The following is a 54,575-nucleotide window of genomic DNA, read 5'->3' on the forward strand; positions in this document are numbered from 1 at the left end:
AAAGTCGCCGAAGTCTGCATCGACCGAGGTACGGTTGATGCCCAGTCCACCCCCGACGTACAGGTCAATCGTGGGTGCGTTGAGCGGGTAGAGCACGTTCAGGCCTAGCTGCCAGAAGGTGAGGGGATCGTCTGTGAAGTAGAAGTCGAAGACCGGGTTGAGCAGGACGGGCAAAGTGACCACGCTGATCCGGGCATCGGCGCCGATGAACAGTTCTTCAATGTCGCCGCCGACATCAATGCCGAGGCGCGGGCCGAGCTCGATGCGGGCCTGGGCCAGGCTGTTCGAGACAGACAGCAGGGTCAAAACAATGAAGGCGAGTGCTGTGATGCGTTTCATTAGATTTGGTGTTGAATTGAACGAAAGGTGAGTTAAGTGAAGAGCCGTGCCTTCTGTATTACGACCCGTGAGCGTTCGGCAAGGACGTGTGCGTTCCCTCCGGCGCCCGGCTGAGCCATTCGACAAACTTCTCGGTCAGCAGACCCATCGTGACGAAGAGGAGAACCTGCCCCAGGATACGCGTGAGGACCCGTCGCAGAAAATACTTGACGGCCCGGGGAAGGAGCAGGAACGCGGCGACGGCACCGAAGAAGCCGAGGAGCCACCGCGTCAGGCTGTCACCGAGGCTGGGCCGGGGAGCTTGGGGCGGTTGCATGGCGCAACACGAGGAGGGTTCGAACACGTTGCCGGAATATAGGCGGTGCACGGGAAAGACGCTACGGGAGGCAGGGCGAGCGTGTGCTAAATTTCAGCATGTGCTCCATGAACGATTCCGGTGAGCAATCTTCGGCGTTTGCGGGCCGGCTTGGTCAGCGGTTCCACGACGCCGCGTCACGCCGGCCTCTCCAACGGCAATCACACGGAAAGGCCGGGCGAAGGGTCAGGCAAACGGTGAAGAACGTGTGATGATGTGCTCCCCGCCACGTCTGCGAGGGGGACCCGGGCATGGTGCGACCGCCGTGCGCCGGCCGGCCCGCGTCCTCACGTTTCCCGGACGGCCAGTTGCCCGCAGGCGGCGTCGATGTCCCGGCCCCGGCTCCGCCGCACGGTGACGGTCACGCCGTGGGCCACCAGAAGGCGGATGAACCGGTTGAGTTGTTCCTCGCTCGTCGGGGCAAAGTCGAGTCCCGCGACGGGGTTGTACTGGATCAGGTTCACTTTGCCCGGCGCCCGGGCCACGATGCGGGCCAGCGCGTGGGCGTCCTCGTCGGTGTCGTTGACCCCGGCGAACAGGCAGTATTCGTAGGTGATGCGTCGTCTCGTCTTCCGGATGTAATACCGGATGGCCTCTTCGAGGGCGTCGAGGTCGGTGGCGGCCCGCCGGTTGACGGGCATGATGGCGCTGCGCTTCTCGTCGGTGGGGGCGTGCAGCGAGACGGCCAGGTTGAAGCGGGTGCCGTCGTCGGCCAGTTGCCGGATGCGCCGGGCCAGGCCGACGGTCGAGACCGTGATGCGCCGGGGCGAGAGGCCGGGCCCGTCAGGGTCGGTGAGCAGGTCCACGCTGCGGAGCACGTTGTCATAGTTGAGCAGGGGCTCGCCCATCCCCATGTAGACGATGTTGGTGATGGACCGGCCGTAGCGTCGCCGGGCCTCCTCGTTCATGAACCGGACCTGCTCGAAGATTTCGCCGGCGGAGAGGTTTTGCCGGAAGCCCATCAGGCCGGTGGCGCAGAAGGTGCAGCCCATGGCACAGCCGACCTGGCTGGAGACGCACACGGTCAGCCGCTTTGCCGTGCCGTCGTCGTCGAAGTCGGGGATGAGGACCGTCTCGATGCGGTGGCCGGAAGCCAGTGAGAAGAGGCCTTTGACGGTGCCGTCCCGGGACGTGTGCAGGGCTTCGAGACGGAGCGGGGCGAGGTCGGCGCTTTCTGCGAGCTGCATGCGCAGGGTCTTCGGCAGGTCGGTCATTTCCTCGAAGGTGGTGGCACCCTTGCCGAAGAGCCACTTGAAGAGCTGTCGTCCCCGGAAGCGCGGCTGGCCGAGCCGCTCGGCGAGGGCTTCGAGCTCGTCCCGGCGCATCGACTTGAGGTCGAGCCGGTCGGTGAGGAGATCGCGTACGGGTTCCATAGCGCGGCTTGAACGAGGAAAGCGGGGCCGGCGTTTCCCGGCGGCATCAACGCGCGAAGAGGGGGCGGCGCACGGTCCGCGCGGCCAGCAGGAGCATGGCGAGGGCGAAGACGAGGCAGAGCCCGAAAGCCACCGGGGGGGAGACGAGGACGTCCGGCGCGGGGGCGGGCCGGTAGAGGGCATGCCGCAGTGCCGCCACGCCATAGGTCACCGGGTTGAACACCATGATCCAGCGGAGAACCCCCGGCACCCCGGTGACGGGAAAGACGGCGCCCGAGAGCAGCCACATCGGCAGGAGCACCAGGTTCATCACGGCATGGAAACCGCGCGTTGTGTCCGTGCGCCACGCGATGAGCACGCCGAGCGCGGTGAAGGCGAGCCCGATGAGCACGCACGCCACGGCCAGCAGCAGCAGCCCCCCCGGCGACGGGCGTAGCCCGGCCACCGGGAGCAGTGTCAGGAACAGCAGGACCTGCACGAGCGCGAGCGTGGTGCCGCCCAGCGTGGTGCCGAAGACGAGCGCCAGGCGCGGCACCGGGGCGACGAGCGCCGCCTGAAGAAACCCCTGCCTCCGCTCGTCCACGATGGAGATCGTGGAGAAGAGGGCGGTGAAGAGGATCACCAGGGCGATGACGCCGGGGAAGAGGAAGGTCAGGTAGCCCGCCGGCGGCCCGGTGCCGGGCATCTGGAAAACGCCCTGAAAGCCGAAACCCAGCAGCAGCCAGAAAAGCAGCGGCTGCCCCAGCGCTCCGACGATCCGGCTCCGGTCCCGGACGAACTTGAGCATCTCGCGCTTCCACAGGGCGGTTACGGCATGCATGGCGGTTCGGTAGCGTTTCATCCGGCCTCGCCGGGTTCGTCCAGCCGGTGGCCGGTGTGGACCATGAACACGTCTTCGAGGGTGGGAGGGCGCACGGTGGCGCTGCGGATGGTGCTTCCGAAGGCATCGTAGAGCGTGGCGAGGAGGGTATGGGCCTCCGGATGCGAGAGCTGCACCTGCCCGCCGACGGGGCGGGCCGCGAGGCCGAAGCGCTCGCGGATCCGTGCGCAAAGGGCGACGGGGTCGTCCGCGGCCAGCCAGAGCGTCTCGGCGCCGAGGGCCGCCTTGAGGTCGGCGGGGGTGCCGAGGGCGACGAGCCGGCCCCGGTCCAGGAGGGCCAGGCGGTCGCAGGTCTCGGCTTCTTCGAGCAGGTGGGTTGCCAGAAGGATCGTGGTGTGCTCGTCGTGTCTGAGCCGGTCGATGGCGTTCCAGAAGGCGTGCCGGGCAGCGGGATCGAGGCCGGTGGAGGGCTCGTCCAGCAGGAGCAGACGCGGGGCGTGCAGCAACCCCCGCACCAGGTCGACGCGGCGCCGGAGGCCGCCCGAGAGGGTCCCGGCCCGGTCACCGGCCCGGTCGGCCAGCCCGAAGCGGTTCAGCAGGGTGTCGATCCGCCGGGTGCGGGTGTTGCCCCGGAGGCCGTAGAGGGCGGCGTGGAAGCGCAGGTTCTCGGTCACCGTCAGTTCGTCGTCGAGGGCGGGCTGCTGGAAGACCACGCCGAGCCGTCGCCGCACCGCATCCGGCCGGTGCACGCAGTCGAAGCCCAGGACGGATGCGGTGCCCTCGGTGGGAGGCAGGAGGGTCGAGAGGATGCGGAAAAGCGTGGTCTTGCCGCTGCCGTTCGGGCCGAGCAGCCCGAACCGCTCACCTTCTTTCACCGAGAACGTCACATCGTTCAGGGCCGGGTGCTCTCCGTATCGGTGAGCGATGTGCTTGCATTCGACGGCCCACGCCGGCATCGGCAGAACGCGTTGTGTTGCGCGACGGAAAACGGCAGGTTACAGGAGCCAGGCCAGCAACCGGTCCAGGACGATACACCCGACGAGGAGGGGGATGTAGCGTATCGAGGCCAGGAGCACGCTCCGGGCGTGGGCGCTGGTGGGAGCGGCATAGAAGCGGAAGACGGGCCGCAGGAAGCCGAGGCCGAGCAGGAAGGCACCTGCAAAGTAGGGCCATCCGGCGGCGCCCATCAGGGGAGGGGCCAGGCTGGCAAGCAGCATGAGGAGGGAAAAGAACAGGGTCTGCCGCACCGTCGAGCGCCCGCCCGGCTCGACGACGGGGAGCATCGCGTAGCCCGCGCGGGCGTAGTCCTTGCGATACATCCAGGCCAGGGCGAAGAAGTGGGGCATCTGCCAGCAGACCAGCACGGCGAAGAGGGCCCAGCCGGCCGCGCCCGGATGGCCGGTCGCCGCCGTGTAGCCTCCCAGGGCGGGCAGGGCGCCGGGCAAGGTGCCGACCAGGGTGTTGTACTTCGTGACCCGCTTGAGCGGGGTGTAGACGTACAGATAGAGGACAACCGTCAGGGCGGCCAGGACGCCCGTGAGCGGGTTCGTCAGCGGGCAGAGGATGGCCAGCCCGGCCGCCACGAGCACGGTGCCGAACGTACGGGCCCTCTCCGGGGCGATGCGTCCCGTAACCAGCGGGCGCCGGGCCGTGCGCCGCATCCGGGCATCGAGGTCCCGTTCCAGGTAGTGGTTGAGCACCCCGCTGCCCCCGGCGGTGAGGGATACCCCTGCCAGGGTGGCCAGCAGCCGCCAGCCGTCGAGCGTCTCCGGAGAGCCCAGGAAGAAGCCCGCGAGGGCGGAGACGGCCACCAGAAAGGTGATCTCCGGCTTCGTCAGCGCCAGGTAGTCCCGCCAGAGGGGGACGGCGGCATCGAGGGAGGTGCCGTCGGTCAGGGCGGAAACCGCCGGAACAGCCCCTTCAGAGGGGAGGTCGGGCTCGTAGCGTCGCGATAACGTGGGCATGCGGGAGGGTTCGGGTAAGGTGGAGCCCAAGGTAAGCATCCGGGAAACAAGAGGAAAGCCCGGCTCATCCGGCGCTCCGGGGCTGGAGGGCCGGAGGAACCGGTTCGACGGCCGGGGTGGCCAGGGTCGCGGCCCCCAGCAACACCAGGGCGATCCAGAGCAGATCCGCCACGAACAGGTGGACGAGCTGCATCCAGACGGGCGCGAGCAGATAGACGTTAATCAACCCACCGAGAAACTGGATCGAAAAAAGCAACAGCACGGCGCGCACCAGGCGCTGGACGGCGGGGCCGGGATGCACCAGCACCAGGTGCCGGGCCAGAAACAGGAGGTAGGCACCGAAAAGGACGGCCAGCAGCGGATGCCAGAGGCGGAGCCGTTCCAGGAAGTGGGCCGTATCCGAAGTGTGGCGCTGGAGGCCCTCGGCGAGCGACTCGGGGCGGAACAGGGTGTCGCCCAGCGCCGTGACGGCACCCGTGGTGCCGAGCACCAGCATACCGGCCACGGCCGCACCCAGGAGCCATGCCGTCTCCCCCTGCCCGCGCAGCCGGAGCGGCGGGCCGCCGGAGGCCCACCAGGCCGTCAGCACGAGCACGGCCACCAGGATGAGCGTGTTGTTCAGATGGAGCGCCATCGAGATCACCCGGCCCAGCGAGGCGTCGTGCGCCACCCACTCGAAAAGTACGAGCGCGGCCCCGATGGCGCCTTCGAGCAGCATGAAGACCAGCGAGAGCACCGCCCCGTGCCGCACCCGGTGCCCCCTCGGATACCGGCGGAAGGCCCATACCAGCAGCCCGATCACGAGTAACCCCGAAAACGCGCTCGTCAGGCGGTGTGAGAGTTCGATGAGCGTCTCCACCTCCGGGGCCCGGGGCACCACCTCCCCGTTGCACAGCGGCCAGTGGCTCCCGCAGCCCGCCCCCGACCCCGTGGCCCGTACGAAGGCCCCCCACAGGATCACCAGCAGGACATAACCCACCACGGCCCAGGCATACCTGGCAAACCCGTTGCCCTTCCTCATGACCCCCGGCGCGGCTGAAGATGAACGCAGACAAGACGCGGAAAAACCGGCACGGTAGACCGCCCTTCGCATCAGCGCGGAAGGTACGGAGGGACCGCCGGGCTGTTCCGTTAAAAGGTGTTGAACCGGAGGGATGGATGGTGGATCACGATGCGCTGCAGCACGGGGTCCATCTCGCGCCGTTAAAAGGTGTTGAACCGGAGGGATGGATGGTGGGGGGTGAGGCGGGAAGGCGGCGCGTATTTCGCGGCGTCAGGCCACGCTCCCCCTGCTCGCCCGGTGCATGGCGTGCAGCAGCAGGGCGTTGGTCGAACAGGGAACCGGTTCGCCGGGCATATGGTGCCGGAAGGACGGGGCCGTCCGGCGATCTTCGAGCGGGACCTGCGGCGGGGGTACCCGGATCGAAGCCGCGAGGTCGGCCAGGGCACCCGGCAGCAGGGCGGCAAGGTGGAAGCAGCCTGTCTTCATGGGCGTGGCGGGAAAGAATGAAAAAGAACCTCGCCGCAAGGTAGGCGGGGGGCGTGACAGCCATACGTCACAGGTGGTCACCGGACCTTGCGAATTTTGAACTTCGTTTTCCATGCAGGACCCGCGTTCCCTGAAGCAGAAAGGGACGGGCTGCCGGAGCCCGTCCCTTTCGTGCGATGCGTTGCGGGTATGTGAGATCAGGACTGCGATGCGGCCAGCGCCTGTTCCAGGTCGGCCAGGAGGTCGTCGATGTGCTCGATGCCGATGCACAGGCGAATCATGTCCGGCGTGACCCCGGCGGCCCGCTGCTCCTCCTCGTTCAGCTGGCGGTGCGTCGTCGAGGCCGGGTGAGCGGCCAGCGAGCGTACGTCCCCGATGTTCACCAGGCGCTTGAAGAGCTTGAGCGCGTCATAGCACTTGACGCCTGCTTCGTAGCCTCCTTTCACCCCGAAGGAGAGCAGGGCCGAGGGGCGGCCGTTCGTGTACTTTTTCGCCAGTTCGTAGTAGGGCGAGTCCGGCAGGCCGGCGTACTGCACCCAGGCTACGGCCGGGTGGTCGTTGAGATAGCGGGCCACGGCCAGCGCGTTGTCGACGTGGCGCTCCATGCGCAGCGGCAGCGTCTCGATGCCCTGCAGGATCAGGAAGGCGTTAAAGGGGCTGATGGCCGAGCCGGTGTTGCGCAGCGGCACGGTCCGGGCCCGGGCGATGTAGGCCGCCGGGCCGAACGCTTCCGTGTAGACGACCCCGTGGTAGGCCGGCTCGGGCCGGGTGAGCATCGGGTAGCGGTCGGCGTGGTCGGCCCACGGGAACGTGCCGCCGTCGACGATGACGCCGCCGAGCGACGTGCCGTGCCCGCCCATGTACTTGGTCAGCGAGTGCACGACGATGTCGGCGCCGTAGTCGATGGGCTTGATGAGCACGGGCGTGGCGACGGTGTTGTCCACGATGAGCGGCACGCCGTTGCGGTGCGCCATCGCGGCCAGCGCTTCGAGGTCCACGATGTTGCCGGCCGGGTTGCCGATGCTCTCGCAGTAGACCGCCGCCGTCTTCTCGTCGATGAGCCGCTCGAGGCTTTCGGGGCGGTCGTCATCGGCGAAGCGCACCTCGATGCCCTGCTTGGGCAGCATGCCGGCGAAGAGGGTGTAGGTGCCGCCGTAGAGCAGCGGCACGGTCACGATGTTGCTGCCCGCCTCGGCGATGGTGAGGATGGCATAGTTGACGGCGGCGCTGCCGGCGCTGGTAGCCAGGGCCGCCACACCGTGTTCGAGCTGCGCCACCCGCTCCTCCAGCACCGCCTGCGTCGGGTTCATGATGCGGGTGTAGATGTTGCCGGGCACCTCCAGGTTGAAGAGCGCGGCCCCGTGAGCGGCATCGTCGAAGGCGTAGGCGACGGTCTGGTAGATGGGAACGGCGATGGCGTTGGTAGCCTGGTCGTGCTCCCATCCGCCGTGGATGGAGATCGTCTCGTCGTGCATGCGGTTTTCGGTTTGAGGGGGTTATCGGGATGTTCCTCCGGGTTTGCGTCGTTGCCGGAGGCCGAGCGGGTCCTCCGGGTCGATCCCCGGCTTGAAGGGCGTGTGTCGGTCGAGGTCGGTCACGCGGTAGACCAGGCCCAGCCAGTTGTTGAAAAGGGCCTTGGCCGTGTCGCCCCAGGTGTTATCGAGGTGGGGCAGGAACGCGTCCTCGGGGAAGGGCGGCGGTTCGATACCCAGCCGCCGGGCGCGTTCCGCCTCCTCGCGGTACCGGTCGGCGAGGGCGGCGGCTTCGGGGGGGAAGTAGTGTTCGGGATAGGGCGGGTAGTCGTCCCGCTCCCGGCGGACGTAGCGGAAGACCTCGCGCTTGTATTCCTTGAGCAGGCTGTTGGTGTCGTACTCCGGGTGTCCCTGCAGGTAGACGAAGCGCAGGTGGTCCGGGCTGACGGCCATGTGGACGCCCGCCTCGGCGCTTTCAACCAGCACCACCAGCCCCGCCGCCTCGAGCTGTGCCCGCGTGACCTCGTTCCAGCGGGAGTGGGGCACGTCGAACCGCGTGTTGACGTCGGCCAGAAGGGGATGCCGGCCCGTGATGCGGTGCGCGTACACGCCCCATTGCTTGCGGGGCAGCCGCTGCCGGTCGATGCCGTGGAAAACCTTCAGCAGGGCGTGGGTGGCCAGGCAGGAACACAGCACGGAGGTGACGTGCTCGCGGGCCCAGGCGATGACCTCCACGAGCGGCTCCCAGAACGGCTCCTGGTCCAGCAGGGGCCGCGCCACGTTGGCGCCGGTGATGATGAGCGCGTCCAGCCCTTCTTCCTTCAGGGTCTCAAAGTCTTCGTAGTAGGCGTCGAGGTAGGCGCGGGCCTCGGGGGAGCGGGGCAGCCCCGGCACCGTGAAGGGGTGCACGAAGAACTGCACGATCTTGTTACATCCCCCGATGAGCCGCATGAATTGCCGCTCGCTTACCTGCAGGGCCGCGTCGGGCATCATGTTCAGCAGCCCGATGTGCAACTCGCGGATGTCCTGGTGCAGGGCGTACTCCAGCGGCAGGACGTCCTGTCCGGCGTGACGCAGCTGGTCGAAGGTGGGCAGGGGGGAGTGGGCCACGAGCGGCATAGCGGTGTCCTCCGGGAAGCCAGGAGAATACGGCACGGTTGTACCGGCGGAACCCTGCTCGTAGTCGCCGCAGGTAGGCGTGGAACGAATCAGGACCGGCCGGGCTCCACCGGTCTTGCGATGCTTCGGCCCGAAGATACGTATCGCGCTCCGGTCCGGAAGGCGCCGGTCGTTGAAGAGCGCGTAAACTAACCGGTTCGGTACCGCTTCCAGGGTTTCGGGGGCTTTTCAGGCTTCACCCGGGATCGGTTTCGCTCGTCACGCCGCCAGCGACGATGCCCCCGGCCCTATCGATGCTCCTTCGCCCGTGCGTAGATCGTGTAGGGGCCGTAGGCCAGGGGCGGTGGGGGCGCGCCCTCGGGACAGGCGTAACCGGCGGCGTGCGGGCAGAAGGTGCCCAGCGAGGTAAGCCCGATGGCGCGGAGGCTGCTATCCGCCGTTTTGCCGAGCCGGTCGTGCTCGAACACGGCGAAGTCGATCCGGTCGAACAGTTCGGTGAGGTGCCGGCGGGCGGCGGGATTGTTGCCCACGATTTCCCAGTTTGGGGCATAGAGGTGCCAGCCGAGGGGGCGCCCGGGGAAGTAGAGCGGGAAGGTGCGGTCCAGGTAGACGCGGTGTGGGCCTTCCCCGATGACCTCCCGGCTCATCCGGTAGAGGCCGGCCGGGTCGCGGGCGTCGGCCTGCCGGAACGTGAGGAGGGGACGGGCGACGAGGGAGACGGCGACGGCCCATCCTGTGAGCCCGAGGGCCGCGAGCCGGAGGCCCCGGCGGGTCGTCGTGGCGGCCGGGCTCTCGAAGGCGGGGGCGATCAGCAGCGCGGCCGCCGGGGCCAGGTAGGGCAGCAGGTAGAGGACGCGGCCGCTGTAGATGAGCGTCAGGGAGACGAGCACGTAGCCGCCCAGCAGGGCCAGGGCCATCCCACCCGCCCGGCGGACGAGCAAGCCGGCCAGGCCGGCCAGCACCAGCGGGGCCGATGGCAGGAGCACGCCGGCGACGTCGTCCACACGCAGCAGGCGCCGGAGCAGGCCCTGGAGCGGGGCGCCCGTGCCGGCGCTGGAGGCCAGGAACAGGCGGGCGTCCTCGATCAGCATCGCGGCGGTGGGGAGCAGGGGCAGCAGGGCCACGAGGGCGGCCAGCAGACTGCCGCCGGCGAAGGCGCCCAGCCGCCGGGTGACCCCGGCCGGTCCTTCCCGGCGGAGCGCGCCGTGCAGCAGGGGGATGAGTTCGAGCAAGATCAGCGGGTAGAGAATGACGGCCGACTGCCACAGGAGCGGCGCCAGCGCGGTCAGGGCACCGGCCAGGGCCAGGCGAGCCTGCGATCGGTACGGCGGAGCTTCATCCGCACGGCGGAGCAGCAGGCAGGCCGCCAGGGCAGCGGCCATGGCCCAGCCGTCCACCCGTCCCCCCTTGTAGCTCTTGACCATCAGCGGGTCGAGCAGGAAGGCCAGGGCAGTCATGAGCGCGGCCGCCGCGGGGAGGCGCCGGGCCAGGAGCCAGGCGAGCAGGGCCGAGGCCGCCAGGAACGCCCCCAGCAGGGCCGCCAGCCGTGAGCCCGCCGGAGAGCCCCCGGCCAGCCGGTAGCCGGCCTCGTGCACGAGCGGCGCCACGTAGGACCACACCCGGATGGGTCGCCCGGTCGTCGGCGACCACTTCGCCGACCAGGCGCTCTCCGGCTCCAGCACCAGCCGCCCGAAATCGACCTGCTGCACCTCGTCCTGCCATAGCGGGGGCGACGTCGTGAGCGTGAGCAGGTGGACGGCCAGCACGAGGGCCAGCAGGCCGGTCCAGAGGCGCCAGGGATGCCGCATCGTCCAGGGACCGGAGCGGACACCGCGCGCCGGGTGAAGAGGGCCGGAAGGGGCGTTCATGGCAGGCCGGCGGCGTCGGTGGGAGCGGCTTCGGAGGCGGCGGGCAGGGAGGGCGACCGGGGCAGGGTCTCGCGGATGACGGACCGGGGCCGGCGTTTGACTTCCTCGTAGATCCGGGCCAGGTAGAGGCCAATGACGCCCAGGCTGAGCATCAGCAGGCTGCCGATGATTTCCAGCAGCAGGATGACCGTGGTGAAGCCTTCCACGGCCTGGCCCATCCACCATTGCACGAACACCTTCGTACCCAGGACCAGCGCGAAGACCAGAAAGAGCAGCCCCGCCAGGGTGATCAGCTGGAGCGGCAGCGTCGAGAACGACGTGATGGAACGGGTGAAGAAGGCCGCCAGCTTCGGGAAGCTCCACTTTGAGCGGCCCTGCGCACGTTCGGGCACGGAGAAGGGGATCTGGAGGCGTTCGAAACCCATCCAGGCCACCAGTCCCCGGAAGAACAGGTTGCGTTCTTCGAGCCGGAGGAGCTGGTCCACCGCACGGCGGTCCAGGAGCTTGAAGTCGGAGGAGCGTTCCAGGCCGAAGCCGGAGAGCCGGTTCATCAGGGTGTAGAAGGCCCGGGCGCCGAGGCGGTGAAGGAGTTTTTCGTTGCCGCGGTCCATCTTGATCGCCTCCACGACCTCGACCCCGGTCTGTTGCCACAGTTCGATCATACGGGGGATGAGGGCCGGCGGGTGCTGAAGGTCGCCGTCCATGACGAGCACGGCCTGCCCACGGGCCTGTGCGAGCCCGGCCCACAGGGCGGCCTCCTTGCCGAAATTGCGGGTCAGCCGGATCCCGCGCACACCGGTGCGGTCGTCGCAGACCTGCCGGATGAAGGCCCAGGTGTCGTCCTGCGAGCCGTCGTCGACGAAGAGGATCTCGTGCGAGGGTGCGCAGGCCCGAAGGGGCGGCTCCACGGCGCGCAGCACATCCAGCACGCCGGCGCCCTCGTTGTACACCGGTATCACGACGGAAAGCAGGATGGACGGGGAAGGCATCGGGCGGCGGGCGGAGAAACGACGGGACACGGGGGCGGGATCGGCAGGCCCACCGGTAAATATAATGCCCCGAACCTTCATCCGAAGGTCGTTGATCGAAGGGAAAAAACTTCATACCTTCAAAAGCTATTTCGAAGGTGTACCGGGCACACGAGACGGGTTGCATGCGTTGCCTGCGGTCGACATGGGTTTTGCGGCTGGTGGTCCTCTGCCTGGGGGTCAGCCTTTTGCCGGTGCTGCTGGCGCCGGTGGCGCAGGCATCCCGGCCCGTCGCCCTTCCGTTTTCGGACTGGCTCCGGAGCCTGGTGCGCGAGCCGGTCGATGAGGCGTTCGAGCAGGCGCTCGCCCAGGCGGAGGCCCGGCGGCCCCGGTCGCTCCACGCGTTTCTGACGGCGTTCGTCGAGGCCTACGAGGCCGGGCGGGGGGCAGCCGCTGTGGCGGTGGTGTTCACGGGGGAAGCCCTTTCGGCGGAGGCCCTCATCCTGTACCTGCAGCGGCGGTACCAGCGGCTGGTCGGAGAGGGTTTGCTGCCGCGCACCGAAGTGTCGTCGGCGGTTGCCCAAGGAAAGACGTCCGAGCGCTCCGGGTCGCTGCCGGTGTTTCAGCGGGAGCGCCGCTCCGGCGTGGTGGACCGGGTCGTCGCCCCGTGCCGCAGCGGGGCGCTCGGAGCGGAACGCGCCCGGCACCTGTGCTTGTCTGAGCAGCCGCTCGGTCCCTAGCTTCTCTTCCGGCCCGCGCCGGCGGGCCTGCCCGTCTTTTCGTTTGACACCGGTCTCCGCCGGCAGGCGGGCCGGTGATCCCGCGCCGCCGGAGGTCCGGCAGGGCGGTTCACGCAGCTTTACCAATCGTCTCGATATCTGTCATGCAAGGGAACGGGTTTAAGATTTTCGTCACCGTCTTCTTTCTGGTGCTCTGTGGCTACTACCTCTACCCGACGGCCAAGAGCTATTACTACAACCAGAAAATGGCCTCGATGACCGAGGAGGAGCGGGAGGCGTACCTGCAGGAGCATTTTCAGGAGATTCGCAGCGCACAGGAGCGGGCCCTCAAGCTGGGGCTGGACCTGCTGGGCGGGATGCACGTGACGCTCGAGGTGCGCGTCGATGAGCTGATCCGGGCGCTGGCCACCGATACGGACGAAACGTTCAACGAAGTGCTGGCGGCGGCGCGGCAGCGGGCCGTCTCGGGCGACGTCTCCGTCATCGACGCTTTCGTCGAGGAGTTCGAGCGGCGGGATCCGCAGGCCCGCCTCTCCCGCTACTTCCGCAACGAGGAGGCCGGCATCACCCGCCGCTCCAGCAACGCCGAGGTGGCGGACTACCTGCGCCGCCAGGCCGAAGAGGCCGTCGACCGGGCCATCTCGATCGTGCGGGACCGCGTCGACCGCTACGGGGTCAGCGAGCCGTCCATCCAGAAGCAGGGCACGCGGCGCATCGTCGTCGAGTTGCCCGGCATTGACGACCCCGAGCGTATCCGCGGGCTGCTCAAAGGCACGGCCCGCCTGGAGTTCCGCCTCATGGCCGACCCGGCGGAGCTGCAACGGGCGCTCCAGCGCATCATCGAGCATTATGAAACAGGGCTCGACTCCAGCCTCGTCGACACGAGCGCCGTGGCCGAGGCCGACACCACGTTCGACCCCGCCTCCCTCATCGACGAGGACGAAGGGACCGGCAACCGGCTCCTCGATGTGATGCAGCCGGTGGGGCAGGGCGTCATCTTCGGCAGCGTCCTCGAACAGGATACGGCGAAGGTGAATGCCCTGCTGCGCGACCCGGCCGTCCGGGCCATGCTGCCTCCGAACGTGACGCTCATGTACACGGCCTCGCCTCAGGGCACCACACCCGACGGGCACGAGGTCTATTACCTGCTCGGCGTGCGCGAGGAGGTCGAACTCGACGGCAGTGTCATCACCGACGCCCGGGTGGACTTCGACCAGTTCACCAACCAGCCGGAGGTGACGATGACGATGAACTCGGAGGGCGCCCGCACCTGGTCCCGTCTGACCGGGGCTAACGTCGGGCGCAACATCGCCATCGTGCTCGACGGCGTGGTGTATTCGTATCCGACCGTCAACGAGCGCATTCCGAGCGGGCGTTCGAGCATCACCGGGCTGGCCTCGCGGGCGGAGGCACAGGACATCGTGACGGTGCTCAAGTCCGGGGCGTTGCCCGCGCCGGTGGACATCGTCGAGGAGCGCACCGTCGGGCCGAGCCTGGGGCAGGCCTCCATCCGGGCCGGGTTCAACTCGGTCGTGATCGGTCTGCTGCTGGTGGCGCTCTTCATGATCTTCTACTACCGCACCGGCGGCATCGTGGCGGACCTGGCCCTCATCCTGAACATCATCTTCATCCTGGGGATCCTGGCGGCCTTCGGCGCTACGCTGACGCTGCCCGGCATCGCCGGCATCGTGCTGACGATCGGTATGGCCGTCGACGCCAACGTGCTCATCTTCGAGCGCATCCGGGAGGAACAGACCACCGGCAAGACACTCAAGGCGGCCATCGAAGGCGGGTATTCGAAAGCCCTCAGCGCCATCTTCGACGCCAACATCACGACGTTCTTCGTGGGCGTGATCCTCTACTCGTTCGGCGTCGGGCCCATCCAGGGGTTTGCCGTCACGCTCATGGCGGGCATCCTCTCGTCCATGTTCACCGCCATCGTCTTCACCCGCATCATCTTCGACTACCTGGTGATCGAGCGCCGGATGGCCGTCAGCTACGGCTGAGCCGCCGCGGTGCCTCGAAACGACCCCTCCGGTGCTCACCGGGGGCGCACGAACCGGTTACACAGGCCGCTTCGGCGGCAACAAGCATAGAGAAACGTCATGCGTATCTTCGAAAACACCCAGTTTGATTTCATCCGGAGCCGGACGAAGGGATATCTCTTCTCGGGGGTGCTGTTGCTCATCAGCGTCGTCTCGTTCTTCGTGCACGGGCTGGAGCTGGGGATCGACTTCAGGGGCGGCATGGAGTTCGTCGTCGAGAGCGACCAGGAGCTGTCCACCGTCCGGATCCGCGGGATCCTGGCCGATGCGCTGGGGGCGGATCCGGAGGTGAAGACCTTCGGGGAGAACGCGCTGCTCGTCCGGACGCTGGCCGAGGGAGAGATCACCCAGAAGCAGCAGCAGATCATCGAGGCCATTGCCGGGGCCTATCCGGAGGCCAACCCGCGCGTGGTCAAGACGGACATCGTCGGGCCGCGCTTTGCCGAAGACCTCAAGCGGGGCGCCATCTATGCGGTGCTGGGCTCGCTGCTGGTGATCTTCCTCTACATCCTGATTCGCTTCGAATGGCGCTTCGGCGTCGGGGCGGTGGCCGCCCTTTTCCACGACGTGACGATCACGCTGGGCGTCTTCTCGCTGCTGCACGGCTTTCTGCCGTTCTCGCTGCAGATCGACCAGGCCATCATCGCCGCCTTCCTGACGATCGTCGGCTACTCGCTCAACGACACCGTGGTCATTTTCGACCGCATCCGGGAGTACACCACCCTGTTCAAGACGGAGCCGTACGATCAGGTCGTCAACCGGTCGATCAACAACACGCTCAGCCGCACGGTCATCACCTCCGGCACCACCTTGCTCGTCGTGGTGACGCTCTTTATATTCGGAGGCGAAGTGCTGCGCGGGTTCGCGTTTGCGCTGATCGTCGGCATCCTGATCGGTACGTACTCGTCGATCTTCGTTGCCTCGCCCATCGTCGTCGAACTGCGGCAGCAGTCGGCAACCCGCCGGTAAGCAACGTGTCCACTCCTATCAAGCCCGGAGGCCCAATGAACTTTAGCGTTGACGAACGATACAACGCCGTCGTGATCACCCTCAAAGGCAACGTCATGGGCGGCCCCGACGGCGCCAAGCTGCATGAGACGTTGCACGAGCTGAAAGAGCAGGGCAAGACGAACGTGGTGGTGGACCTCTCGAAGGTGAAGTTCATGAACTCGAGCGGGCTGGGGATGCTCATCAGCGGGCTGACCACGATGCGCAACGCGGGCGGCGACCTGCGCCTGGCCAACGTGGCCGACCGCATCCAGTCCCTCCTGGTCATCACGAAACTGATCACCGTCTTCAAGCACTACGACTCGGTGGAAGAAGCCGTGAAGAGCTACGAGGAGGCGTGATCCTTCGGCGGGGCACGGCGTAAGCTGTTCGGGGCGCGCCGGAGGTTCGGCCCGGACGATCCCGCCGAAACACCGGCCGTGAACAACGACGAAGGCGGCGAGGTGGCCCTCGTCGCCTTCTCTTGTGTGCATGCGTTGCGCGTTGAACGTTGCACGTTGAACGTTGCACGTTGAACGTTGCACGTTCGGCGCTTTTTCGAATCAGCATCATTCCGGAGCATCATGCCAGTCACCATCGTCATCGGGAGCCAGTGGGGCGACGAGGGCAAGGGGAAGATCGTCGACCTCTTGAGTGATCAGGTGGACATCGTGGCCCGCTATCAGGGCGGTGCCAATGCGGGGCATACCATCTGCTGGGGCGACGAGACGTTCGTGCTCCACCTCGTCCCGAGCGGCATCTTTCACGAGGGGGTCACGTGTGTGATCGGCAACGGGGTCGTGCTCGATCCGGTGGCCGTCCTCGACGAGATCCGCATGATCCGGGAGCTCGGCTACGAGGTCGAGGGGCGGCTGCTCATCTCGCACAACGCCCACCTGATCATGCCGTATCACAAGCGGATCGAGGCGGCCCGCGAGCAGGCCCGCGACGCCGGCGCCATCGGCACGACCGGCCGCGGCATCGGTCCCGCCTATGTGGACAAGTTCGCCCGCACCGGCATCCGCGTCGTCGACCTGCTCGACCGGGACGTGCTGCGCGAGAAACTCCGGGTCGCCATCGAGGAAAAAAACGCGATCCTGCGCAGCATCTATGGCGCCGAGGAACTGGACGTGGAGGCGATCATCGAGGAGTACGTCGAGTTCGACCAGCTCATCGACCCGTATGTGACGGACACCACGGAATACCTGTGCCATGCCCTGCAGGAGGGCAAGCACATCCTGGCCGAGGGGGCCCAGGGCGCGCTGCTCGACGTGGACTTCGGGACGTACCCGTTCGTCACCTCCAGCCACCCCACGGCGGGAGGCTGCTGCACGGGGCTCGGCGTGCCGCCGACGGCCGTCCGCCGCAGCATCGGCATCGTCAAGGCCTACTGCACCCGGGTGGGCAACGGTCCCTTTCCCACGGAGCTGCACGACGAGACGGGCGAGCGGCTGCGGCGCGTCGGCCACGAGTTCGGCGCCACCACGGGCCGCCCGCGCCGCTGCGGCTGGCTCGACCTGGTCGCCCTGCGCTACACGTCGATGGTCAACGGCTTCACCGACTACGCCATCACCAAGCTGGACGTGCTCACCGGGCTCGACGAGATCAAGGTCTGCGTCCGCTACCGCTACGACGGCAAGGAGACGACCCGCTTCCCCGCCGAGGTGCAGACACTCAGCCGCGTCGAGCCGGTCTACGAGTCGCTGCCCGGCTGGAAGGAGGATATCACGGGCGCCGAGCGGGTGGAGGACCTGCCGGCCGCGGCGCAACGCTACCTGCAGTTCATCGCCGGGTATACGGGGGTGGACATCAGCCTGGTCTCCACCGGGCCCAAGCGTGAGCAAACGATCCACGGCGCGGGGGTTCGTATCCGCGCCGCCGTCTGAGGGGCGGCCGAACCGGGTCCGGGCGGGCGGGTTGAAGGGGAGCAGATGAGGCGCTGCGCCGCGGCCGGCGGTATCCACCCCGTACCCGCGTCGTTTTCCCGTTTCCCAACCCGCCGAAGAGCATGCGAGCCTATCGCATATCCGTCAACCTCAAGCTCGGGCTGATCGTCTTTGCCGTGCTGATCGCCGTGGCGTCGCTGGCCTACACCAACCGGCTGGTGCGGCAACTCGGCGAGCGGGAGCAGTCGATCATGCAGCTGTGGGGGAAGGCCTACGAGCAACTCTCCAAGGCGGCCCAGCCGCAGGAGCTCAACCCCTACCTGCCCGAGTTGCGTGCCCTCGAAGCGTTGCTGCGCCGGTGGCAGGCCGGGGAGGGCGCCGGCCTGCCATCGCCCGAAACGATCGAGCGCTACCGGCGCGCCGTCCTGTGGGCACAGAGCATGCCACAGACGAGCGAGCTCAGTTTCATCACCGACGCCATCCTCGTCCCGAACACGTTCGACATCCCGGCCATCGTGGTCGACGCCGAGACCGGGCGCCCTGTCAACTGGCGGAACGTGCCGGGAGTACCCGATACCCTGTCGATACGCTCTGCGGAGGATTCGCTGCGCCTGATGCACCGGCTCGAAGCGCGTCTCGACGCCATGGCCGCCGCCTTCGAGCCCATCCCCATCCGGATCGACTACGGCGATCAGCGTCTCGAACAGCGCCTCTACTTCGACGAATCGAACCTGGTCAAGCAGCTCCGGGTCTTCCCGTACGTTCAGCTCCTCTTCGTGGGGCTGTTCATCCTGGTCGGTTACCTGGGCTTCTCTTACGTTCGCCGGAGCGAGCAGAGCAGCCTGTGGGTCGGTATGGCGAAGGAGGCGGCGCACCAGCTCGGCACGCCCATCTCCAGCCTCATGGGCTGGCTCGAGGTGCTTCGCCTGCCCGGCCTGCCGCCCGCCGAGCGGCAGGCGGCCCTCGACGAAGTCGAGCGCGACGTGGAGCGCCTGCGACGGGTGGCGAACCGCTTCTCGGACATCGGCTCGTTGCCGAAACTGGAGCGGATGGCGGTGGCGCCCGTGGTGGCCCACACGGCCGACTACATCCGCCGTCGCCTGCCGCAGCAGGGCAAGCGGGTCCGGCTCGAGGTCGACGTGCCGCCCGACCTGCAGGCCCCGCTCAACCCCGAACTGTTCGAGTGGGTGGTGGAGAACCTGCTCAAGAATGCCCTCGATGCCATCGAGACGGACGAAGGCCGCATCGAGGTGCAGGGATGGGGAGAGAACGGCAAGGTGCACCTCGAGGTGCGTGATACCGGCAAGGGCATCGACCGGCGGCAGTGGAAGAACGTTTTCCGGCCCGGTTACAGCACCAAGAAGCGGGGCTGGGGGCTGGGCCTGAGCCTGGCCAAGCGCATCGTGGAGGACTACCACGGCGGGACGCTCACGCTGGCGGCCTCGCGCCCGGGGCAGGGCACCACCTTCCACATCGAACTGCCGGCCGGGCGCTGAGCGGCGGGGTCAGAAGGGGAAGCGGATGCGGTCGCGGAGGGTTTCGGCGTCGCCCGCGATGACGGCCACGAAGATGTCGTCGCGGTGGCGCCAGACGAGCACCTGCCGGGTGCCGAGGTCGTGCAGGTCGAAGTGGTCCTCGCTGGCGATCTGGAGGAGGATGTCGCGTTCGAGCTGGATGCGGTTGCGGTGCTGCTCCAGGAAGGCGTAGTTGAAGGTGTAGATGGTGATCGGCGCCTCCGTCTCGACGTCCTCGAACAGCAGTACCGGGACCTCGGCGCCCTCGACCAGGGCCTGTTGCCCGACGCCGAGGAGCACGGCATCGTCGATGGCGGGGATCGTGACGCGCCGGCCGAGGCGATCCCGGACGTAGCGTTCGGCCTGCTCGGGGCTCGGCGTGTGGAAGGCGGGCTCGACCGAGGCCGCCTGGCGTGCCGCGAGCAGGATCAGGCTGGTCTCCGGCGGTTCCGGAGCCGGCGCGAGCTTCGTGAGGCCGTAGCCCACGAGCCCGGCCGACACGATGAGGGCCGCAGCCACGAGCAGCGGGCGGAGACGACGCCGGAGACGGTGGGCGAACGATGCGGCGGACGCCGGCGTCCGGGCAGCGGGCCGGGGGCGGGCCTCGCCGGCCTCCGGGGATCCGGGCGGGGGCAGGCGTTCCGGCAGGGTCGGGGGGAGCGGTGCCAGTTCGGCCTTCATCAGGCGCTGCAGGGCGTCGGGGAGCCACTCGGCCGGATCGTCGGGGAGGTCGGCCAGCAGCCGGCGTTCGGTTTCGTCGGCGGCGGCGTGCACCATCCGGCTCAGCTGTTGCCGGGCCTCGGCCAGCTGCCGGCAGGCCGTCTCCGGATCCATCTCCAGCACCGGAGCGGCCTCCATGCACGAGAGCTGTTCCACGTCGCAGAGGGTCAGCAGCAGCCGCGGAGTCTCCGGCAGGGTGAAGAAGGCCGCCGGCAGCAGCCGGTCCACCACACGCCGGTTGTGCCGGGCACGGAGGGCCTCCGGCACGGCGGCATGGCCGGCGGGGCCGGTGGTGGACCGGTGGATCTGTAGCATCACGTGCAGCAGTCCCGCTTTCGTCAGGGGAACGGGTGAGGGCGAGGCGGTGGTGGCCCGCCGGAGCGTGGCCGCCACCAGGTCGGCCGCCTCCGTTTCGTCCGCCGTGAGTAGCTGGGCGAATGCGTAGAGGCGCTCCAGGTGCTCCTGATAAGCAGGTGGATAGGCCGTCATGGGTTGCAAGGCTCATGGGCGCCGGAGCGCCCGGTTCAGCGCTCCGGCTCAGACGAAGACCACATTGACCGGAGCGCCCTTTCGAATGCCCAGCAGCTCGGCCGCGTTCCCTGCATTGACGGCGATCTCGAGAAAATCGCTGCTGCCGAAGAGCACCAGCGGTTCGCCGGAAGCCACCTCGCCATAGGTGCGGTGCAGGCGTTGCAGGATCGTGTTGCCCACGAAGCATTTGATGGCGCGGCCGTTGCGGGCTTTCTCGAACGCCTGGCGCGGGATGTTGGTGATGCAGTTGCCGAAGCGGTCCACGTGGACGACCCAGCCCTGGATACCTTCCTCGTCGATGAGGGGGAGGGCCCAGTGCAGCGGCTGGAGTGTTTCGATGGGTGTGCCGACGTCGGCCAGGGTGCGCCCGGCCGTCAGGTGTGCCGCGACCGGGGCGAAGATGTCCCGCCCGTGGAACGTGTCGCTCGGCGAAGGGGTGCGCCAGAAGGCGGGCCGGTTCAGTTCCACGGCTTCGTCGGGCGGGCCGTCGAGCAGCAGGGGGAAGAGGCCGTTGTCGGCCCCCACGAACCAGTGGCCTCCCTTGCGGAGGGCGACGGCCCGGCGCCGGGTACCGACCCCGGGATCGACGACCACCAGGTGCACCGTGCCGTCCGGGAAGTACGGGACCGCGCCCCGGAGCACGAACGCGGCTTCCATGACGTCCTGCGGGGCGATCTCGTGCGTGATGTCGACCATCGTCACCGACGGGTTGATGGACAGCACCGTGCCCTTCATGGCCGGGACGTAGGCGTCGCGCGTGCCGAAGTCGGTCGTGAGGGTGAGCAGGCGAGCAGGAGCAGTCATAGACAGGTTCATCCGGGGCTGGAGGGACACGTTCGGGGCGTTACCCCGGTTTCTCTCCAGCGTTTCAAGGGCGGGAAGGCCGCCCCTGTTTTCAATGATCGTTGAAAAAAGGTGGAACAGCGCCGCATGGCGTCAGTCATAGAGGCATCACCATGGTCGGTGCCGGAGGCCGGGTACGCCGCAGGGGACGGTGCCGGCCCGTGGAAGATACGCCGTTTGGACGATGAGCGAGCAACAGGATCCGCGTTCGAATCATGCCCTGGAGGCGCCCTCGCCTCGTTACCGGGAGGCGCTCGAGCGGTTCGTGCTCTTCTGGGGCGAGATGGCTTCCAACTGGGGCATCAACCGGACGATGGCGCAGATTCACGCGTTGCTCTATGCCTGTGAGGATCCGCTTGACACCGACGAGATCATGGCACGGCTGAAGATCAGCCGGGGCAACGCCAACATGAACCTGCGCTCGCTCATGAACTGGAACCTGGTTCGCAAGGTGCACCAGCCCGGCTCGCGCAAGGATTTCTATACGGCCGAGAAGGACGTCTGGCAGATCACGGCACAGATCATCAAGGAACGCGAGCGCCGGGAGATCAAGCCCGTCAAACAGCAGCTCCGCGAATGCCGGGAGCTGCTCACCGGGGCCCGCGAGGAGGCCTCCTGTGCGGAGCTCGGCACCTATGAGCGTCGGCTCTGCGAGCGCATCGACAACCTGATGGAGCTCATGGAAGTGTTTGAGGGTTTCTCCCGGGCCCTGCTGCCGTTCATTCAGGAACAGAATGCCCCCATGATCCGGCAGTTCATCCAGATCGCAGAGGAGTTCCACAGTACGTCGTCGACCTCCGGTGAGTGACCGCGCCATGCCTACCGGTACACGGGTAATGTTACCGTTCAACGAGGTGCTGCGGGCGTTGCGGGCAATTCATGCCAAGATCCTGCTCGAGCCCGACCGCGTCCGCATCCTGGAGCACATCGCCACCACGGCCATGACGATCTTCCGGGCGGATGCCTGCCGCATCCACCGCTACGACGCGCAGACCGGGGCGTTCCAGCGCGAGGCCAGCGTGGGGCTCGGGGCCGAATGGAAACACCTGCCTCGCCGGGACGGCACGGGGGCCCGGGCGCTGAAGACCGGCAGCCACGTCTGGGTGGACGATCCGGTCCGGCTCAACCCGGTGGTGCGCAAGGCCGGCATCACCCGTTCCGGCGTCTTCCCGCTCCACCCGAAAGGCGCCCGGCCCGTGGGGGTGCTCTACCTGCACTACCGCGAGCATCCCGGTTTCTCGGAAGAAGAACGCGACCTGGTCTATCATTTCGCCTACCACGCCGGCCTGGCGATCCAGCTGGCGGAACTCCGGGAGAGCGACAGGCGCCACATCCAGGACCTGGAGGCCCTGCGCGAGGCCGTCTTCTCCGTCGCCGAGGCCGCCACGCTGCGGGGTGCCCTCCTGCGCGTGGCGGATCGGGCGATGCGGGTGCTCCATGCCGATGCCGCCATCCTGTATCCCTGGGACGAGAACGAGCGCACGCTCGACCGGGAACTGGTCGTCGGGGCCGGGCTCGACATGGACCGTTTCCGCATCGCCCCGCCCCGGCCCAACGGCCTCACCCACACCCTGATGCGGGCCGGGACGCTGGTCGTCGAAAACCTGGCACACCTGACGCCCGAACAGGCGCACCTGGTGGCCAACCTGCGAAGCCACATCATGGAGCCGAACGGCCTGTGCGCCTTCATCGGTGTCGCCCTCCAGGTGGCCAAACGGAGTGTGGGGGTGCTCTATGTCTTTTTCCGGGCACCGCACACGCCGAGCCTGGAGGAACTCAACACGATTCGCATCTTCGGCGAGATGGCGGCCACCCGCATCGAACTGGCCAAGCTCTCCGAGGCGCAGCGCAAGGCCGCCACGGCCGAGGCCATCGCCACGCTCAGCGCCGCCGCCGCCCAGTTTGCCCACAAGATGGCCAACGTCGCCGGCACCGTGCCCATGATCATCGACGACATCGTGCACAAGCTGCGGGCCATCGGCGTCGAGGACGACGGCATCCTGGCCCGGCTGGATCACCTCCGGGAGGACACGCTCGGCCTCATGGAGATGGCCGACCAGCTCCGCCTGCGCGACATCGGCAAACCCGAACCGGTCGATCTGGGACAGGTTGTCGAAAAGGCCGTCAAGGCGGCCCACGTCCGCAGCCTCAACCCGGACCTGCAGGTGCATAACGCGGTGCCCCCGGGCACGACGCAGGTGCTCGCCGCCGAGGTGCTGCTCGTCGACATCATCGTAAACCTGCTCCACAATGCGGCCCAGGCCGGTGCCCGGCGGATCGAACTCTCGGCCAGCCTGCGCCCCGAGGACGAGATGGCCGACCTGCACGTCCGGGATGATGGCTCGGGTATCGCCCCGGAGGACCAGGAAAAGGTGTTCATGCCCCTCTACTCGACCAAGGAGCGCGCCGAGTCGGATCCGCACGGGATCGGGCTGTGGGCCTCCCGTTACCAGATCGAACGGATGGGTGGTGAGATCACCCTGGAAAGCACGCCGGGCGTTGGCACTTGCTTCACGATTTCCCTTCCCGTACCCGGATAACGTATCTTCGGTTGTATCCTGCAGGCCAAATCAAACCGAGGTTCTTGTATGCAGCAAAAAGAGGAAGTGCTTCTGGTCGAAGACGAGCGCGCATGGCAACGCGAGCTGAAGCGTATCCTGGAGGAGGGGGGATATGCCGTGCGCGTCGTGGACAACTACGAGGACGCCGTCAGGGTGTTGAAGGAGCATGCCGTGAAGGTGGCGGTGGTGGACGTGAGCCTCAACCCCGGCGATGCCTACGACCGGCAGGGGCTGGCCGTCATGGCCGAGGCGGGATTGCCGGTGGTGTGTGTCAGCGGATACCTCGGCGAGGAAGAGGTCAAGGCGCTGCTCCGGGACGGCAAGGCCGAGTGGTTCTTTGCCAAGCAGTCGTTTGCCGGCAAGGAGAAGCGCTTCCTGGATGCGGTCGGGTACTCGCTCGTCGTGGCCCGGCACGAGATCAGCGAGCGGTGGCGTATCATCGAGCACCACCTGCTCGCACGCGGCGACTGAGCCGGCTCCGGGAAGGTGCTCCAGAGACGCAAGGAAGCATGTCCACCAGGGAGATCGGGGATCGCGGCGAGGCGCTGGCCGCCGCCTACCTCGAAAAGCAGGGTTATCGCATCCTCGAACGGAATTACCGCTTCGAACGGGCCGAGGTGGATCTGGTCTGTTTCGAACCGGCAGCGCGCTATGAAGAAGGGGGTGACCTCGTCTTCGTCGAGGTGAAGACGCGCACGGGACTCGGCTACGGGCGGCCCGAGGAAGCCGTCTCCGAGGCCAAGCGGCGCAGCCTCATCAAGGCGGCCGAAGCCTATCTGCACGAGCACCGCATGGACGGGATGCCCTGCCGCTTCGACGTGGTGAGCGTGCTCCTCGGCGAGGGCGAGCCGCAGATCGAACACTTCAAGGATGCGTTCTGGAAATTCTGACCCCGGACGGCTTTTTCCGGAGGCCGGGCGCCCGTTCACCCTTCGGCCACGTCGCCCGCCGGGGGCTCGGCGGGTGTGACCTCGACGACGATGGGCTCGCTCATCCCGCCGCCCGGCTGCGACGTCTCGACGGTGAGGTTGAGGCGGGAAGGCCGGGTCAGGTCTCCCGCGCCCAGGTGCACGAGCAGCTGGTCCGGCGCGACGAACTCCGTCTTGCGGGCAATGCCGTTGATGCGCACGACTGACTTGCCCTCTACGAAGTGTTTGCCGTGCACGGTGAGTACCTGATCGCTGCCGCCGGCGGCCACCCGGTCCGGCTCGACCCGGCTGACGACCGGCTTCGGGTAGGGCGGCGGGGTCTGCCGGGTGCGGAAGATCGTGTCGAAGACCTCACCGAGTTTGTCCGAAGCCTGGCGGGAGAACATCCCCACCAGCCCCGAGAGCCCGACGACACCGAAGACGTTCAGCCGTTCGAAGAGGCTCTCGTCGTCGCCGGGGCCTCCGATCGAGATCGCGAGCAGGCCGCCGCGTACGGCGAAGTAGACGATCAGGGCCAGGACGGCACCGACGAACGGCCGCATCACGTACCACCACGTCCAGGAGGCCGCAAAGGTCTTGTTGCCGACGTGATGGGTGAACGAGTTGGCGGCGTGCAGGAAGCTGCCGAAGGCGCCCGCGCACAGGACGAGCAGGATGAGCCGGATCTCGGGGTTGTCCCACGGCGAGGGACGGGCAGGGGGCTCCGGGGTGGCGGCCTGCCGGCGTGCCGGCGGTGCGCCGGAGCGCCGGAGGGCCACGGTGAGGACAGCCGCTGGCCGGATCGTCGTGTCTGCCGGCGCTACCTGCGCCGTGTCGGCCTGCGCGGGCACGCCCGCCGCACCGGTCGGCGCGGCCGGCCAGAAGCGCACCATCAGGAAGAAAAGCGCCACCGGGAGAGCGGCCAGGTAGAGCCCCAGCAGGAAGATTCTGATCCTGTAGCCGGGCGGCTTTTTCGGTTCTTCCAGGTCCTCGGAAAGAGGGGGCTCGGATTTCGGGGAGGCGGGCAGGGAAGGACGAGCATCGTTCATGGGCAGAGGCGAGGCAACATCCGTTCGCCGGTTTTCTTTCGTCGGGGGAAGGGTTACGGGCGCTGCAGGTCTGTCCTAACTATCGCTTTGTGCGGATAAAAACAAGGGCTTGTGCCGGAAGCGGCGGGAAAAGGGTTCCGGCTACCTGCTTCCGGGGTGGAGAGGACGGGTCGGAAGGTGGGAGGCGGCGTTCGCATAGAACTTACGCGGTTGAGCCCTGCTCAGTGGTATACCCTGAACTCGATCCGGTGCCGGGACACCGCCGCTCCTTCCGGCGGAAGTCGTATCTTCTCCGGTCCTTCTTTTCATTGCACGCGGTTCATGTCGTTCGAACTTCATCATGCGCACCCGTGGGACGTTTCGCCGGAAGAGGCGGTGGCCCTGCAACGCCGGCTGGCGGCGCAGGTCCGGGCCGTACCCCTCGAAACGTCGCCGAAGACCATCGCCGGGCTGGATGTGAGTGTCCGGGGGGACCGGGTGCAGGCGGCCGTCGTCGTGCTTTCCCTGCCGGAGCTTACCGTCGTCGACACGGCCGTCTGGGGTGGGCCGGTGACGTTCCCCTACATTCCCGGATTGCTCAGCTTTCGTGAGATCCCGGCCGTCCTGCCGGCGCTCGAACGCCTGCGCGTCTGCCCGGACGTGTTCATGACCGACGGCCAGGGGGTTGCCCATCCGCGCCGGCTGGGCCTGGCGGCCCATCTGGGCGTCCTGCTCGAACGGCCCGTCTTCGGCGTTGCCAAGACGCGGCTCTGGGGCACCCACACCGCCCCCGGGCACGAACGCGGCGCGACGGTCCCCCTGCTGGATGACGACGAAGTCATCGGCGCCGTCGTGCGGACGCGGGCCGGCGTCAAACCCGTCTACGTGAGCATCGGTCACCGCATCACCCTGGAGGAGGCCGTCCGCCTCACGCTGGCCTGCGCCCCGCGCTACAAGATCCCTGAACCGACACGGCGTGCCCATCACCTGAGCCGGGCCGGTTTTTAAGGTATTGTTCGCAAATGTTTAGGATATTGTTAGCGGAACCGCCGTATCTTGGACCGGCCGCCTGATGCCCTTCCGGTGCTGGATTTTCCGGAGAGGCGGGGAAGAACCGGCGGGTGTGAACGTTTTCCAGGTATTCCACAAAAAGGGATTTTCATGCGTGTTTCGACCATAGCGCCCCCTGAGGGCAAGCTGCTCGTGCTGTTGCCCGGTATGGGCGCCGTTGCCACCACCTTCATCGCCGGCGTCGAGGCCGTGCGGCGGGGGATGGCCAAGCCCATCGGCTCGCTCACCCAGATGCAGACGATCCGCCTGGGCAAGCGCTCCGAGAACCGCAACCCGCTCATCCGCGACTTCGTGCCGCTGGCGCCGCTGGAGGACCTGGCCTTCGCCGGATGGGACGTCTACCCGGATGACGCCTACGAGGCCGCCGTCCGGGCGCAGGTCCTCGACCCCCGCCACCTCGAGCCGATGGCCGACTTCCTCCGGAGCATCAAGCCCATGCCGGCCGCCTTCGAGAAGGCGTATGCGAAGAAACTCGACGGCTCGAACGTCAAGCAGGCGGCCAACAAGTACGAACTGGCCCGGATGCTGCGCGACGACATCCGCCGCCAGCTCGACGAGACCGGGGCGACCCGCGCGGTGATGGTCTGGTGCGGCTCCACCGAGGTCTATCTTCGCCCGGCAGCCTGCCACCAGAGCATCGAGGCCTTCGAGGAAGGCATGCGCAACAACGACCCGGCCATCGCGCCCTCGCAACTCTACGCCTATGCCGCCATCATGGAGGGCGTCCCGTACGCCAACGGCGCGCCCAACCTCTCGGCGGACGTGCCCGCGCTCGAACAGCTGGCCCTTGAACGCGGTGTGCCCATCGCCGGCAAGGACTTCAAGACGGGCCAGACCCTCATGAAAACCATCCTGGCCCCCGGCTTCAAGGCCCGCATGCTCGGCATCCAGGGCTGGTTCTCCACCAACATCCTGGGCAACCGCGACGGCGAGGTGCTCGACGACCCGGAAAACTTCCGCTCGAAGGAGGTCACCAAGTCGGGTGTGCTCGACACCATCCTCCAGCCCGACCTGTACCCGGACCTCTACAAGGACCTCTACCACAAGGTCCGCATCAACTACTACCCGCCGCGCGGCGACGCCAAGGAGGGCTGGGACAACATCGACATCTTCGGATGGCTCGGCTATCCGATGCAGATCAAGGTGGACTTCCTCTGCCGGGATTCCATCCTGGCCGCTCCCATCGTCCTCGACCTGGCCCTTTTCCTCGACCTGGCCGGCCGGGCCGGCAAGAAGGGCATCCAGGAATGGCTCTCGTTCTACTTCAAAAGCCCGCACGTCGAGGAGGGGCACGTGCAGGAGCATGACCTGTTCATCCAGCACTTCCGGCTGAAGAACACCCTCCGGGTCATGGGCGGCGAAGAGCCCGTCACGCACCTTTCCGAAAACTACGAATACGAGCAGTACGACCACTGAGCCGGAGGACTTCATGCCGGAGAAACCACGCACGGGCGTCATCCTGGCGGCGGGCTTCGGCTCGCGCCTGCGGGGCGTCTCAAGCGAGACATCGCTCAAGCCGCTCACGCCGGTGGCGGGGCGCCCTCTGCTCCTGCGCACGCTCGACAGCCTGGCCGTGGCCGGCTGCCGGCGAGCTGTCGTCGTCCTGGGTCACGGCGCAGAGGACGTGCGGGACGCCGTCCGGGCCGCCTACGACGGCCCCCTCGAACTGTCGTTCGCCTTCAACCCGCACTATGAGTTGAAGAACGGTGTCTCGGTGCTGGCGGCCCGCCCGTTCGTCGAGGGCACGTTCCTGCTCACCATGGCCGACCACGTCTTCGGGGACGAGGTGATGGCGCTGTCCGGCGGCCACACGCCCGCTCCGGGCGGGGCCACGCTGCTGGTCGATTACAAGCTCGACGCCATCTTCGACATGGACGACGCCACGAAGGTCCTCGAACGGGAGGGCCGCGTCGTGGACATCGGCAAGGCGATCCCGGAATACAACTGCATCGACACCGGGGCCTTCGTCTGCACCGAAGGGCTCCTGGATGCCCTCGAAGCCGTCTATGCCGCGCAGGGGGATGCCTCCCTCTCGGACGGCGTCGCCCGCCTGGCCGCCGAAGGCCGGATGTACGTGCTCGACATCGGCGACGGCTTCTGGCAGGATGTGGACACCCCGGCCATGCTCCGCCACGCCGAAACCATTCTCGAACAGCGGGAGCGGATCGGGGTGGACGGGTAACGAAACGCCGAACCGGAAACGAAAGGCACCGGGCGACGGAACTCTTTCCGGCCGTCCCGGTGCCTTCAGCGTTTTCAACACCAGCCGGAACGCGATATGGACAAAGTGCGCAAGTCGGATGCGGAGTGGCGGGCGCTCCTCGATGAGGAGACGTACCGCATTACCCGGCAGAAGGGCACCGAGCGGGCCTTCACCGGGCGGTACTGGGACCACAAGGAGAAGGGGCTGTACCGCTGCGCGTGCTGCGGGGCACCGCTCTTCGACAGCCGAACGAAGTACGACTCCGGCAGCGGCTGGCCGAGTTTCTACGCGCCCGTGGCGCCCGAGCGCGTGGCCACGGCGGAGGACCACAGCCTCTGGATGCGGCGCACGGAGGTACTCTGCGCCCGGTGTGACGCCCACCTGGGCCACGTCTTCGACGACGGCCCGGCGCCGACGGGGCTGCGCTACTGCATCAACTCGGCCGCCCTCCGCTTCGAGCCGGAAGACGGATCCGGCGAGGCCGCCTGACGCGCTCGACGAGGACGGTTCGCTCAGCCGGTGAGCCGGGCGTCGAGGACGATCTCCGCGCCGGCGAGCACCTTCGAGACAGGACAACCTTTCTTGGCGGCTTCGGCTTTCTCGCGGAACGTCGCCTCGTCGATGCCCGGCACGTCGGCCTCGGTGTGCAGCTCGATCTTCGGGATGTGGAAGCCGCCCTCGGGGTGCTTTTGCAGGTGGACCCGGGCGGTCGTATGGACACGGCGGGGCGGGTGGCCGGCCTGGGCGAGCCCGTGCGAGAGCGCCATCGAGAAGCAGCCAGCGTGGGCCGCGGCGATCAGTTCCTCGGGATTGGTGCCCGTGCCTTCCTCGAAGCGGGAGGCGAACGAATAGGCACCCTCGAAGGCGCCGCCGCCGAATTTCATGGTTCCTTTTCCGGAAGGCAGGTCGCCTTCCCAGACGGCTTCGGCTGTGCGAACAGGCATGGTGAATCGTCGGGTTGTTTTCTGGATGAATCGGCTCGCGCGCAATATAGTACCGGGCCGGGAAAGTCGGTAGACGGGCAGGTAAAGCCCGGCTGCCGGCAACCCGTTCGGAACGAAGACCGCATGCCTGCACACAATCTTTGAAGATCCCTGCCCGGGCGCCGTCGTACAAACGCGGCGACGTGGTGGGTCTTTTCGCCATTATCCACTACGTACCACGCCCTACGACCGCCCGGCCCGATCAACCCAATGCGAGCGCGCTATGGAACCCCCCCGCACGGTAACGGAAACGACGAAGCCGGTCGACGGCACTCCGGCCGTAGAACGGACCGAACTCAAACCAGCCCTCAGCCCGGCCATGCGTCTGGCCTTCCGCCTGGTGCAGTGGCTCGAGCGCATCATTGTCAAGTACTCTCCCCACGGCAACGCCACCTTCTTCGACCCGGACGAATTTCCCTGGGCCCGGCATCTGGAGGCCAACTGGCAGGTGATCCGGAAGGAGCTCGACGCCGTTCTCGAACACCAGGAGGCCCTTCCCAACTTTCAGGACATCTCGAAGGACCAGCGCTCCATCACCCGGGACGACAAGTGGAAGACGTTCTTTCTCTACGGCTACGGGTACAAATCCGAGGCGAATGCGGCCCGTTGCCCGGAGACGACGCGCCTCGTCGAGAGCGTGCCGGGCATGCTGACGGCGTTCTTCTCGATCCTGGCGCCCGGCAAGCACATCCCGGCGCACCGGGGGCCGTACAAGGGCGTCCTGCGCTACCATCTGGGCCTGCTCGTGCCGGAGCCGAAGGAGAAGTGCCGCATCCGCGTCGGCGACGACGTCCGGCACTGGGAGGAGGGCAAGGGACTCCTCTTCGACGACACGCACGACCACGAGGTGTGGAACGAGACCGACGGCACCCGCGTGGTGCTCTTCATGGACGTCGAGCGCCCGCTCCGCTTCCCGGCGTCCTGGCTGAACAAGCTCATCATCAAGCTCATCAAGTACTCGCCCGTCGTGCAGTCCGCCCGGAAGAACGAGCAGAAGTGGGAGATGAGCTTCGAGGACGTGATGAACCGGGCCCGCTGAATCGCGGTGTGCGTTCACCGTTGAACGTTGAACGGTGAACGTTGAGCGTTTAACGTTGAACGTGCAACGCGACGCATCAACGTCCGTTCGTCGGGGCGGCGTGGCGTTCGGGTTTCCAGGAGAAGATGTAGTCCACGTCCTCGTGGGCGACGGCCGTTTTCGTCAGCCGGAGGGGGCGGAACGTGTCCACCATGACGGCCAGTTCCTCGGTGCGCTCTTTCCCGATGGACGCCTCGACGGTGCCGGGGTGCGGCCCGTGCGCGATGCCGCCGGGGTGCAGGGTGAACGAGCCTCGCTCGATGCCGCGCCGGCTCATGAAGTCTCCTTCGGCGTAGTAGAGCACTTCGTCCGAGTCGATGTTCGAGTGATTGTAGGGGGCCGGGATGGCCTCGGGGTGGTAGTCGAACAGGCGGGGGACGAAGGAGCAGATGACGAAGTTGCGCCCGGCGAAGGTCTGGTGGACCGGCGGCGGCTGGTGAATGCGGCCGGTGATGGGCTCGAAGTCGTGGATCGAAAGGGCGTACGGATACATGTAGCCGTCCCAGCCGACGTAGTCGAACGGGTGATACCGGTAGAAGAGCCGGTGCAGGTAGCCGTGCTTGGCGATGCGGACTTCGAACGCCCCTTCCTCGTCGATGGTGATGAGCTCCGAGGGCGGGCGGATGTCCCGCTCGCAGAAGGGGCTGTGCTCGAGGAGCTGGCCGAACTCGTTCCGGTAGCGTTTCGGGAAGCGTACCTCCGAGAAGCTCTCGATGATGAGCACCCGGTTGCGGATGCCGGGTTTGAACCGCCAGCGGTGCGTGATCGTGCGCGGGACGTGCACGTAGTCGCCCTGCGAGAATTCGAGCCGGCCGAAGGGGCTCTCGAGCACCCCCTCGCCGTCGTGGATGAAGACGACCTCGTCCGCGACGGCGTTGCGGTAGAAGTAGTCCATCTCCGCCGTGGGTTCGGCCAGGGCCAGGCGCACGTCCTCGTTGCCCATGATGTAGCGCCGGGCGGTGAGCCAGTCCCCGCTGCTCTCGACCTCGAACCCCTTGATATGGCGGTGGCGGAGGGTGTCCAGGTCGGTATAATCCGGGGCGAAGGGGATCGGGTCCGCGATGCGCTCGACGACGGTGGGCGGGTGGAGGTGGTAGGCGATGGAGGCGATGCCGCTGAAGCCCTCCGCGCCGATCACCTCTTCGCTGTAGAGGCTCCCGTCGGGTTTGCGGAACTGGGTATGCCGCTTGTGCGGGATGGCGCCGAGTCGGAAGTAGTAGGGCATGGCGGTGGCGGGTTTGGGTTCAGAGGTTGCCGCGCCGGGCCTGTTCGCGCTCGATGGCTTCGAAGAGCGCCTTGAAGTTGCCCTTGCCGAAGCTGCGCGCGCCCTTGCGCTGGATGATCTCGTAAAAGAGGGTCGGGCGGTCCTCGACGGGCCGGGTGAAGATCTGAAGCAGGTAGCCCTCGTCGTCCCGGTCGACGAGGATGCCCAGCTCCTGCAGGCGGTCCACCGGCTCGTCGATCTTGCCGACGCGGTCCTGCAACTCGTCGTAATACGTGGTCGGGACGTAGAGGAACTCGACGCCCCGGTTGCGCAGGGCCGTGACCGTCGCGAGGATGTCGTCCGTGGCCATGGCCACGTGCTGCACGCCCGGGCCGCCGTAATACTCGAGATACTCCTCGATCTGGCTTTTTCTCCGTCCCGGTGCCGGTTCGTTGATCGGGAATTTGATCCGTTCGTTGCCGTTGGCCATCACTTTCGACATCAGGGCCGAGTACTCGGTCGAGATGTCCTTGTCGTCGAACGAGATCAGGTTCTTGAAGCCCATCACGCGGGCGTAGAAGTCGACGTACCGGTTCATCTCGCCGAGGCGGACGTTGCCGACGCAGTGGTCGACGTACTTGAGCCCGACCGGTTCGGGGCGCCAGTGCGGGTTGTTCCAGGGCTCGAAGCCGGGCATGAAGAGGCCGTGGTAGTCCCGCCGTTCGACGAAGGAGTGGATCGTGTCGCCGTAGGTGGCGATGGCCGCGACGACGATGCGGCCGTGCGCGTCTTCGAGCACCTCGGGCTCCCGCACGGGCCGGGCACCGCGCCGGACTGTTTCCTCGAAGGCGTACCGGGCGTCGTCGACCCACAGCGCAATGTCCCGGATGCCGTCGCCGTGGCGGCGGACGTGCTCGGCGATGGATGAATCCGCCGTCAGCGGGGCCGTGAGCACGAAGCGGATCTTGCCCTGCTGGAGCAGGTAGCTGGCCGCCTCCCGGTGGCCGGTCTCCAGCCCCCGGTAGCCGATGATCTGAAAACCGAAGGCACTCTGGTAGTAGTAGGCGGCCTGCTTCGCGTTGCCCACATAGAACTCGATGTAGTCGGTCCCGTTGATCGGGAGAAAGTCGACTTCGGAGGGGCGATGAGCGGGGGAGAGGACGGGCGTTTCGGCCATGACCATGTGTGGGATTGGGTGAGACGGAGCACGGGCTTGACCGGGCCGGCGGAAACGACTACGCCGATGCGGATTCCTGACAAAAAGCGCTTCCGGCCACCTGGTTTACACCGATCAGGCGGCGTTGCGTTCCGGTCCGGCGTATTTGTGAAAAATTTGGGTGTAAGATAGTTTTTTCAGAATAAAAATGTCAATAACCTGCTTTTTTACGAATAATATTTCCTTTTAGAAGGAAATGTGCGAATGTGGTGTATACATGCGGGAAAGGGGGGAGAGGCAGCGGGAAACAAAGGCCGCCGGCAGGCATCAGCAAGGCCACCCGTTTCAGGGGGAATGCTCGTGGGGGCCATAACCACGTTGCTCGGTGTTTCATGCGACCCTGGCACGTCTTGCACAGCCGTTACCTGCTTCGCCGCTGGTGGATGAACCTGCGCGTGGACCATGTCCGCCTGCCCGACGGCACGGAACTGCCCGAGTTTCACGTGGTCGAGTACCCGGACTGGGCCTGTGTGGTGTGCTTCACCGAGGAGGGACGGCTCGTGATGGTGGAGCAGTACCGGCACGGGATCCGGCGTGCCTGCCTGGAGTTTCCTGCCGGGGCCGTCGATCCGGGAGAGGAGCCGTTGCAGGCGGCCCGGCGCGAGCTGCTGGAAGAGACGGGCTACGCCGCCGACGACTGGATCGGCCTGGGGCGATGTGCGCCCGAACCCAGCAAGCATACGAACTACGCACACCTGTATGTGGCCCGCGCGGCCCGGCCGGTCCGGGCTCCCGCCGGCGACGCAAGCGAAGACCTGCGGGTGTGCCTGCTCGAACCGGAGGACGTCCTCCGCCGCGTGGAGACGGGCGACCTCGTCCACGGGATCCACCTGGCCGCCCTTTTCTGGGCCCGGTCGCTGGGCCTCTTTCCCGGATGAGCCCCGGTGCCTGCAATAATCGGCGGGGCGCCGGCGTTCGAAACGATACCTCGACGGCGTTCCTTAAGCATTCATGACTGCGCAACGCACAACGGTTCTGCGGGCGATCGGGCTCGGGATGATCCTCGGGCTGGCGGCCTGCAACGGGCGGCCGGCCTACGTCGTGTCCCGGTTCGAGCCGGTACAGGCGTCATGGGATACCCTGCGGGTGTCGCTGGCGTTCGGTGTGCGCGGTCCGTTCGGGCGGCTGCGGCCGGCCGTGCCGGACACGACGACGATCTACGTGTTCGACGCCGGTTTCGACACGCTCTACGCCGGTTCGGATCCGGTCATCCCCATACCCGATGCGGAGCTGGGTCATGCCGAGCGGCTGCTCGTGGAGGCCTGCGGCGACTTCGGAAGGTGGCGGGTATGTGAACAACACGCGCTCCGGGCTTCCCCCAAGCGCGTCCGCGTCCGGCATGAGATCGCTTTTCCCGAGGACGAAGCCTATCAGGAGGGCAGCTATGCCTTCGACTTCGTCGTCGAGCGGCAACGCTTCGGGGCGGAGGAATGGGAGCAGATCAACCGCCGCGCTCCCGTCGATGGCTTTCTGACGGCCTACGTGGCCTCCGGCGATCCGGTGCCGGTACGGATCCCGTTCACCCGAAACCGGGGCCGCTTCAACCTGGCCCGCTCCGAGCGGTATCGCGATTTCCGGTATGCGCTCCAGTCCCAGCTTTTCGAAGGAAGGGAAGCCGCCGTTCGCTTCGACATCTACGCCCGCCTGATGGGGGTGGAGGCCCCGGTGGCCTCGGTGGAGAAGCGCATCGTGAAGAAGAGTGAGGACGAGCGGATGGCCGAAGTCGGCCATTTCGTCGAGCAGGCCGCCGGGGAAGTGCTGGCCCGCCTCGGACTGGATGCGACGCGACGCCGTGTCTACGCCTTTGTGGAGTCGTGGACCTACGATCCGGCCCGGCGGCGCTATACCGTGGAGGTTTCCATACAGTGGCGGCGTGGCTGGCTCAGGGGGTGGGACGAGCTGGAAGGCCGCCTCGTCGTGCGTGAGGATGGCAGCGAGGCCGTCTTCGAACCGCACGGGCGCGCCGGCGAGGACGTGATCGTGCTGGATTCCCTCCAGGTACGGGCGGCGCCGCCGCGTGGGCGGGACGTCGAGACCGGCCCGCCGAGGCGGCTGAAGACGTGGTGAGGCCGTCCGGGCCGGGTCGGATTCAGACGAAGAGGGCCACGTCGTCCGCCTCGCCGTTGCGCCGCCGGTCGCCCGGCCGAAAGCCGGAGGCGTCACGCGTCCGGGGTGCCGCGGCGGAACCGGTGCCGGTTGCCCTTCGGGGCGGGCGGGGGAGCCGGACGTGGCGCGAGAGGAGATACATGGAGGCGCCGGCCAGCGACAGGCTCACGGCACCCACCATCCACCGGAACATCGAGGCCGGCGGCCGGGGATCGGGCAGAACGTTTTTCATCTTCACACGCGATAGAACGGAAAGAAAGGACGGGGATACGCATGGTATCGGATGAAGTCCCTGTGAATCAAGGATCATACCACCGTGGAACGGTTGCCGACCTGGTGGCGGCGCTCGACGCGATCGTGTGGAGTCCGGAGGGGGTTGTCGCCGGGTTGTTCGAGACCCCGCGTTCGGGACGGCATCTGGCCCGCCCGGAAGTGGTGGTGGTGGCGGGCAAGGGGTTCGCCGGGGATCACCCGCGCAAGTCGTTCTACCGGGGGGCCTACGTGCCGGGCCGGGAGGTGTCGGCGGTGAGCCTGGAGGTGCTCCGCGTGCTCGGCGTCGATCCGGCGGTCGTGGGGGACAACCTCATCACCGCAGGACTCGACCTGCGGGTGCTGGAGCCGGGCGACGTGCTCGCCGTGGGGGAGGAGGTGCGGTTGCGGCGCAGCGACCGCCCGCACCAGGTATGTACCGTCTTCCGGGATCGCACCAGTCCCGAGGCTTTCGCCGCCATCGGGCAGGGGCGCTACCGGGGCGCGCTGTTTGTCGTCGAACGGGGCGGCCGCATCCGTCTCGGCGATCCGATCCGCCGGTGTGGATCCGGCATGCCGCGCCCCGCCTGAGGGGGCGTCATTGCCCGCGCGGGGGCGACACGGGCGCGGGCGGGCGGATGGGCGCCCGGAGGGTGCCGCCGCCTTCGGGAACGTTGCGAAGGGATTCCGGCGGCATCGGCGGCCGGACGGGGGCGCGTAGCTGCCCCGCGTAGGCCTCTACGGTCTGGGCCAGTTGATCCCAGAACTTCGATGCCCACACCCGGGCGTGCATCTCGATGATCCGGAGTTGCCGGAGGCGATACGGGGTGGGATACCGTTCGGCAAGCGCCTGGAACCGTACCCGGAGCGAATCCAGGTAAGCCCGGTTGGCCCGGGTGAAGCCGAAATAGCCGATGTCTTCGACCAGGGCTTCGTAGGCGCTGTCCCACGGCGTCTTTTCGCCGGGGGCGAGGTCGAAGGTGCCGTGGTCGAAGCGGAAGGTGGCAGCCGGGTCGAAGACGTCCAGGCCGTGCCGGGCCAGCGCTTCGGCGGCCCCGGGCGGCAGGAAGAAGGACACGCGGGCGCCGGCCGCCCGGTCTACGAGCCGGACGTCGCCTTCGAGGGGGACGCCCGCACTGTCCGGGGCCGCGGGCAGGACGATGTGCGGGTTTAAGCGGCGAAAATGGTTGTAGAAGCTGGTCCCCGGCTCGTCCGGGCCCCAGGCGAAAGACTGTCCCGTGGCTTCGAGGGCCCGCAGCAGGTCGCTGAGAAAGAGGCTCTGGCCCGGTTTGAGACGGACCCGCTCGGCCCGCACCGTTTGCGACGTGTCGATGGGGAGCGAGGCCGTGGCGCGGAAGGACCCGTAGAGAGCCGGCACGTACCCGCGGGAGCGTTCTTTGAACGAGCTCTTGCCGGATACCCGTTCGAAACCGTCCGTCAGTCCCCAGATGAAGGCGTCGACCACGTGGGGTTCCGGGAGCGCGGACGCCCCGCCGCTGGTGAGGAAGCTCTGGTAGAGCTTGAAGATGTTGAAGGGGCCGGTATGGTAGGCGGAGAGGCCGGGCAACTCGTGCCCGACGGCGTTGGCGTAGGCGCGCATCAACTCGAAGGCGGGCTCCATGGTGAGGAGCGGGTGCCACTCTTCGTAGACCTTCACGGTGCGCCCGCTGCCGGTCCGGAGCTCGTAGTGTTCGATGCCGTTCTGCCGGAGCAGGTAGGGCATGAGCTGGTAGCGCGAGCGCGCACCGGCGGTCGAGACCAGGTGGTCTTCGTTGAAGGTTTCGACGGTGCCGATCTCGGTGGCGAGCAGGCTCAGGCCGAGCTGGCGGGCCAGGGCGACCTCGTAGGCAAGGTAGGCCGCCTCGCGCTCGCGGGCTTCCCGGACCTGGTTGGCGCGGCCCCAGCGGATCATCAGCGCCCCGCCGGGAATGCCACGGTCCTGGTATTTTTTCGAAAGGCGCCGCGTCTCGGTGGTGCGGAGGCGGTCCACCTCTCGCCAGTCTACCGGTTTGCCCTGCTCGTAGGCCTGCCGGAGGTGGTCCAGAGAGAAGACTTCGAGGGTTTCGTTCGTCCGGCTGTCCAGGACGCGGATCGTGAAGTTGTCGTCGTAGCGTTGTCGGATCTCGTAGAGGTCCAGCAGGTCGTGGAACGCTTCGAGCCGGCGGGCGTGGGCGGCGTGGCCCCGCCCTTCGGCGAGCGACCCGCTCAGGAAGGGAGCATGCAGGCGATCCGGATGAAGATCCAGGTCTTCGAAGGTGAAGACGGCGGGTGCCGGCGCCGGTGCCGGTGCCGAGACGGGCACCGCCTCGATCGTCTGTACCGGGCGCAGCCGCAGCAGCAGGTTGCGGGCCAGCAGGTCCATCCCGGCGAAGATCATCATGCTGGCCGTGAAGAGCACCATGATGAGCAGGCCGAGGTGGACGGTGCGGTTGTTCCAGAGCCGCACGCGCGGATCGGTACGGGGTTCGGGCTGTTCGGAGCCAGAGGTGCGAAAAGGCTCATTCATCTTCATCTGCATGCTGGCGTCACGAAAAGTATGGTGTGCTGGAACCCGGGGCCTGGTGTCCGGGGCCTCGGGGTTGCGGGGCGGGTGCGGGCATTATCGGATTTTTTTCCACGTTCTATATCATGTATTGTCTCCCGGCGTCAGGGCATTACGACGTATCGTGGCGAACGGTTGAAAATCACGGCCGGACGGTCTGTTTTTGCAGGCGGGCCTGCGTCACGAGATGGTGGAACAGCGGGCGCATGGTTTCGGCCATGCGTTCGGGATGGAACTGCACGCCGAGGAGCAGGCCGTCCTCGCTCTCGATGGCTTCGATGACGCCGTCCGGGGCGGTGGCGGCCACGCGGAAGCCGGCACCGACGGCGGCAATGGCCTGGATGTGACGCGTGTTCACCGTCAGCTGATCCTGCCCGAAGAGCCGGTGCAGGTGGGTGCCGGGCTGCAGGACCACCGGGTGAAAGGTGCCCCCGCGCACGGACGAATGGACGAGGGCGCCTTCGACCTGGTGTTGCACGTCGGCGTAGATGGTGCCACCGGCCTCGGCGTTGAGCAGTTGCATGCCGTAGCAGATGCCGAGCACCGGCTTGCGGGTGCGCCGGAACGCCGCCAGGATCCGCCGGTCGTTGCGCAGGCGCTCGGGATCCGTCGGGTCCAGGTCGTCGGGGCGGGTGCCGATCAGCCCGTCGGTGATGGCCGGTCCGCCGGTGATCACGAGGCCGTCGAGCAGGTCCGCGAACGCCTCGACGGCCGCATCCGTCTCCAGCAGAGGGACGATCAGCGGGAGGGCACCGGCCGCCTCGATGGCCCGCACGTAGGCGCGGTGCAGGCGCTGTTCCTCTTGCTCGAAAGACGTGGTGATCCCGATGCGGATGTCCATCGCGCTTTGATGTTTTCGCTGGGGGCACGGAAACAGGGCAAGGCGATCGCCTCGCTCCTGTTGCCACGGGCCTGATCCTGAGATATCGGACGGATGAACCGTGCCGTTCAGGCGCGTTGAGCGGCTGTGCGTGCGTTTTCGGCGAACGTCGTCTCCAGCCAGTCCCGGATGGCGTCGCGTACCTGGCGGAAGGCCGCCCGCCGCTCTTCCTCGGTACCCTCCACGGCCGAAGGATCGGGGAAGCTGTGGTGCAGGATCCGTTTGCGGGCCGGAAAATACGGGCAGCTTTCACGGGCCGCATCGCATACGGTCACCACATAGTCCATGGGCTCGCCGGCATAGACGTCGAGGTGCTCGGACCGGTGCCCCGAGATGTCGATGCCGATTTCACGCATCACCTCGATGGCCAGCGGGTGCACGCGCGTGGCCACGGTGCCGGCGCTGTAGACCTCGTAGCGGTCGCCGTGCAGGGCGCGAAGTAACCCCTCGGCCATCTGGGAGCGGGCGGAATTGTGCGTGCAGACGAAAAGGACGCGTTCTCTGGACATGAAAAAGGCCGGTCGACGAACGCCGGCGATAAAAATTTGCAATTCGGAGGACGGTAAGGTGCCGGAGCGGTTGTATTCGTCCGGGAAAAGTTAGTACTTGTCTCCCGGAGATCAAAGCGGGTGCCGGGACGTTTTGTGCTCTGTCGATCGAGTGGTATGCAAACCGGCCCGCAGAAAAAGGTTAAGGACGGGCGTTCATGGCGGATCTGCGTGGCAAGACGCTGTTCATCACCGGGGCGAGCCGGGGGATCGGGAAGGCCATCGCCCTGCGTGCCGCGCGGGATGGTGCCAACGTTGTCATTGCAGCCAAGACGGCCGAACCCCATCCGAAGCTGCCGGGGACCATCTACACGGCGGCGGAGGAGGTGGAGGCGGCCGGCGGCCGGGCCCTGCCGCTCGTGGTCGACATCCGTTTCGAGGACCAGATCCGTGCAGCCGTCGACCGGGCCGTCGAGGCGTTCGGTGGCCTCGATATCCTGGTCAACAACGCGAGCGCCATCTACCTGGCCGGAACGCTGGAGACGCCGCTGAAACGTTTCGACCTCATGTATCAGGTGAACGTGCGGGGCACCTTTGCCTGCTCACAGGCGTGCCTGCCGTACCTGAAGGCGGCCGCCAACCCGCATATCCTCAACATTTCGCCGCCGTTGAACATGGAGCCCCGGTGGTTTGCGCCGCACGTGGCCTATACGATCTCAAAGTACGGCATGAGCCTGTGCGTGCTCGGGATGGCCGAGGAGTTCCGTCCCGACGGCATCGCCGTGAACGCCCTGTGGCCGAAGACGATGATCGCGACGGCCGCCGTGCGCAACCTCCTCGGCGGCGAGGCGGCGATCCGTCACGCCCGCAAGCCGGCCATCGTGGGCGAGGCGGCGCATCGCGTGCTCACGCAGGATAGCCGCTCCTGTACCGGCCGGTTTCTCATCGACGAAGACGTCCTGCGCGAAGCCGGCGTCGAAGACTTTTCGGGCTATGCCGTGGATCCGGACTGCGAGCCGATGCCCGACCTTTTCCTTTAACGTCCCCACAACCCAACCCGTTTTGAGGCAACCCTATGGCCCCACAGATCGGAGAGATCAGAGCCGCCGTCAAAGACTACATCCTCGACGAGTTTCTGCCGGGGGAGGACCCCGACGCCCTCACCAGCGATACCCCGCTCATTACCGGCGGTATCCTCGATTCCATCGCTACGGTGAAACTCGTCGGCTTTCTGGAAGATCGTTTCGGTGTGCGGTTCCACGCCCATGAGATGAGCGCCGACTACCTCGACACCCTGGACGACATCGCAAACGTCGTCGCCTCGAAAATGTAAGTCCATGAACCAGCTCCACCAGCTTCTGGTCCAATCGGCAGAACGCGCTCCGGAGCGCATCGCCGTAGAGGATCCCTCCCGGGATGTTCGGATCACCTATGCCGGGTTGCATCGTGCCTCGGACCGGCTCCGGGACCGGCTCCTGGATCTCGGCGTGCAGCCCGGCGATCGCGTCGGGCTCTATGCCCCCAAGTCCATCGGTGTGGTGGCGGCGCTTTTCGGGGCGCTCAAAGCCGGGGCCGCCTATGTGCCCGTCGATCCCGGGGCGCCGCCGGCCCGCAACGCCTTCATTTTCAAGGACTGTTCCGTCCGGGCCGCGGTCGTGGAGCGCTCGCGCGTGGAAGGGCTGGAGGCGCAGTACGAGGGGGAAGGTCCCGAAGCGGTCGCTTCCCTGGACGAGCTGGATCCTTTCGGTGAAGACCTGGTGCTCCTGCGCATGCCGCCGCAGCCGATTCCGGTGCCGGATACCGACAACCTTTCCTACATCCTGTATACCTCCGGCTCGACGGGTAAGCCCAAGGGGGTCATGCATACCCACGCCAGCGCCCTCAGCTTCATCGACTGGTGCTCCAGCGTCTTCGAACCCGTTCCCGAGGACAGGTTCTCTTCCCACGCTCCCTTTCACTTCGACCTGTCGATTCTCGATCTCTATGTGCCGCTCAAGCACGGGGCGACGCTGGTGCTGATCGGCGAGGACCTCGGCAAACAGCCGGCCGAGCTGGCCCGCGTCATCGCCGAGCGTGGCATCACGGCCTGGTACTCGACGCCGTCGATCCTGCGCCTGCTGGTCGAGTACGGCCGGATGGAACAGCACGACTACGGCGCGCTCCGCATCGTCAACTTCGCCGGCGAGGTCTTTCCGGTGAAGCACCTCCGGGCGCTGACCGCGTACTGGCCCCATCCCCGGTATTTCAACCTGTACGGTCCCACCGAGACGAACGTGTGCACCTATTACGAGGTCGAGTTGCCCGTTCCCGAAGACCGTACCGAACCGTATCCCATCGGCTATGCCTGTTCGGGCGATGTGTGCCGGGTGGTCGATGAGCACTATCGCCCGGTGCCTGCGGGGGAGGAGGGGGAGTTGATCGTCAGCGGCGGGTCCGTCATGCGGGGCTACTGGAACCTGCCGGAACGCAACGCGACGGCTTTTCACGTCGATCCGGATGGTACGCGCTGGTACAAGACCGGGGACGTCGTACGCGATGCCGGCCAGGGCTGCTACCTCTTCGTCGGGCGGCGGGACCGCATGGTCAAGCGCCGGGGCTACCGCGTCGAGCTGGGCGAGATCGAGGCCGCCCTCTACCGGCACCCGGCCGTTACCGAAGCGGCCGTCGTGGCCCTGCCGGATGAACAGAACGGGGTACTCATCAAGGCATTCATGAACTGGACGGACGAAGCCAAACCCTCCATCATCCGCCTCAAGCAGTTCTGCGCCGACAACCTGCCCCTCTATATGATCCCCGACCGCTTCGTTTTTCTCGATGCCTTACCCAAAACCTCGACGGACAAGATCGACTACCAGCGCCTCAAGGCCATGGCGTGAGGCGCCGCCCCGCCGTGTTCCTCGTCCGTTGCCCGTTCAGCCCGCCTTTTCCCATGGATTTCAACCTGAGTGAGGAGCAGCGCGTACTCCGAAACGAGATCATCCGTTTCGCCCGGAAAAACCTGAATGCCGGCGTCATCGAGCGGGATCGCAGCCAGACGTTTCCCCGCGACCTCTGGCTGAAGTGTGGTGAAATGGGTCTGCAGGGGTTGCCCGTTCCCGAACGATACGGCGGGGTGGGCCTCGATCCGCTTTCGACGGCCATCGCCCTGGAAGCCTTCGGCTATGGCTGTGAGGACGGGGGGCTTGCCTTCTCGATCTGTGCCCATCTGCTGGCCTGTGTGATCCCGGTATGGAAGCACGGGAGCGAGGCGCAGAAGGAAAAATACCTGCCGGGGCTCACCAGCGGAACCCTGATCGCCGTCAATGCCATGTCGGAGCCGGGCTCCGGGTCGGATGCCTATGCCATGAAGACGCGCGCCGTACGCGAGGGAAACGGCTATCGTATCAACGGGACGAAGATCTGGAGCACCAACGGTCCGGTGGCCGACCTGGCCGTCGTCTACGCCGTGACCGATCCGGAGAAAGGCTATTACGGGGGGATATCGGTCTTTCTCGTGGAAAAGGACACACCGGGCTTTGCACCGGGGCAGAAGTTCGAGAAGATGGGGCTGCGCACCTCCCCCATCGGCGAGATCGTGCTCGAAGACGTATGGGTGCCGGAGGAGGCGATGCTCGGCGGTCCGGGGGCCGGTACGCTCATCTTCACACAGTCGATGGAGTGGGAGCGGGTCTGCATCGGGGCCATGCACTGCGGCACGATGCACCGGCTGCTGGACAAGGTCGTCGCCTACGCCCGCACGCGGGAAGCGTTCGGGCAGAAGATCGGCAAGTACCAGGCCGTCTCTCACAAGATCGTGGACATGAAGATCCGGCTGGAGGCGGCCCGCCTGCTGGCCTACAAGGCCGCCACCCGCCTCGACAAGGCCCGGGACGTTGCCGTCGACGCCTCGGTGACCAAGGTGTTCGTCAGCGAGGCCCTGCTCCAGACGGCCCTGGACGCGGTGCAGATCTACGGCGGGAACGGTTTCATGACCGAGTATGAGGTCGAGCGCGTCCTGCGCGACGCCGTCGGCGGGAAGATCTATTCGGGGACGAACGAGATCCAGCGCAACATGCTGGCCAAGTGGCTCGGGTTGTAGTCCGGAAGCACGAGAGCCCGAACCATGGTGCCCCGCAGGGCGTAGTGGCTGTCCAGCATACGCAATACGGAAACTGCATCATGTCCCGCCCGGTGATGTCTTCTTCTCCTACCCCGTCGACGCCCGAGATCCGCACGTTGCGGCCGCGCACCACGCGCCTGCTCCTGCTGGCGGCGCTGCTGCTGGCGCTGGCCCTCTCGGCGTGGGCCGCCCATCTTTACGTCTCGACGGCGAACGACGCGGACCTGCAGCGACGCATCGAGACGCTCCGGCGAGACGGCCCGCCGGCCGGCTCCGCGCCGGAAGGCACACAGGCACCGGCTCCCTGAGGCGTTCCGCACCTACCCGTGTGCGTCGTCAAGGGCGAAGGCACAGGGTCCCGGGCGGGTGATCAGGACCTGGGCCCGCTCCGTGTGCCCGGGAAAGCGGGCCAGGTAGTCCCGTTGCCAGGTGCGTGCGAAGTCCGCCGCCTCCGCTTCGGGGACGAGGGCCCATACCGCCCCGCCGAAGCCGGCGCCGAAGGCCGAGGCCGCCACGGCCCCGAGATCCCGGGCCGCACGGGCCAGATGGATCGTCTCGGGGACCTGGTTCCCCAGGAGCCGCTCGGCCCGGGACTGCGATTCCGCCGCGACCTGCCCGAACGTCGCCAGGTCGCCGGCTTCGAGGGCCTCGACGGCTGCCGGCAGGAGGCGCCGGTCCTCATGAAAGAAGTGTTCGAAGCGGTCGAGCAGGCCGTCGGGGGCGGCCCGGGACGACAGGAGACGGCGCAGGCGGTCGGGGGAAAAGCCTTCCCGTGTGAAGAGGGCGCCGAGGTGGGGGGCGTCGTCTCCGGTGGCGGTGTTCCAGGCCTGTACGATGGCGGCGGCCTGCCGCGCGGCCCGGTTGTAGCGTTCCCGGGCGGCGCCGGCCTTCTCGGCCACGACGCCGCTGGCGGCTACGACGAAGACGTGTGCCGGGGGCATGGGCAGGTCGCGCAGCAGGCGGACGGGGGTGTAGGCGAAGAGGCGCAGGCGGTCCGGCGCCCCGCACAGGATGGCGGTGTGGTCCTCGCTGCCGCCCTGCGTGCCGACGCCGTGTTCGGCCGCCAGCGACCCGAAGGCCCGCCCGCTCTCGACGGCACCGAGGTAGGCCGCGAGCCGGAGGCGCGATGCAAGTACCTGCCGGTAGCGGGGGTGGGCTTCCAGGCCGTTCAGGGCGGAGAGGGCGAGGAAGACGGCGGTGACGAAGGCACTCGAACTGCTCAGGCCGGCGGCCGGCGGCAGGTCGGAGGCAAAGGCGAGGGCGCCGCCGCGCAGGCCCGGCCCGAAGTTTTTCGCCAGGCGCCGGGCCACGGTCCTGGGGTAGTGTTGCCAGTGCCCGGCGACGGGGGGCAGCTCGGACGACACGGGAAAGGAGACGACCTCCCCGGAAGCAGTCGCATGGAGGGTGAGCGTGGCGTCCGGCCCGGCGACGGCGACCACGGCGAAGCCATACGGCACGGCACAGACCAGGCTGCGCCCGCCCGCGTAGTCGGTGTGCTTGCCCAGCACTTCGATGCGACCGGGGACGAAAAAGGCCTCCACCGGCGTCGCCGGTCCCGCCCCGGCTCGCCGGAGCGCCCGTGCGGCCCGCTGGAAGAGGGCGCTCAGGCGGAGCGCCTCCGGCTCGTGTAACCCTGCCGGGAGCAGCCGCTCGATCAGGCAGGCGGTCTCGGTTATTTGTCCAAGCTTCACGGTACGGATGCAATCCCGGGCGGACGTGTGCGTACACCGGAAACGGGCAGGGTTTCCCGGTTTCCCTGCCGTTCACGGGACGATACCACTCCGGAGACCAACGTGCAAGAGACCGTTCTGATAAAGCCGCCTTCCCGTCCCGGCCACCCTGTCGAGCGCTTCGTCCTGCCCGGCGGCGAGGCGGTCACGATACGCCCGATCCGGCCCGAGGATGCCGGGATCGAACAGGACTTCGTGCGGCACCTCTCGCCCGGTGCCCGCTATTTCCGTTTCATGCAGGTACTGGACGAGCTCTCGCCCGAGATGCTCGACCGCTTCATCCACCTCGACTATGATCGCGAGTACGCGCTGATCGCGGTGGTGGAACAGGACGGGCGAGAGGTGGAGATCGGCGTGGCACGCTATGCGGCTCTCGATGCCGACCGCTGTGAGTTCGCCGTAGTGGTGGCGGACGCCTGGCAGCGGCAAGGCATCGGGAGGCGACTGATGGAGCGCCTGATGGAGATCGCCCGCGACCACGGTTTCCGGCAGATGATCGGCCTGATCCTGGCCGAGAACCAGCCCATGCTCGGGCTGGCGGAGCGACTGGGTTTCCGCATCGAGCCGGTTCCGGACGATCTGACCGTCAAACGGGCCGTTCGGGATCTGTGAGGTGCGCGGCACGCGCCATCCGGGGGACTCTCAGACCCGTCCGTAGGAGGCACCGCGCACGAGCGCCGTGGCGATGAGATGGGCCAGGCGGAGCGGTTCGGGCACGTTCGCTTTCCGGCACGAGGCCCGGACGAGGTGGGCGGCTGTCGGCTCGTCGGTGCCGGCCCAGGCCACATACAGCCCGCCGGCGAGGCGCCGGGCTGGCGGCGTGCGGGCAAGCAGCGGGAGCCGGTCGTGAAGACCGGCGGCTTCCAGGGCCGTACCCAGCGTGCTGCCTGCCGGGTTCCGCCGGGTGACGACGAGCACCGGCAGGTCGAGCCGCTTGGCCAGCGCGGTCACGTCCACCAGCGCCAGCCCGGCGATGGAGATGCCGCCGAGAACGATGCCCTGCAGGGCTGCACGCCACCGCTGGCCCCGGATCCATTCGGCCAGGTAGGCCGTCACCCCCTCGCCGTCGATGGGGAACGAGCCGACGGCCACCCCCTCCACGAGGTCGGCCCCTTCCATCATCACGCTCACCAGCGGGACGGTCGCGTCCCGTCGACGGTCGAACGGTCCATCGTCGATGCCGAGGAGATGGGGGCGGGCAGGGGGCATGGTCGGTGCAGATCGGGGGAGGATGGCCGGTTGCAGGCAAAGCATACGGCCCGCGTGTCATTCCGGGCAGGTGGAAGGAATCTTGCGGGCACGACGTGCCGGTCGATGGTGCCGGGGGCGGATTGCAAGAGTCGAACGCATGTTCTAGCTTCCGGCCTCGTTTTTTCCACCAGGACGACGGTTCGATGATCCATCTCGCCATTATCGGAACGGGGGGCATGGCCCACCATCACGCGAAGGTGTTCGGTGCCCTCGAAGGGTGCACCCTCGCGGCGGCCTGTGACATCGACCGTGAGCGGGTAGAGGCGTTCGCCAGAACGTTCGGCGTGCCCGAAACCTACACCGATGTCGATGCCCTGCTCGAACGTGCCCGGGTCGACGCCGTCGTGGTGGCGACGCCCGACCACGTGCATGCCCCGATCGCAATCAAGGCGGCGGCGGCCGGCAAGCACATCCTCTGCGAGAAGCCCCTGGCCCTCAACTACGAGGAGGCGCGGGCGATGGCCGAGGCCGCCGAGCGGGCCGGCATCATCCACATGGTCAACTTCTCGTACCGGCGCAGCCCGGCGCTCCAGAAGGCCCGGGCGCTCGTCGAGGCGGGAGCCCTCGGGCGGATCATGCACTTCTCCGCACACTACCTGCAGAGCTGGCTCGCCTCGAAGGTCTGGGGCGACTGGCGCACCGAGCCGGCCTGGCTGTGGCGGCTCTCGACGGCTCATCACAGCTTGGGGGTGCTCGGGGACGTCGGCGTGCATATCCTCGACTTCGTCAGCTTTCCCGCCGGCGACTTCCGTTCCGTGCAATGCCGGCTGAAGACGTTTCCGAAGGCCGAAGGCGAGCGCATCGGCCCCTACGTGCTCGACGCCAACGATTCGGCGCTGATCGTCGCCGAACTGGAGAGCGGGGCGGCCGGGGTCATCCACACCAGCCGCTGGGCCACCGGCTACCAGAACGCCATCGCGCTCACACTGCACGGCGACCGGGGTGCCCTCCGCATCGACCTCGACCGCGGCTACGACCTCCTCGACGTGTGCCTGGAAGAAGACGTCGATACGGTCACGTGGAGGACGGTCACGTGCCCGCCGGTGCCGGCCAACGAGGAACGTTTTCTGGAATGCATCCGCACCGGCCGCCGGGCCGACCCCGACTTTCACCGGGGCGCGGCCATCCAGCGCGTGCTCGACGCCTGCTTCGCCTCGGATGCGTCGGGTACGGCCGTCGACGTGAGCCGGTGGGCGGCGGGTCAGCCTCCGGGGGCGAAGGCGTAGTAGGCGGAGACGATCCGGAACTGCCGGGGCGGCAGCAGGGGCAGGTGGAGGCGCGTGTGGAAACGCACCAGGTGGGGCACCCAGGTGCTGTCTCCGACGGGGCGCAGGGCGGCGAAGTAGCGGCTTTCCTCCCGGAACAGCAGGGCAGGATCGAGCCGGGCGACGGCCAGCGCGATCAGCTCGCCGGTGGCCCGGTCGAGGTAGAGGCGGGCCATCCGGACACGTTGCTCTTCGCCGGCAACCGGGCGGGCACGTACCTCGACGACCTGTGCCGGCCGATCCCAGATCAGCGTGTCCGGCTGCAGGCGGTAGGAAAAAGCGTCCCGGTTGCGGGGCGAAAGGAAGGCCGGCTCCTCGGCCAGCAGGTAGGGGCTCAGGTCCCGGGGCGACTCCGTGGGGCGGGCCGGCGAGACGAAGCGGCGGAAGAAGCCGAAGTCGAACGTGCCGCCCGAGTCGACCCGGATGTGTTCCGGGGCGGGACCGGCGTGGCGCACCACCTGCTCGGCGAACGCGATCCGGCGACCCCCGGCGTCGAGTTGTTCGGTGCGGCTGTACCGGGTATACCGGTAGGCGGAAAGGGCGGCGAAGGCGCCCGAGAAGGCGTCGCGGCGCAGGGTGGAGAGAACGGCGAGGGCCGTGTCGCGCGTGGCGGACGGCCCGGTCTCGGCGGCCGGGGCGCCTTCGGGGACGTCTCCGGCCCGGCAGCCGATAAGCAGCAACCCCAGCAGGAAGACGGGCTGCCAGGTCGGTCTTTGGAGCTTCATCGAAAACGTCGGGTGGCGAGCGGGGAGCGCGGTATCGAAGCGGCGGCTTCCGTATGTTGACGGCGCCTGACCGGACCAACGCCCGGCGCCGGGTGAGGCTCCGCCGGCGTCGTCAAAATCGTGAAAAGATGCCGGCAGGCCGCTTGCGGGCCGGGGCGCGGCAGGGCGTTGGGACCGGCGATCCCGAACGAAGATTTCGCTGCGACACCATGGCTTCACACGAAGAGAACACCGCCTCGTCCCCGAGGCAGGATGCGTCCGGTGTGCCCCCCTGGCCGGCCCAACGGTATGAAGCCGAGCGGGATGTGGCGGTGCGGGCAGCCCGCCGCGCCGCACACCTCATCCGCATGCACGCCGGCCAGGTGGGGGACGTTCGGGAGAAAGGTACGCACGACCTCGTCACCCACGTCGACGAGGAGGCCCAGCGCCTCATCATCGACACGCTCCGCAGCGCCTTCCCCGGCTACGACGTGCTGGCCGAGGAGGGCACCGGGGGGCGCATCGATCCCGTGGCGGGCGGGCACCGCTGGATCATCGATCCCATCGACGGCACGACGAACTTCACGCATGGCGTCCCGCCGTATGCCGTCAGCATCGCCCTCCAGCGAGGGGATACGCTCGTGCTCGGGGTGGTGCTCGACGTGGCCCGTGACGAGCTGTTCACCGCCATCCGGGGCGGGGGCGCCTTTGCCAACGGGGTGCGTGTGCGGGTCAGCCGTACGGCGGCGCTCGCGGAGGGCCTGCTGGCTACCGGCTTTCCCTATCGCCGTTTCGAACACCTGGACGCCTACCTCGGCGTGCTCCGCCAGTTTTTGCTGAAGACCCGCGGGGTCCGGCGGCACGGGGTGGCCTCCATCGACCTGGCCTACGTGGCCTGCGGGCGGTTCGACGGCTTCTTCGAGACGGGCCTGCAGCCGTGGGACGTGGCGGCCGGCACCGTGCTCGTCATCGAAGCCGGCGGGCAGGTCACCGACTTCGGCGGGGACGGCAACCCGGTCTTCGACCGGCAGATCGTGGCCTCCAACGGCCTCCTCCACGGGGCGCTCTGTGAGGTCCTGGCGCCCCTGCGGGAGATCCGGCTCTGAAACCGTCACCGCCCGGCCCGGCGGTGGCACGGCACGGGCGGGTTTCCTACCTTTGCCGTTCGGCGGTGCAACGCGGAAACAGGCCGCGCCCGCCTCGAAACGCGACATCCAGCATCCGGAAAACCATGCAAGCAACGGGATTTGGTCTACTGAAAGGGAAAAAAGGGGTCATCTTCGGTGCCCTCAATGAGAGCAGCATCGCCTGGTCCATTGCCGAGGCGGTGCACCGGGAAGGCGGGCGCTTCGCCCTGTCGAACGCCCCGGTGGCCCGGCGGTTGGGTTCGCTCGAGGCCCTGGCCGAGCGTACCGGCAGCCCTGTCCTCTGGGCGGACGCCACCAGCGACGACGACCTGCGTGCCCTCTACGAGGAGGTCCGGGCCGCCTTCGGGTCCATCGACTTCATCGTACACTCCATCGGCATGGGGCTCAACGTGCGGAAAGACCGGCCGTATGAGGAACTGAACTACGCCTGGTATCAGAAGACGCTCGATATCTCGGCGATCAGCCTGCACCGGATCATCCATCACGCGCTCGAAGCCGGGGTCCTGGCCGACGGGGGCTCCATCGTCACGCTGTCGTACATCGGGGCACAGCGTACCTTTTCGAAGTATTCGGAGATGGGGGACGCCAAGGCGCTGCTCGAAAGCATCGTCCGCTCCTTCGGATACCGGCTCGGAAAACGACGCATCCGCATCAATGCCGTCTCGCAGAGCCCGACGCGCACCACGGCCGGTTCCGGCATCGCCGGCTTCGACGCCATGTTCGAGTTTGCCGAGCGGATCGCCCCCCTCGGCAATGCCGACGCCGCGAGCTGTGCCGACTACGTGGTCACGCTTCTGAGCGACCTGACCCGGATGGTAACCATGCAGACCCTCTTCCACGACGGTGGCTTCTCGGCCATGGGGATCTCGGACGAGCTCATCGAGGACCTGAAAACCGCCCTCGCCCCGAAGCCATGATTCGACTCTTCGTCTCCGACATTGACGGGTGCCTGGCCGAACCGTACCGGCCCTATGACTTGCGGCGGTTTCAGGAACTGGCGGCGCTGGTGTCGACGGCCGGACCGGTGGGGCATCACCCGGAGTGGCCCGCCTTCACGCTTTGCTCGGGGCGTCCCTATTCGTACGTCGAGGCCGTCACACAGGCGCTCGGTTTGCAGGTGCCGGTGCTCTTCGAGGCCGGGGCCGGCCTGTTCGACCCGGTGCGGGCGCGCGTATCCTGGCATCCGGCCTTCTCCGAAGACCTGGCGGCGGCGCTGGCGACGATCCGGCACTGGCTGGAAGAACGGATCCGGGGCACGTCGATGATATACGACATGGGCAAGCGCACCCAGGCCGGCGTCATCGGGCCGGATCCGGACGAGGTGGCCCGCCTTTTTCCCGTCGTGGAGGAGCATGTGGCGCGGCATTACCCCGGCTTTCGCGTGCTCCTGACGTCGGCGTCCATCGACGTGGTGCCGGCGCATCTGACGAAGGAGCAGGGGATCGCCTGGCTCTCGGAACAGACCGGCGTGCCGCTCGAGGCCATGGCCTTCATCGGCGACACCGAGGGGGACCTCGGCGCGCTCGGCGTGGTGGGGTATGCCTTCGCGCCGGCCAACGCCACGGCGGCGGTCAAAGAGCAGGTGGGGCACGTGACGCGCGGCGCCGTCATCGAGGGGGTGCTGGAGGCGTATGCCTGGTGCCGCCGGCACAACGGCCGGTCGCCGGACGGCACCCCGCCCGGGGCCGCCGTCTCGCGGGCTCCTCAGGACGCGCAGGGTTGACGATTCGGCCCGTATTTTGCAACTTCGGGCATCATGTGACGTGAAAGGATCACCCTGGCAGCCCGGCCCCTGCCGGTCGCTGTCACAGGCTCAACCCGGGTGCAGGATGGGGCGTTTCGTTGTCGGTCTGCTGCTGGTGTGCTGCTGTGCCTTCGAAGGCGTGGCCCAGTCGATGCGCCCCGTGGTCGACGGGGACGCCGCCGTCTACTATGCCGTTCGGCGGAACGCCATGCTCTACAGCACCCCGGACTCGACCCGGCCCTACGTACAACTCAGTTTCCGGGAACCGGTCTTCGTGCTCGCCGAACAGGGGGACTGGCGGCTCGTGCGTACCCGGGACGGCGCCCGCGGGTACGCCCACGCCTCGACCCTCTCCAACGTGTGGATCCTCGTCTCCAAGCGCCGGCAGACCCTCTACGTCTATCGCGGCGGCCATCAGGTGCGCGCCTATCCGGTGGACCTGGGGCAAAACTTCTTCGCCGACAAGGTGCGGCGTGGCAGTCGCTACGAGCCGGATCACTGGCGCACGCCGGACGGGGTTTTTTTCGTGGCGTCGAAGAACCCGCGCAGCCAGTTCTACCGGGCGCTGGTGCTCAACTATCCCACCGCCGAAGATGCCGAACGGGGATTGCGGGAGGGCCTCATCACCCCTTCCCAGTATGAAGCCATCCTGCGGGCCGAGCGGGAGTTTCGGATGCCGCCGATGAACACGGCCCTGGGAGGCTGGATCGAGATCCACGGCGACGGCACCGGGGCCCGCAGCAACTGGACGCAGGGCTGCGTGGCGGTGCTGAACCGGCACATGGACGAGCTCTGGGAGCTGGTCGAAGTCGGCACGCCGGTATTGATCGAACCCTGAGCCGTTCTGCCGGTTTGAAAGAGCATGACGGAGAGAAACATGAAGCGGATCGGGGTTGTCATCGGCCTGCTGCTCGCGTATTTGCCGTGTGCCGGCACGGGGCAGGCACAGGACCGCACTCCCAAGCCGCTGGCCTTCGAGACGGGATATGCGGAGGGGCCCGTTTACGTCGTGCGCGTACACGGCCTGATCGACAACGGGCTGGCCCGCTACCTGGACCGCGCCCTCGACGAGGCCGAAGCGGCCCGGGCCGCGCTGGTCATCCTCCACCTCGACACGTTCGGCGGCCTCGTCGACGCGGCCGACCGGATTCGCAAAGACCTGCTCGATGCCGGCGTGCCCACCGTCGCCTTCATCGACCGGAACGCGGCTTCGGCCGGGGCGCTGATCTCGTACGCGGCCGACCGGATCGTCATGGTGCCCGGGGCCTCCATCGGGGCGGCGACGGTGGTCGAGGGCGCCGGCGGCGAGGCCGCCCCGGACAAGTACCAGAGCTACATGCGCGGGCTGATGCGGGCCACCGCCGAGGCCAACGGCCGGGATCCACGCATCGCCGAGGCCATGGTGGATCAAAACCTGGAGGTCGAAGGCGTCTCGCCGGCCGGACAGGTGCTGACGCTCTCGGCCCAGGAGGCGCTCGCCCTTGGCGTGGCTGATGCCGTCCTGCCGGACCTCGAGGCCGTGATCGAAGCCTTCGGCCTCACGGGCCGCGCGCGCATCGAGCACCACGCGACCCGGCTGGAGACGTTTCTCCGTTTTCTCGGGTCGCCGGTGGTGCAGTCGATCCTGATGCTGATGATGCTCGGAGGGCTGTACTTCGAGTTGCAGACGCCCGGCGTCGGGTTTCCGGGGCTGATGGCGCTGATCGGCGCCGGGCTGTTCTTCGGGCCGCACTACCTGCTCGGGCTCGCCGAGAGCTGGGAGATTGCGGTCTTCGTGATCGGGGTGCTGCTGCTGTTGCTGGAGATCTTTGTGATACCCGGCTTCGGGATCGCCGGCATCACCGGCATCGTGCTGGTGGTCGGTGCCCTCGGTGCCGGCCTCATCGGCAACATCGGTTTCGACTTCCCGTCGGGGGAGGCCGTCACGTCGGCCATCACCACGCTGGCCGTCACGCTGGTGCTGTTTCTGGTGCTGGTCTTTTCGCTGGGCCGGTATCTGCCGCGCTCGGAGCGTTTCAACCAGCTCGTGCTGGCGCCCGAGCTTTCGAGCGCCGAGGGATACACGTCGGCCGACACCCCGTTCGAGCTCGAAGGCCAGGCCGGCATGGCGCTGACGCCGCTGCGACCTGCCGGTACGGCCGTCATCGGCGAGCGGCGCGTCGACGTCATTACGGCCGGCGAGTTCATCCCGGCCGGTGCGCCCGTGCGGGTCGTGCGGGTGCGCGGCAGCCGGGTTGAAGTCCGGCAGGCGGAGCCCGGCGAAACCTCTCCGGCCTGACCCGTAAACCCCACCGTGTGCTTCCAAACCCAGCGAACCCTTGGAACTCCTCCTGGTCATTGCCATCATCATCGCCGGCTTGCTGCTGATTGTGGCCGAGGTTTACTTCGTGCCCGGCTTCAATGTGGTGGGGATCCTGGGCTTTCTGTGCATCGTGTTCGCGCTCGGCTTCATGTTCGTGGAGTCCGGGTGGATCGGGGGCGTCATCGCCCTGCTCGGCACGGTCGTCGTCGGGGCCGGGCTCTTCTACTGGCTATGGCAGTCCGGCGCCTGGGATCGCTTCGTCCTGACGACGACGCTCCGTCGGGACGAGCAGCTGGCGCGCCGCGAGAGCGAGCAGCGCGAGCGTTACCTGGGGAAGGTGGGCGTGGCGCTGACCCCCCTGCGTCCGACCGGCATCATCGAGGTCGAGGGGGAGCGGCTGGAGGTCGTCACCGAGGGGGAGTTCATCGCCGCCGGCAGCCGGGTGCGTATCGTGGCCCGGGACCGGCGACGCCACTTCGTGCGCCTGGCTGAAGCCCATGCCTCACAATCTTCCGGAGAAGGATGAGCGTTCATGTCGGCAAAGCATATCGCGGCGGCGTCCGGTACCCTCTCGGGTTGATCGGACTGGTGCTGCTGGGCTGGTTCGGCTGTGCAACGCCGGAGGAGGCGCCGCCGGAGCTGGGACCGCCGGCCGGGTGGCAGGCCACCGACGGCCGCTGGTGGCGCGAAGGGATCGACACCACCGTGGCCTTTCGCCGGCTCGACACGCTGGAGGAGATGGGCATCGCCTCCCGGGCGCCGGTCTATGCCGGCGGGGCCGC

At 67.5% G+C, this 54,575-nt stretch carries 57 protein-coding genes (2 of these 57 cut by a window edge); 32 read left to right on the top strand and 25 right to left on the bottom strand.

Annotated elements, in window-relative coordinates; genetic code table 11:
• The 12 genes from GQ464_RS16005 to GQ464_RS16060 all read right to left on the bottom strand — a co-directional run.
• Positions 1-306 carry the 5' portion of an outer membrane protein gene (locus GQ464_RS16005; protein WP_228350364.1) on the bottom strand. The gene continues 162 nt to the left of window position 1, outside the view, so only the first 306 of its 468 coding nucleotides appear in the window; it begins with the start codon at positions 304-306; its stop codon lies beyond the left edge, outside the window.
• 91 nt (positions 307-397) lie between these two features.
• Positions 398-655: a hypothetical protein gene (locus GQ464_RS16010; RefSeq protein WP_166973523.1), complete on the bottom strand. Its 258-nt coding sequence runs from the start codon at positions 653-655 to the stop codon at positions 398-400.
• A gap of 326 nt (positions 656-981) precedes the next feature.
• Positions 982-2,067, bottom strand: a complete 1,086-nt coding sequence (gene rlmN / locus GQ464_RS16015; RefSeq protein WP_166973544.1) for a dual-specificity RNA methyltransferase RlmN — start codon at positions 2,065-2,067, stop codon at positions 982-984.
• 46 nt (positions 2,068-2,113) lie between these two features.
• A complete protein-coding gene (locus GQ464_RS16020) occupies positions 2,114-2,887 on the bottom strand; it encodes an ABC transporter permease (protein ID WP_228350365.1) in 774 nt (257 codons plus the stop codon).
• Positions 2,888-2,904: 17 nt separating this feature from the next.
• Positions 2,905-3,843: an ABC transporter ATP-binding protein gene (locus GQ464_RS16025; protein ID WP_166973556.1), complete on the bottom strand. Its 939-nt coding sequence runs from the start codon at positions 3,841-3,843 to the stop codon at positions 2,905-2,907.
• 39 nt (positions 3,844-3,882) lie between these two features.
• On the bottom strand, positions 3,883-4,851 hold the full coding sequence (gene cyoE, locus GQ464_RS16030) for a heme o synthase (RefSeq protein WP_228350366.1): 969 nt from the start codon (positions 4,849-4,851) through the stop codon (positions 3,883-3,885).
• A 64-nt stretch (positions 4,852-4,915) separates the two neighbouring features.
• The gene (locus tag GQ464_RS16035; protein ID WP_166973561.1) at positions 4,916-5,872 is read right to left on the bottom strand and encodes a COX15/CtaA family protein; all 957 of its coding nucleotides are present in this window, start codon (positions 5,870-5,872) and stop codon (positions 4,916-4,918) included.
• 252 nt (positions 5,873-6,124) lie between these two features.
• Complete coding sequence (locus GQ464_RS16040) at positions 6,125-6,340, bottom strand: hypothetical protein (RefSeq protein WP_166973565.1); 216 nt, start codon at positions 6,338-6,340, stop codon at positions 6,125-6,127.
• A 197-nt stretch (positions 6,341-6,537) separates the two neighbouring features.
• Entirely contained in the window at positions 6,538-7,815 is a 1,278-nt protein-coding gene (locus GQ464_RS16045; protein WP_166973568.1) for an O-acetylhomoserine aminocarboxypropyltransferase/cysteine synthase family protein, read from the bottom strand.
• A 21-nt stretch (positions 7,816-7,836) separates the two neighbouring features.
• Complete coding sequence (metA, locus tag GQ464_RS16050; protein WP_166974000.1) at positions 7,837-8,931, bottom strand: homoserine O-succinyltransferase MetA; 1,095 nt, start codon at positions 8,929-8,931, stop codon at positions 7,837-7,839.
• 287 nt (positions 8,932-9,218) lie between these two features.
• Complete coding sequence (locus GQ464_RS16055) at positions 9,219-10,799, bottom strand: hypothetical protein (protein WP_166973571.1); 1,581 nt, start codon at positions 10,797-10,799, stop codon at positions 9,219-9,221.
• Entirely contained in the window at positions 10,796-11,788 is a 993-nt protein-coding gene (locus GQ464_RS16060) for a glycosyltransferase family 2 protein (protein WP_228350367.1), read from the bottom strand. The genes GQ464_RS16055 and GQ464_RS16060 overlap by 4 nt, the downstream gene beginning before the upstream one ends.
• Before the next feature lie 164 nt (positions 11,789-11,952).
• Between GQ464_RS16060 and GQ464_RS16065 the strand changes: the two genes are divergently transcribed.
• From GQ464_RS16065 to GQ464_RS16090, 6 genes are all read left to right on the top strand, one after another.
• On the top strand, positions 11,953-12,507 hold the full coding sequence (locus tag GQ464_RS16065; protein ID WP_166973574.1) for a hypothetical protein: 555 nt from the start codon (positions 11,953-11,955) through the stop codon (positions 12,505-12,507).
• Positions 12,508-12,650: 143 nt separating this feature from the next.
• Positions 12,651-14,513 (top strand): protein translocase subunit SecD, encoded by a 1,863-nt coding sequence (secD, locus tag GQ464_RS16070; protein WP_166973577.1) that lies wholly within the window; start codon positions 12,651-12,653, stop codon positions 14,511-14,513.
• 99 nt (positions 14,514-14,612) lie between these two features.
• Positions 14,613-15,521, top strand: coding sequence for a protein translocase subunit SecF (gene secF / locus GQ464_RS16075; protein WP_166973580.1), 909 nt, complete (start codon positions 14,613-14,615; stop codon positions 15,519-15,521).
• Between the two features lie 35 nt (positions 15,522-15,556).
• Complete coding sequence (locus GQ464_RS16080; protein WP_166973583.1) at positions 15,557-15,901, top strand: STAS domain-containing protein; 345 nt, start codon at positions 15,557-15,559, stop codon at positions 15,899-15,901.
• A gap of 222 nt (positions 15,902-16,123) precedes the next feature.
• On the top strand, positions 16,124-17,425 hold the full coding sequence (locus GQ464_RS16085) for an adenylosuccinate synthase (protein ID WP_166973586.1): 1,302 nt from the start codon (positions 16,124-16,126) through the stop codon (positions 17,423-17,425).
• Positions 17,426-17,547: 122 nt separating this feature from the next.
• A complete protein-coding gene (locus GQ464_RS16090) occupies positions 17,548-18,921 on the top strand; it encodes a sensor histidine kinase (protein ID WP_166973589.1) in 1,374 nt (457 codons plus the stop codon).
• A 9-nt stretch (positions 18,922-18,930) separates the two neighbouring features.
• On the opposite strand, the gene GQ464_RS16095 is transcribed toward GQ464_RS16090, so the two are convergent.
• On the bottom strand, positions 18,931-20,148 hold the full coding sequence (locus GQ464_RS16095) for a hypothetical protein (protein WP_166973592.1): 1,218 nt from the start codon (positions 20,146-20,148) through the stop codon (positions 18,931-18,933).
• Positions 20,149-20,196: 48 nt separating this feature from the next.
• Positions 20,197-20,994, bottom strand: a complete 798-nt coding sequence (locus GQ464_RS16100) for an SAM hydrolase/SAM-dependent halogenase family protein (protein ID WP_166973595.1) — start codon at positions 20,992-20,994, stop codon at positions 20,197-20,199.
• A gap of 223 nt (positions 20,995-21,217) precedes the next feature.
• Between GQ464_RS16100 and GQ464_RS16105 the strand changes: the two genes are divergently transcribed.
• Genes GQ464_RS16105 through GQ464_RS16120 form a run of 4 tightly spaced genes read left to right on the top strand, consistent with a single transcriptional unit; the run spans position 21,218 to position 24,484 of the window.
• Positions 21,218-21,841, top strand: coding sequence for a GbsR/MarR family transcriptional regulator (locus GQ464_RS16105; protein ID WP_166973598.1), 624 nt, complete (start codon positions 21,218-21,220; stop codon positions 21,839-21,841).
• A 28-nt stretch (positions 21,842-21,869) separates the two neighbouring features.
• Positions 21,870-23,573, top strand: a complete 1,704-nt coding sequence (locus GQ464_RS16110; RefSeq protein ID WP_166973601.1) for an ATP-binding protein — start codon at positions 21,870-21,872, stop codon at positions 23,571-23,573.
• Between the two features lie 48 nt (positions 23,574-23,621).
• The gene (locus tag GQ464_RS16115; RefSeq protein ID WP_166973604.1) at positions 23,622-24,065 is read left to right on the top strand and encodes a response regulator; all 444 of its coding nucleotides are present in this window, start codon (positions 23,622-23,624) and stop codon (positions 24,063-24,065) included.
• A gap of 38 nt (positions 24,066-24,103) precedes the next feature.
• Complete coding sequence (locus tag GQ464_RS16120) at positions 24,104-24,484, top strand: YraN family protein (protein ID WP_166973607.1); 381 nt, start codon at positions 24,104-24,106, stop codon at positions 24,482-24,484.
• A 35-nt stretch (positions 24,485-24,519) separates the two neighbouring features.
• Here the strand turns inward: GQ464_RS16120 and GQ464_RS16125 are convergent, their stop codons facing one another.
• Positions 24,520-25,551 (bottom strand): IPT/TIG domain-containing protein, encoded by a 1,032-nt coding sequence (locus GQ464_RS16125; RefSeq protein WP_166973610.1) that lies wholly within the window; start codon positions 25,549-25,551, stop codon positions 24,520-24,522.
• A 321-nt stretch (positions 25,552-25,872) separates the two neighbouring features.
• Here GQ464_RS16125 and nfi point away from each other — a divergent pair, with 321 nt between their 5' ends.
• From nfi to msrB, 4 genes are all read left to right on the top strand, one after another.
• Positions 25,873-26,538, top strand: a complete 666-nt coding sequence (gene nfi, locus GQ464_RS16130) for a deoxyribonuclease V (RefSeq protein WP_166973613.1) — start codon at positions 25,873-25,875, stop codon at positions 26,536-26,538.
• A 153-nt stretch (positions 26,539-26,691) separates the two neighbouring features.
• Entirely contained in the window at positions 26,692-28,017 is a 1,326-nt protein-coding gene (locus GQ464_RS16135) for an inositol-3-phosphate synthase (RefSeq protein WP_166973616.1), read from the top strand.
• A 13-nt stretch (positions 28,018-28,030) separates the two neighbouring features.
• On the top strand, positions 28,031-28,783 hold the full coding sequence (locus GQ464_RS16140; protein ID WP_166973619.1) for a phosphocholine cytidylyltransferase family protein: 753 nt from the start codon (positions 28,031-28,033) through the stop codon (positions 28,781-28,783).
• A gap of 96 nt (positions 28,784-28,879) precedes the next feature.
• Positions 28,880-29,293 carry a peptide-methionine (R)-S-oxide reductase MsrB gene (gene msrB, locus GQ464_RS16145; protein ID WP_166973622.1) on the top strand — a complete coding sequence of 138 codons (414 nt, stop codon included), beginning with the start codon at positions 28,880-28,882 and terminating at the stop codon, positions 29,291-29,293.
• A 23-nt stretch (positions 29,294-29,316) separates the two neighbouring features.
• Here msrB and GQ464_RS16150 read toward each other — a convergent pair whose 3' ends face one another.
• Entirely contained in the window at positions 29,317-29,748 is a 432-nt protein-coding gene (locus GQ464_RS16150; protein ID WP_166973625.1) for an OsmC family protein, read from the bottom strand.
• 358 nt (positions 29,749-30,106) lie between these two features.
• Here GQ464_RS16150 and GQ464_RS16155 point away from each other — a divergent pair, with 358 nt between their 5' ends.
• Positions 30,107-30,826, top strand: coding sequence for an aspartyl/asparaginyl beta-hydroxylase domain-containing protein (locus GQ464_RS16155; RefSeq protein ID WP_272493480.1), 720 nt, complete (start codon positions 30,107-30,109; stop codon positions 30,824-30,826).
• Between the two features lie 76 nt (positions 30,827-30,902).
• On the opposite strand, the gene GQ464_RS16160 is transcribed toward GQ464_RS16155, so the two are convergent.
• A complete protein-coding gene (locus tag GQ464_RS16160; protein WP_166973631.1) occupies positions 30,903-32,090 on the bottom strand; it encodes a homogentisate 1,2-dioxygenase in 1,188 nt (395 codons plus the stop codon).
• Between the two features lie 19 nt (positions 32,091-32,109).
• On the bottom strand, positions 32,110-33,246 hold the full coding sequence (gene hppD / locus GQ464_RS16165; RefSeq protein ID WP_166973635.1) for a 4-hydroxyphenylpyruvate dioxygenase: 1,137 nt from the start codon (positions 33,244-33,246) through the stop codon (positions 32,110-32,112).
• A 371-nt stretch (positions 33,247-33,617) separates the two neighbouring features.
• Here hppD and GQ464_RS16170 point away from each other — a divergent pair, with 371 nt between their 5' ends.
• Positions 33,618-34,163 carry an NUDIX hydrolase gene (locus GQ464_RS16170; protein WP_166973638.1) on the top strand — a complete coding sequence of 182 codons (546 nt, stop codon included), beginning with the start codon at positions 33,618-33,620 and terminating at the stop codon, positions 34,161-34,163.
• Positions 34,164-34,236: 73 nt separating this feature from the next.
• Positions 34,237-35,352: a hypothetical protein gene (locus tag GQ464_RS16175; RefSeq protein ID WP_166973641.1), complete on the top strand. Its 1,116-nt coding sequence runs from the start codon at positions 34,237-34,239 to the stop codon at positions 35,350-35,352.
• 22 nt (positions 35,353-35,374) lie between these two features.
• Here GQ464_RS16175 and GQ464_RS16180 read toward each other — a convergent pair whose 3' ends face one another.
• Positions 35,375-35,623, bottom strand: a complete 249-nt coding sequence (locus tag GQ464_RS16180; protein ID WP_166973644.1) for a hypothetical protein — start codon at positions 35,621-35,623, stop codon at positions 35,375-35,377.
• A 62-nt stretch (positions 35,624-35,685) separates the two neighbouring features.
• Between GQ464_RS16180 and GQ464_RS16185 the strand changes: the two genes are divergently transcribed.
• Complete coding sequence (locus GQ464_RS16185; RefSeq protein ID WP_228350368.1) at positions 35,686-36,231, top strand: MOSC domain-containing protein; 546 nt, start codon at positions 35,686-35,688, stop codon at positions 36,229-36,231.
• Positions 36,232-36,238: 7 nt separating this feature from the next.
• On the opposite strand, the gene GQ464_RS16190 is transcribed toward GQ464_RS16185, so the two are convergent.
• The 3 genes from GQ464_RS16190 to GQ464_RS16200 form a co-directional block, all read right to left on the bottom strand.
• Complete coding sequence (locus GQ464_RS16190; RefSeq protein ID WP_166973647.1) at positions 36,239-38,146, bottom strand: hypothetical protein; 1,908 nt, start codon at positions 38,144-38,146, stop codon at positions 36,239-36,241.
• 178 nt (positions 38,147-38,324) lie between these two features.
• Complete coding sequence (locus GQ464_RS16195; protein ID WP_166973650.1) at positions 38,325-39,023, bottom strand: gamma-glutamyl-gamma-aminobutyrate hydrolase family protein; 699 nt, start codon at positions 39,021-39,023, stop codon at positions 38,325-38,327.
• Between the two features lie 107 nt (positions 39,024-39,130).
• The gene (locus tag GQ464_RS16200; RefSeq protein WP_166973653.1) at positions 39,131-39,571 is read right to left on the bottom strand and encodes an arsenate reductase ArsC; all 441 of its coding nucleotides are present in this window, start codon (positions 39,569-39,571) and stop codon (positions 39,131-39,133) included.
• 197 nt (positions 39,572-39,768) lie between these two features.
• Between GQ464_RS16200 and GQ464_RS16205 the strand changes: the two genes are divergently transcribed.
• The 5 genes from GQ464_RS16205 (at position 39,769) to GQ464_RS16225 (ending at position 43,957) form a co-directional block, all read left to right on the top strand.
• A complete protein-coding gene (locus GQ464_RS16205; RefSeq protein WP_166973656.1) occupies positions 39,769-40,590 on the top strand; it encodes an SDR family oxidoreductase in 822 nt (273 codons plus the stop codon).
• Between the two features lie 35 nt (positions 40,591-40,625).
• Positions 40,626-40,883 carry an acyl carrier protein gene (locus GQ464_RS16210; RefSeq protein WP_228350369.1) on the top strand — a complete coding sequence of 86 codons (258 nt, stop codon included), beginning with the start codon at positions 40,626-40,628 and terminating at the stop codon, positions 40,881-40,883.
• A 4-nt stretch (positions 40,884-40,887) separates the two neighbouring features.
• Positions 40,888-42,426 (top strand): amino acid adenylation domain-containing protein, encoded by a 1,539-nt coding sequence (locus GQ464_RS16215; RefSeq protein WP_166973659.1) that lies wholly within the window; start codon positions 40,888-40,890, stop codon positions 42,424-42,426.
• Positions 42,427-42,479: 53 nt separating this feature from the next.
• On the top strand, positions 42,480-43,628 hold the full coding sequence (locus GQ464_RS16220) for an acyl-CoA dehydrogenase family protein (RefSeq protein WP_166973662.1): 1,149 nt from the start codon (positions 42,480-42,482) through the stop codon (positions 43,626-43,628).
• Positions 43,629-43,723: 95 nt separating this feature from the next.
• Positions 43,724-43,957 carry a hypothetical protein gene (locus GQ464_RS16225; protein ID WP_228350370.1) on the top strand — a complete coding sequence of 78 codons (234 nt, stop codon included), beginning with the start codon at positions 43,724-43,726 and terminating at the stop codon, positions 43,955-43,957.
• A 12-nt stretch (positions 43,958-43,969) separates the two neighbouring features.
• Here GQ464_RS16225 and GQ464_RS16230 read toward each other — a convergent pair whose 3' ends face one another.
• Positions 43,970-45,340, bottom strand: a complete 1,371-nt coding sequence (locus tag GQ464_RS16230) for a GHMP family kinase ATP-binding protein (protein WP_166973668.1) — start codon at positions 45,338-45,340, stop codon at positions 43,970-43,972.
• A gap of 102 nt (positions 45,341-45,442) precedes the next feature.
• On the opposite strand from GQ464_RS16230, the gene GQ464_RS16235 reads away from it, so the two are divergent.
• Entirely contained in the window at positions 45,443-45,991 is a 549-nt protein-coding gene (locus tag GQ464_RS16235) for a GNAT family N-acetyltransferase (protein WP_166973671.1), read from the top strand.
• A 30-nt stretch (positions 45,992-46,021) separates the two neighbouring features.
• On the opposite strand, the gene GQ464_RS16240 is transcribed toward GQ464_RS16235, so the two are convergent.
• Positions 46,022-46,588, bottom strand: a complete 567-nt coding sequence (locus GQ464_RS16240; RefSeq protein ID WP_166973674.1) for an endonuclease dU — start codon at positions 46,586-46,588, stop codon at positions 46,022-46,024.
• A 188-nt stretch (positions 46,589-46,776) separates the two neighbouring features.
• Here GQ464_RS16240 and GQ464_RS16245 point away from each other — a divergent pair, with 188 nt between their 5' ends.
• Positions 46,777-47,856 carry a Gfo/Idh/MocA family protein gene (locus tag GQ464_RS16245; RefSeq protein WP_272493481.1) on the top strand — a complete coding sequence of 360 codons (1,080 nt, stop codon included), beginning with the start codon at positions 46,777-46,779 and terminating at the stop codon, positions 47,854-47,856.
• Here the strand turns inward: GQ464_RS16245 and GQ464_RS16250 are convergent.
• Entirely contained in the window at positions 47,832-48,620 is a 789-nt protein-coding gene (locus GQ464_RS16250; RefSeq protein ID WP_166973680.1) for a hypothetical protein, read from the bottom strand. The genes GQ464_RS16245 and GQ464_RS16250 overlap by 25 nt on opposite strands.
• A gap of 209 nt (positions 48,621-48,829) precedes the next feature.
• Between GQ464_RS16250 and GQ464_RS16255 the strand changes: the two genes are divergently transcribed.
• The 7 genes from GQ464_RS16255 to GQ464_RS16285 form a co-directional block, all read left to right on the top strand.
• Positions 48,830-49,705, top strand: coding sequence for an inositol monophosphatase family protein (locus GQ464_RS16255; protein WP_166973683.1), 876 nt, complete (start codon positions 48,830-48,832; stop codon positions 49,703-49,705).
• Between the two features lie 125 nt (positions 49,706-49,830).
• Entirely contained in the window at positions 49,831-50,664 is an 834-nt protein-coding gene (locus GQ464_RS16260) for an enoyl-ACP reductase FabI (RefSeq protein WP_166973686.1), read from the top strand.
• Positions 50,661-51,470 (top strand): HAD family hydrolase, encoded by an 810-nt coding sequence (locus GQ464_RS16265; protein WP_166973689.1) that lies wholly within the window; start codon positions 50,661-50,663, stop codon positions 51,468-51,470. The genes GQ464_RS16260 and GQ464_RS16265 overlap by 4 nt, the downstream gene beginning before the upstream one ends.
• A gap of 106 nt (positions 51,471-51,576) precedes the next feature.
• Positions 51,577-52,329, top strand: coding sequence for a L,D-transpeptidase family protein (locus GQ464_RS16270; RefSeq protein ID WP_228350371.1), 753 nt, complete (start codon positions 51,577-51,579; stop codon positions 52,327-52,329).
• Positions 52,330-52,353: 24 nt separating this feature from the next.
• Complete coding sequence (locus GQ464_RS16275; protein WP_228350372.1) at positions 52,354-53,769, top strand: NfeD family protein; 1,416 nt, start codon at positions 52,354-52,356, stop codon at positions 53,767-53,769.
• Between the two features lie 40 nt (positions 53,770-53,809).
• The gene (locus GQ464_RS16280; protein WP_166973691.1) at positions 53,810-54,319 is read left to right on the top strand and encodes an NfeD family protein; all 510 of its coding nucleotides are present in this window, start codon (positions 53,810-53,812) and stop codon (positions 54,317-54,319) included.
• Positions 54,316-54,575, top strand: partial view of an energy transducer TonB gene (locus GQ464_RS16285; protein ID WP_166973694.1) — the start only. It continues 508 nt past the right edge of the window; 260 of the gene's 768 nt are visible here — the first part of the coding sequence; its start codon is at positions 54,316-54,318; its stop codon lies off the right edge, out of view. Before GQ464_RS16280 ends, GQ464_RS16285 begins: the two co-directional genes overlap by 4 nt.

The sequence above is a fragment of the Rhodocaloribacter litoris genome (assembly GCF_011682235.2).
Classification (GTDB): domain Bacteria; phylum Bacteroidota; class Rhodothermia; order Rhodothermales; family ISCAR-4553; genus Rhodocaloribacter; species Rhodocaloribacter litoris.

Excerpts from the sequence above, each read along its gene's own strand:
- GQ464_RS16010 (WP_166973523.1), bottom strand. The coding sequence starts at position 655 with ATGCAACCGCCCCAAGCTCCCCGGCCCAGCCTCGGTGACAGCCTGACG.
- rlmN (WP_166973544.1), bottom strand. The coding sequence starts at position 2,067 with ATGGAACCCGTACGCGATCTCCTCACCGACCGGCTCGACCTCAAGTCG.
- GQ464_RS16020 (WP_228350365.1), bottom strand. The coding sequence starts at position 2,887 with ATGCATGCCGTAACCGCCCTGTGGAAGCGCGAGATGCTCAAGTTCGTC.
- GQ464_RS16025 (WP_166973556.1), bottom strand. The coding sequence starts at position 3,843 with ATGCCGGCGTGGGCCGTCGAATGCAAGCACATCGCTCACCGATACGGA.
- cyoE (WP_228350366.1), bottom strand. The coding sequence starts at position 4,851 with ATGCCCACGTTATCGCGACGCTACGAGCCCGACCTCCCCTCTGAAGGG.
- GQ464_RS16035 (WP_166973561.1), bottom strand. The coding sequence starts at position 5,872 with ATGAGGAAGGGCAACGGGTTTGCCAGGTATGCCTGGGCCGTGGTGGGT.
- GQ464_RS16040 (WP_166973565.1), bottom strand. The coding sequence starts at position 6,340 with ATGAAGACAGGCTGCTTCCACCTTGCCGCCCTGCTGCCGGGTGCCCTG.
- GQ464_RS16045 (WP_166973568.1), bottom strand. The coding sequence starts at position 7,815 with ATGCACGACGAGACGATCTCCATCCACGGCGGATGGGAGCACGACCAG.
- metA (WP_166974000.1), bottom strand. The coding sequence starts at position 8,931 with ATGCCGCTCGTGGCCCACTCCCCCCTGCCCACCTTCGACCAGCTGCGT.
- GQ464_RS16055 (WP_166973571.1), bottom strand. The coding sequence starts at position 10,799 with ATGAACGCCCCTTCCGGCCCTCTTCACCCGGCGCGCGGTGTCCGCTCC.
- GQ464_RS16060 (WP_228350367.1), bottom strand. The coding sequence starts at position 11,788 with ATGCCTTCCCCGTCCATCCTGCTTTCCGTCGTGATACCGGTGTACAAC.
- GQ464_RS16065 (WP_166973574.1), top strand. The coding sequence starts at position 11,953 with ATGCGTTGCCTGCGGTCGACATGGGTTTTGCGGCTGGTGGTCCTCTGC.
- secD (WP_166973577.1), top strand. The coding sequence starts at position 12,651 with ATGCAAGGGAACGGGTTTAAGATTTTCGTCACCGTCTTCTTTCTGGTG.
- secF (WP_166973580.1), top strand. The coding sequence starts at position 14,613 with ATGCGTATCTTCGAAAACACCCAGTTTGATTTCATCCGGAGCCGGACG.
- GQ464_RS16080 (WP_166973583.1), top strand. The coding sequence starts at position 15,557 with ATGAACTTTAGCGTTGACGAACGATACAACGCCGTCGTGATCACCCTC.
- GQ464_RS16085 (WP_166973586.1), top strand. The coding sequence starts at position 16,124 with ATGCCAGTCACCATCGTCATCGGGAGCCAGTGGGGCGACGAGGGCAAG.
- GQ464_RS16090 (WP_166973589.1), top strand. The coding sequence starts at position 17,548 with ATGCGAGCCTATCGCATATCCGTCAACCTCAAGCTCGGGCTGATCGTC.
- GQ464_RS16095 (WP_166973592.1), bottom strand. The coding sequence starts at position 20,148 with ATGACGGCCTATCCACCTGCTTATCAGGAGCACCTGGAGCGCCTCTAC.
- GQ464_RS16100 (WP_166973595.1), bottom strand. The coding sequence starts at position 20,994 with ATGACTGCTCCTGCTCGCCTGCTCACCCTCACGACCGACTTCGGCACG.
- GQ464_RS16105 (WP_166973598.1), top strand. The coding sequence starts at position 21,218 with ATGAGCGAGCAACAGGATCCGCGTTCGAATCATGCCCTGGAGGCGCCC.
- GQ464_RS16110 (WP_166973601.1), top strand. The coding sequence starts at position 21,870 with ATGTTACCGTTCAACGAGGTGCTGCGGGCGTTGCGGGCAATTCATGCC.
- GQ464_RS16115 (WP_166973604.1), top strand. The coding sequence starts at position 23,622 with ATGCAGCAAAAAGAGGAAGTGCTTCTGGTCGAAGACGAGCGCGCATGG.
- GQ464_RS16120 (WP_166973607.1), top strand. The coding sequence starts at position 24,104 with ATGTCCACCAGGGAGATCGGGGATCGCGGCGAGGCGCTGGCCGCCGCC.
- GQ464_RS16125 (WP_166973610.1), bottom strand. The coding sequence starts at position 25,551 with ATGAACGATGCTCGTCCTTCCCTGCCCGCCTCCCCGAAATCCGAGCCC.
- nfi (WP_166973613.1), top strand. The coding sequence starts at position 25,873 with ATGTCGTTCGAACTTCATCATGCGCACCCGTGGGACGTTTCGCCGGAA.
- GQ464_RS16135 (WP_166973616.1), top strand. The coding sequence starts at position 26,692 with ATGCGTGTTTCGACCATAGCGCCCCCTGAGGGCAAGCTGCTCGTGCTG.
- GQ464_RS16140 (WP_166973619.1), top strand. The coding sequence starts at position 28,031 with ATGCCGGAGAAACCACGCACGGGCGTCATCCTGGCGGCGGGCTTCGGC.
- msrB (WP_166973622.1), top strand. The coding sequence starts at position 28,880 with ATGGACAAAGTGCGCAAGTCGGATGCGGAGTGGCGGGCGCTCCTCGAT.
- GQ464_RS16150 (WP_166973625.1), bottom strand. The coding sequence starts at position 29,748 with ATGCCTGTTCGCACAGCCGAAGCCGTCTGGGAAGGCGACCTGCCTTCC.
- GQ464_RS16155 (WP_272493480.1), top strand. The coding sequence starts at position 30,107 with ATGCGTCTGGCCTTCCGCCTGGTGCAGTGGCTCGAGCGCATCATTGTC.
- GQ464_RS16160 (WP_166973631.1), bottom strand. The coding sequence starts at position 32,090 with ATGCCCTACTACTTCCGACTCGGCGCCATCCCGCACAAGCGGCATACC.
- hppD (WP_166973635.1), bottom strand. The coding sequence starts at position 33,246 with ATGGCCGAAACGCCCGTCCTCTCCCCCGCTCATCGCCCCTCCGAAGTC.
- GQ464_RS16170 (WP_166973638.1), top strand. The coding sequence starts at position 33,618 with ATGCGACCCTGGCACGTCTTGCACAGCCGTTACCTGCTTCGCCGCTGG.
- GQ464_RS16175 (WP_166973641.1), top strand. The coding sequence starts at position 34,237 with ATGACTGCGCAACGCACAACGGTTCTGCGGGCGATCGGGCTCGGGATG.
- GQ464_RS16180 (WP_166973644.1), bottom strand. The coding sequence starts at position 35,623 with ATGAAAAACGTTCTGCCCGATCCCCGGCCGCCGGCCTCGATGTTCCGG.
- GQ464_RS16190 (WP_166973647.1), bottom strand. The coding sequence starts at position 38,146 with ATGAATGAGCCTTTTCGCACCTCTGGCTCCGAACAGCCCGAACCCCGT.
- GQ464_RS16195 (WP_166973650.1), bottom strand. The coding sequence starts at position 39,023 with ATGGACATCCGCATCGGGATCACCACGTCTTTCGAGCAAGAGGAACAG.
- GQ464_RS16200 (WP_166973653.1), bottom strand. The coding sequence starts at position 39,571 with ATGTCCAGAGAACGCGTCCTTTTCGTCTGCACGCACAATTCCGCCCGC.
- GQ464_RS16205 (WP_166973656.1), top strand. The coding sequence starts at position 39,769 with ATGGCGGATCTGCGTGGCAAGACGCTGTTCATCACCGGGGCGAGCCGG.
- GQ464_RS16210 (WP_228350369.1), top strand. The coding sequence starts at position 40,626 with ATGGCCCCACAGATCGGAGAGATCAGAGCCGCCGTCAAAGACTACATC.
- GQ464_RS16215 (WP_166973659.1), top strand. The coding sequence starts at position 40,888 with ATGAACCAGCTCCACCAGCTTCTGGTCCAATCGGCAGAACGCGCTCCG.
- GQ464_RS16220 (WP_166973662.1), top strand. The coding sequence starts at position 42,480 with ATGGATTTCAACCTGAGTGAGGAGCAGCGCGTACTCCGAAACGAGATC.
- GQ464_RS16225 (WP_228350370.1), top strand. The coding sequence starts at position 43,724 with ATGTCTTCTTCTCCTACCCCGTCGACGCCCGAGATCCGCACGTTGCGG.
- GQ464_RS16240 (WP_166973674.1), bottom strand. The coding sequence starts at position 46,588 with ATGCCCCCTGCCCGCCCCCATCTCCTCGGCATCGACGATGGACCGTTC.
- GQ464_RS16250 (WP_166973680.1), bottom strand. The coding sequence starts at position 48,620 with ATGAAGCTCCAAAGACCGACCTGGCAGCCCGTCTTCCTGCTGGGGTTG.
- GQ464_RS16255 (WP_166973683.1), top strand. The coding sequence starts at position 48,830 with ATGGCTTCACACGAAGAGAACACCGCCTCGTCCCCGAGGCAGGATGCG.
- GQ464_RS16260 (WP_166973686.1), top strand. The coding sequence starts at position 49,831 with ATGCAAGCAACGGGATTTGGTCTACTGAAAGGGAAAAAAGGGGTCATC.
- GQ464_RS16265 (WP_166973689.1), top strand. The coding sequence starts at position 50,661 with ATGATTCGACTCTTCGTCTCCGACATTGACGGGTGCCTGGCCGAACCG.
- GQ464_RS16270 (WP_228350371.1), top strand. The coding sequence starts at position 51,577 with ATGGGGCGTTTCGTTGTCGGTCTGCTGCTGGTGTGCTGCTGTGCCTTC.
- GQ464_RS16275 (WP_228350372.1), top strand. The coding sequence starts at position 52,354 with ATGACGGAGAGAAACATGAAGCGGATCGGGGTTGTCATCGGCCTGCTG.